The 57,671-nt window shown below is 56.4% G+C and carries 51 protein-coding genes and 2 tRNA genes (1 of these 53 only partly in view); 26 read left to right on the forward strand and 27 right to left on the reverse strand.

The genetic code is table 11. From position 1 onward, the window contains the following. Nucleotides 1-8: 8 nt before the first annotated feature. The 5 genes from TG4357_RS01175 (at nt 9) to TG4357_RS01195 (ending at nt 7,275) form a co-directional block, all read left to right on the forward strand. Nucleotides 9-554, forward strand: a complete 546-nt coding sequence (locus tag TG4357_RS01175; protein ID WP_233487408.1) for a cold-shock protein — start codon at nt 9-11, stop codon at nt 552-554. A 2-nt stretch (nt 555-556) separates the two neighbouring features. Continuing rightward, entirely contained in the window at nt 557-1,039 is a 483-nt protein-coding gene (locus TG4357_RS01180) for a DUF192 domain-containing protein (RefSeq protein WP_058261039.1), read from the forward strand. 43 nt (nt 1,040-1,082) lie between these two features. Next, a tRNA-Pro gene (locus tag TG4357_RS01185) sits at nt 1,083-1,159 on the forward strand. 755 nt (nt 1,160-1,914) lie between these two features. After that, on the forward strand, nt 1,915-5,589 hold the full coding sequence (locus TG4357_RS01190) for a vitamin B12-dependent ribonucleotide reductase (protein WP_058261040.1): 3,675 nt from the start codon (nt 1,915-1,917) through the stop codon (nt 5,587-5,589). A gap of 243 nt (nt 5,590-5,832) precedes the next feature. Continuing rightward, nucleotides 5,833-7,275, forward strand: a complete 1,443-nt coding sequence (locus TG4357_RS01195) for a methyl-accepting chemotaxis protein (RefSeq protein ID WP_058261041.1) — start codon at nt 5,833-5,835, stop codon at nt 7,273-7,275. Between the two features lie 39 nt (nt 7,276-7,314). On the opposite strand, the gene TG4357_RS01200 is transcribed toward TG4357_RS01195, so the two are convergent. Next, nucleotides 7,315-7,776, reverse strand: coding sequence for a disulfide bond formation protein B (locus tag TG4357_RS01200; protein ID WP_058261042.1), 462 nt, complete (start codon nt 7,774-7,776; stop codon nt 7,315-7,317). Next, nucleotides 7,773-8,351 carry a YqaA family protein gene (locus TG4357_RS01205; RefSeq protein WP_058261043.1) on the reverse strand — a complete coding sequence of 193 codons (579 nt, stop codon included), beginning with the start codon at nt 8,349-8,351 and terminating at the stop codon, nt 7,773-7,775. Before TG4357_RS01205 ends, TG4357_RS01200 begins: the two co-directional genes overlap by 4 nt. Before the next feature lie 181 nt (nt 8,352-8,532). Here TG4357_RS01205 and TG4357_RS01210 point away from each other — a divergent pair. From TG4357_RS01210 to TG4357_RS01225, 4 genes are all read left to right on the forward strand, one after another. Then, nucleotides 8,533-8,618 (forward strand) — tRNA-Leu (locus TG4357_RS01210). A gap of 820 nt (nt 8,619-9,438) precedes the next feature. Then, nucleotides 9,439-11,706, forward strand: coding sequence for a Hint domain-containing protein (locus TG4357_RS01215; protein WP_139193585.1), 2,268 nt, complete (start codon nt 9,439-9,441; stop codon nt 11,704-11,706). Nucleotides 11,707-11,892: 186 nt separating this feature from the next. Further along, on the forward strand, nt 11,893-12,177 hold the full coding sequence (locus TG4357_RS01220; RefSeq protein ID WP_058261044.1) for a hypothetical protein: 285 nt from the start codon (nt 11,893-11,895) through the stop codon (nt 12,175-12,177). After that, nucleotides 12,174-14,858 carry a Hint domain-containing protein gene (locus tag TG4357_RS01225; RefSeq protein ID WP_058261045.1) on the forward strand — a complete coding sequence of 895 codons (2,685 nt, stop codon included), beginning with the start codon at nt 12,174-12,176 and terminating at the stop codon, nt 14,856-14,858. The genes TG4357_RS01220 and TG4357_RS01225 overlap by 4 nt, the downstream gene beginning before the upstream one ends. On the opposite strand, the gene TG4357_RS01230 is transcribed toward TG4357_RS01225, so the two are convergent. The 5 genes from TG4357_RS01230 to TG4357_RS19625 form a co-directional block, all read right to left on the reverse strand. Then, a complete protein-coding gene (locus TG4357_RS01230) occupies nt 14,847-15,440 on the reverse strand; it encodes a nucleotidyltransferase family protein (RefSeq protein ID WP_058261046.1) in 594 nt (197 codons plus the stop codon). The genes TG4357_RS01225 and TG4357_RS01230 overlap by 12 nt on opposite strands. A 417-nt stretch (nt 15,441-15,857) precedes the next feature. Next, on the reverse strand, nt 15,858-17,165 hold the full coding sequence (locus TG4357_RS01240) for an HlyC/CorC family transporter (RefSeq protein ID WP_058261048.1): 1,308 nt from the start codon (nt 17,163-17,165) through the stop codon (nt 15,858-15,860). A 93-nt stretch (nt 17,166-17,258) separates the two neighbouring features. Then, complete coding sequence (locus tag TG4357_RS01245; protein WP_058261049.1) at nt 17,259-18,185, reverse strand: site-specific tyrosine recombinase XerD; 927 nt, start codon at nt 18,183-18,185, stop codon at nt 17,259-17,261. Between the two features lie 3 nt (nt 18,186-18,188). Beyond that, a complete protein-coding gene (locus tag TG4357_RS01250) occupies nt 18,189-19,700 on the reverse strand; it encodes a hypothetical protein (RefSeq protein WP_058261050.1) in 1,512 nt (503 codons plus the stop codon). Next, nucleotides 19,690-19,839: a hypothetical protein gene (locus TG4357_RS19625; protein WP_168370960.1), complete on the reverse strand. Its 150-nt coding sequence runs from the start codon at nt 19,837-19,839 to the stop codon at nt 19,690-19,692. The genes TG4357_RS01250 and TG4357_RS19625 overlap by 11 nt, the downstream gene beginning before the upstream one ends. A 119-nt stretch (nt 19,840-19,958) precedes the next feature. Here TG4357_RS19625 and TG4357_RS01255 point away from each other — a divergent pair, with 119 nt between their 5' ends. The 3 genes from TG4357_RS01255 (at nt 19,959) to TG4357_RS01265 (ending at nt 23,324) form a co-directional block, all read left to right on the forward strand. Beyond that, nucleotides 19,959-20,504 carry a shikimate kinase gene (locus TG4357_RS01255; RefSeq protein ID WP_058261051.1) on the forward strand — a complete coding sequence of 182 codons (546 nt, stop codon included), beginning with the start codon at nt 19,959-19,961 and terminating at the stop codon, nt 20,502-20,504. Continuing rightward, nucleotides 20,504-21,616, forward strand: a complete 1,113-nt coding sequence (aroB, locus tag TG4357_RS01260; protein ID WP_058261052.1) for a 3-dehydroquinate synthase — start codon at nt 20,504-20,506, stop codon at nt 21,614-21,616. Before TG4357_RS01255 ends, aroB begins: the two co-directional genes overlap by 1 nt. Before the next feature lie 61 nt (nt 21,617-21,677). Next, a complete protein-coding gene (locus TG4357_RS01265) occupies nt 21,678-23,324 on the forward strand; it encodes a U32 family peptidase (RefSeq protein ID WP_058261154.1) in 1,647 nt (548 codons plus the stop codon). A 104-nt stretch (nt 23,325-23,428) separates the two neighbouring features. Here the strand turns inward: TG4357_RS01265 and tyrS are convergent, their stop codons facing one another. Continuing rightward, a complete protein-coding gene (tyrS, locus tag TG4357_RS01270; RefSeq protein ID WP_058261053.1) occupies nt 23,429-24,682 on the reverse strand; it encodes a tyrosine--tRNA ligase in 1,254 nt (417 codons plus the stop codon). 95 nt (nt 24,683-24,777) lie between these two features. On the opposite strand from tyrS, the gene TG4357_RS01275 reads away from it, so the two are divergent. After that, nucleotides 24,778-25,878: an anhydro-N-acetylmuramic acid kinase gene (locus tag TG4357_RS01275; RefSeq protein ID WP_058261054.1), complete on the forward strand. Its 1,101-nt coding sequence runs from the start codon at nt 24,778-24,780 to the stop codon at nt 25,876-25,878. Nucleotides 25,879-25,982: 104 nt separating this feature from the next. Here TG4357_RS01275 and TG4357_RS01280 read toward each other — a convergent pair whose 3' ends face one another. Beyond that, nucleotides 25,983-26,936 carry a radical SAM protein gene (locus TG4357_RS01280; RefSeq protein ID WP_058261055.1) on the reverse strand — a complete coding sequence of 318 codons (954 nt, stop codon included), beginning with the start codon at nt 26,934-26,936 and terminating at the stop codon, nt 25,983-25,985. 197 nt (nt 26,937-27,133) lie between these two features. Here TG4357_RS01280 and zwf point away from each other — a divergent pair, with 197 nt between their 5' ends. Genes zwf through pgi form a run of 3 tightly spaced genes read left to right on the forward strand, consistent with a single transcriptional unit; the run spans nt 27,134 to nt 30,857 of the window. Then, complete coding sequence (zwf, locus tag TG4357_RS01285) at nt 27,134-28,588, forward strand: glucose-6-phosphate dehydrogenase (RefSeq protein ID WP_058261056.1); 1,455 nt, start codon at nt 27,134-27,136, stop codon at nt 28,586-28,588. Further along, nucleotides 28,585-29,256: a 6-phosphogluconolactonase gene (pgl, locus tag TG4357_RS01290; protein ID WP_058261057.1), complete on the forward strand. Its 672-nt coding sequence runs from the start codon at nt 28,585-28,587 to the stop codon at nt 29,254-29,256. The genes zwf and pgl overlap by 4 nt, the downstream gene beginning before the upstream one ends. Continuing rightward, nucleotides 29,256-30,857 (forward strand): glucose-6-phosphate isomerase, encoded by a 1,602-nt coding sequence (pgi, locus tag TG4357_RS01295; RefSeq protein ID WP_058261058.1) that lies wholly within the window; start codon nt 29,256-29,258, stop codon nt 30,855-30,857. The genes pgl and pgi overlap by 1 nt, the downstream gene beginning before the upstream one ends. Before the next feature lie 22 nt (nt 30,858-30,879). On the opposite strand, the gene TG4357_RS01300 is transcribed toward pgi, so the two are convergent. Next, complete coding sequence (locus tag TG4357_RS01300; RefSeq protein ID WP_058261059.1) at nt 30,880-31,320, reverse strand: cupin domain-containing protein; 441 nt, start codon at nt 31,318-31,320, stop codon at nt 30,880-30,882. A gap of 202 nt (nt 31,321-31,522) precedes the next feature. On the opposite strand from TG4357_RS01300, the gene TG4357_RS01305 reads away from it, so the two are divergent. After that, nucleotides 31,523-33,091, forward strand: a complete 1,569-nt coding sequence (locus TG4357_RS01305) for a calcium-binding protein (protein WP_058261060.1) — start codon at nt 31,523-31,525, stop codon at nt 33,089-33,091. A gap of 249 nt (nt 33,092-33,340) precedes the next feature. Here the strand turns inward: TG4357_RS01305 and eno are convergent, their stop codons facing one another. The 6 genes from eno to TG4357_RS01335 all read right to left on the reverse strand — a co-directional run bounded on the left by eno (nt 33,341) and on the right by TG4357_RS01335 (nt 39,279). Beyond that, nucleotides 33,341-34,615, reverse strand: a complete 1,275-nt coding sequence (eno, locus tag TG4357_RS01310) for a phosphopyruvate hydratase (RefSeq protein ID WP_058261061.1) — start codon at nt 34,613-34,615, stop codon at nt 33,341-33,343. Between the two features lie 110 nt (nt 34,616-34,725). Next, complete coding sequence (locus TG4357_RS01315) at nt 34,726-35,622, reverse strand: DMT family transporter (protein WP_058261062.1); 897 nt, start codon at nt 35,620-35,622, stop codon at nt 34,726-34,728. A 132-nt stretch (nt 35,623-35,754) separates the two neighbouring features. Then, nucleotides 35,755-36,168 carry a Fur family transcriptional regulator gene (locus TG4357_RS01320; protein WP_058261063.1) on the reverse strand — a complete coding sequence of 138 codons (414 nt, stop codon included), beginning with the start codon at nt 36,166-36,168 and terminating at the stop codon, nt 35,755-35,757. Nucleotides 36,169-36,286: 118 nt separating this feature from the next. Beyond that, nucleotides 36,287-37,135, reverse strand: coding sequence for a PhzF family phenazine biosynthesis protein (locus TG4357_RS01325; RefSeq protein ID WP_058261064.1), 849 nt, complete (start codon nt 37,133-37,135; stop codon nt 36,287-36,289). 108 nt (nt 37,136-37,243) lie between these two features. Then, nucleotides 37,244-38,503, reverse strand: a complete 1,260-nt coding sequence (locus TG4357_RS01330) for a cation:proton antiporter (RefSeq protein ID WP_058261065.1) — start codon at nt 38,501-38,503, stop codon at nt 37,244-37,246. 77 nt (nt 38,504-38,580) lie between these two features. Next, a complete protein-coding gene (locus TG4357_RS01335; protein ID WP_058261066.1) occupies nt 38,581-39,279 on the reverse strand; it encodes an endonuclease/exonuclease/phosphatase family protein in 699 nt (232 codons plus the stop codon). A gap of 37 nt (nt 39,280-39,316) precedes the next feature. Between TG4357_RS01335 and TG4357_RS01340 the strand changes: the two genes are divergently transcribed. Both TG4357_RS01340 and TG4357_RS01345 read left to right on the forward strand, forming a co-directional pair. Next, entirely contained in the window at nt 39,317-39,952 is a 636-nt protein-coding gene (locus TG4357_RS01340) for a DUF2238 domain-containing protein (protein WP_058261067.1), read from the forward strand. Between the two features lie 84 nt (nt 39,953-40,036). Further along, nucleotides 40,037-40,879, forward strand: coding sequence for a DMT family transporter (locus TG4357_RS01345; protein WP_306345471.1), 843 nt, complete (start codon nt 40,037-40,039; stop codon nt 40,877-40,879). A gap of 2 nt (nt 40,880-40,881) precedes the next feature. Here the strand turns inward: TG4357_RS01345 and TG4357_RS01350 are convergent, their stop codons facing one another. The 4 genes from TG4357_RS01350 to TG4357_RS01365 all read right to left on the reverse strand — a co-directional run bounded on the left by TG4357_RS01350 (nt 40,882) and on the right by TG4357_RS01365 (nt 44,914). Continuing rightward, nucleotides 40,882-42,300, reverse strand: a complete 1,419-nt coding sequence (locus TG4357_RS01350) for a protein adenylyltransferase SelO (RefSeq protein WP_058261069.1) — start codon at nt 42,298-42,300, stop codon at nt 40,882-40,884. A gap of 37 nt (nt 42,301-42,337) precedes the next feature. Next, nucleotides 42,338-42,784, reverse strand: a complete 447-nt coding sequence (locus tag TG4357_RS01355) for a GNAT family N-acetyltransferase (protein ID WP_058261070.1) — start codon at nt 42,782-42,784, stop codon at nt 42,338-42,340. Beyond that, entirely contained in the window at nt 42,781-43,722 is a 942-nt protein-coding gene (locus TG4357_RS01360; RefSeq protein WP_058261071.1) for a nucleoside hydrolase, read from the reverse strand. Before TG4357_RS01360 ends, TG4357_RS01355 begins: the two co-directional genes overlap by 4 nt. Nucleotides 43,723-44,020: 298 nt before the next feature. Continuing rightward, a complete protein-coding gene (locus TG4357_RS01365) occupies nt 44,021-44,914 on the reverse strand; it encodes an AraC family transcriptional regulator (protein WP_058261072.1) in 894 nt (297 codons plus the stop codon). A 169-nt stretch (nt 44,915-45,083) separates the two neighbouring features. Here TG4357_RS01365 and TG4357_RS01370 point away from each other — a divergent pair, with 169 nt between their 5' ends. Then, entirely contained in the window at nt 45,084-46,031 is a 948-nt protein-coding gene (locus TG4357_RS01370; RefSeq protein WP_058261155.1) for an SDR family oxidoreductase, read from the forward strand. Nucleotides 46,032-46,227: 196 nt separating this feature from the next. On the opposite strand, the gene TG4357_RS01375 is transcribed toward TG4357_RS01370, so the two are convergent. Continuing rightward, on the reverse strand, nt 46,228-47,241 hold the full coding sequence (locus tag TG4357_RS01375; protein WP_139193586.1) for a Fe(3+) ABC transporter substrate-binding protein: 1,014 nt from the start codon (nt 47,239-47,241) through the stop codon (nt 46,228-46,230). A gap of 81 nt (nt 47,242-47,322) precedes the next feature. Continuing rightward, nucleotides 47,323-48,153, reverse strand: a complete 831-nt coding sequence (gene mazG / locus TG4357_RS01380; protein WP_058261073.1) for a nucleoside triphosphate pyrophosphohydrolase — start codon at nt 48,151-48,153, stop codon at nt 47,323-47,325. A 64-nt stretch (nt 48,154-48,217) separates the two neighbouring features. Between mazG and TG4357_RS01385 the strand changes: the two genes are divergently transcribed. From TG4357_RS01385 to TG4357_RS01395, 3 genes are all read left to right on the forward strand, one after another. Continuing rightward, nucleotides 48,218-49,387, forward strand: a complete 1,170-nt coding sequence (locus TG4357_RS01385) for a M20 aminoacylase family protein (protein ID WP_058261074.1) — start codon at nt 48,218-48,220, stop codon at nt 49,385-49,387. A 62-nt stretch (nt 49,388-49,449) separates the two neighbouring features. After that, nucleotides 49,450-50,409 carry an agmatinase gene (speB, locus tag TG4357_RS01390; RefSeq protein WP_058261075.1) on the forward strand — a complete coding sequence of 320 codons (960 nt, stop codon included), beginning with the start codon at nt 49,450-49,452 and terminating at the stop codon, nt 50,407-50,409. An 87-nt stretch (nt 50,410-50,496) separates the two neighbouring features. Then, the gene (locus TG4357_RS01395; protein ID WP_058261076.1) at nt 50,497-50,901 is read left to right on the forward strand and encodes a DUF1499 domain-containing protein; all 405 of its coding nucleotides are present in this window, start codon (nt 50,497-50,499) and stop codon (nt 50,899-50,901) included. Here TG4357_RS01395 and TG4357_RS18965 read toward each other — a convergent pair. Then, nucleotides 50,824-51,123 (reverse strand): hypothetical protein, encoded by a 300-nt coding sequence (locus tag TG4357_RS18965; protein WP_074646789.1) that lies wholly within the window; start codon nt 51,121-51,123, stop codon nt 50,824-50,826. The genes TG4357_RS01395 and TG4357_RS18965 overlap by 78 nt on opposite strands. 63 nt (nt 51,124-51,186) lie before the next feature. Between TG4357_RS18965 and prfA the strand changes: the two genes are divergently transcribed. The 3 genes from prfA to TG4357_RS01415 all read left to right on the forward strand — a co-directional run bounded on the left by prfA (nt 51,187) and on the right by TG4357_RS01415 (nt 53,921). Continuing rightward, entirely contained in the window at nt 51,187-52,236 is a 1,050-nt protein-coding gene (gene prfA / locus TG4357_RS01405) for a peptide chain release factor 1 (protein WP_058261078.1), read from the forward strand. Further along, nucleotides 52,233-53,090 (forward strand): peptide chain release factor N(5)-glutamine methyltransferase, encoded by an 858-nt coding sequence (prmC, locus tag TG4357_RS01410; protein WP_267886186.1) that lies wholly within the window; start codon nt 52,233-52,235, stop codon nt 53,088-53,090. Before prfA ends, prmC begins: the two co-directional genes overlap by 4 nt. Before the next feature lie 231 nt (nt 53,091-53,321). Continuing rightward, nucleotides 53,322-53,921, forward strand: coding sequence for a DUF4167 domain-containing protein (locus TG4357_RS01415; protein ID WP_058261079.1), 600 nt, complete (start codon nt 53,322-53,324; stop codon nt 53,919-53,921). 79 nt (nt 53,922-54,000) lie between these two features. On the opposite strand, the gene rsmA is transcribed toward TG4357_RS01415, so the two are convergent. The 4 genes in view from rsmA to TG4357_RS01435 are tightly spaced (at most 8 nt apart) and all read right to left on the reverse strand, a layout consistent with a single transcriptional unit that may run on beyond the window. After that, a complete protein-coding gene (gene rsmA / locus TG4357_RS01420; protein ID WP_058261080.1) occupies nt 54,001-54,843 on the reverse strand; it encodes a 16S rRNA (adenine(1518)-N(6)/adenine(1519)-N(6))-dimethyltransferase RsmA in 843 nt (280 codons plus the stop codon). After that, nucleotides 54,840-55,814, reverse strand: a complete 975-nt coding sequence (pdxA, locus tag TG4357_RS01425; RefSeq protein WP_058261081.1) for a 4-hydroxythreonine-4-phosphate dehydrogenase PdxA — start codon at nt 55,812-55,814, stop codon at nt 54,840-54,842. Before pdxA ends, rsmA begins: the two co-directional genes overlap by 4 nt. Next, nucleotides 55,811-57,025, reverse strand: a complete 1,215-nt coding sequence (locus TG4357_RS01430) for a peptidylprolyl isomerase (protein WP_233487407.1) — start codon at nt 57,023-57,025, stop codon at nt 55,811-55,813. The genes pdxA and TG4357_RS01430 overlap by 4 nt, the downstream gene beginning before the upstream one ends. Before the next feature lie 8 nt (nt 57,026-57,033). Continuing rightward, nucleotides 57,034-57,671: the end of an LPS-assembly protein LptD gene (locus tag TG4357_RS01435; protein WP_058261083.1), read on the reverse strand. Its footprint extends 1,528 nt past the window's final position; the window shows 638 of its 2,166 coding nt (coding positions 1,529-2,166); its start codon lies beyond the right edge, outside the window; it ends in the stop codon at nt 57,034-57,036.

Raw genomic sequence — 57,671 nt, forward strand, 5'->3', positions numbered from 1 at the left:
ATGTGGGTATCAAAGTTGTGAATACTGATGTTAACGGCAACCGCAGAATATGTGGTCAGGTTAAGTGGTTCGATCCGGTAAAAGGATTCGGATTTGTCGTGGCGGATGAAGGTGGGCCAGATATCTTGCTGCACGCCAATGTTTTGCGTAATTTCGGTCAAAGTTCGGTGGCAGATGGTGCGATAATTGAAATCGTGGTTCAGGAAACGGACCGCGGAATACAAGCGACCGAAGTCTTCAATATCGAACCGCCTTCGGGATCCAGTGCGGCTGCGCTGGCTGATTTCGAGGATATAGATCCCGAACTCATCCGCACGGCACCATTGGAACCAGCCCGGGTGAAATGGTTCGACAAGGGCAAGGGCTTTGGCTTTGCCAATATTTTCGGGCGCAGTGAAGACGTGTTCGTTCATGTCGAGGTACTGCGCCGCTCCGGCTTGGCCGACCTGCAACCCGGCGAAGCTGTCGGGCTACGGGTGATCGATGGCAAACGCGGCCGTATGGCGACCGAAGTGTCGGCATGGGAAGCCGCGCTGAAGCTGGAACAATCATAAACATGAAGCAGTTGGTGCTTATTGCGCTGGCGTTGTTTTGGCCAATGACCGCTGCGGCACAAAGCTGTCGCGCGGATTCGGTGTATCTCAAAGGTGGCTGGGGTCAGGCCCGGTTTTCCGTCGAATTGGCCGATAACGGCGACGAACGGGCGCGCGGATTGATGTTTCGCGAATCCCTACCGCAGTCAGGTGGGATGCTGTTTGTCTATCCCAGTCCGAGGATCGTATCGTTCTGGATGCAAAATACGCTGATCCCGCTCGATATGATATTCATCGACGACACTGGCATGGTACGCAAGGTGCATCACAGCGCGGTTCCCGGAGATATCACCGGAATCAGCAGCGACAGTCAGGTTCTGGCGGTGTTGGAAATCAATGGCGGCTTGTCCCAAGCAATGGGCATTTCGCCTGGGACAGTACTGCACCATCCTGCCTTTGATCCGAAACAGGCCGTTTGGCCCTGCGAAGACAAATTTTCCGATTAGGACTTTTCAATCCCGTCGGGCCGGGTTAGAGACAGCCTCGGTTCGGGGCGTGGCGCAGTCTGGTAGCGCACCTGTTTTGGGTACAGGGGGTCGGAAGTTCGAATCTTCTCGCCCCGACCAATTTCATACTCATTTCTGCTCTACGGGTGATTGTCATCCGCAATTCAGCTTGCCCGCTACTATATATAGTGGGCATGTGGATAGTCTGGCCGGTCAGGATCAACGGAGTAAACCCGATCCCTGTTGGTATGATCGAGCCTGAATCAGCGACGGGCGGAATAACTGAACTGACCTGTTCCATGACGTGCTGAAAAATACATCACATCGCTGATCGTTGCACGTCGGTGTACAAAGTTATCCCCAGAATCATCGGTCATCAAAAAATGATCGAAGTAACAGTCCGATGAAGTTTGGATATATGTTGTGCAAAAAATTTGATCGGCACCAGATTTGGTGATCTCTCACAATCTCAGCGGTTACTGTCGAAATTCTTATTATATCATAAGTGGTTCGAGAGCGCCCTTTGCGCAGCGGCTGAGTAATGCCGCATTGCAGAACCGTTCGGGGAATCGGAATCGTCTGAAATCGACGGTTTGACCTGCACTCCGGTCAACCGGCAAAATTTGAAAAATAGGAAAATAAAGCCGTTGACCTGACGGGGCATGATACGCCAGATTGTGGGAGCCTAACAACGCTCCACAACATATAGTGGGGTCGGGCAGTGGGGACAGTATCTAATCATTGAGCTATCGCTCTGGATTCAGCGTGGAACATCGTGTTTTCGCGGCTGGAGAAGATGTGTCTTGCTGCCCCAATACAGGCAACGAAGGGTGCAATGACATCCCAATGCGGGAAGCTGAATACGGGGCAGCGACATGAAAATCGAAAGAAAATTCACCAAGGCCGGGCAGGATGCCTATGACGATCTCGACTTCATCACGACGTCATCAGAGATTCGCAATCCCAACGGGACGATCGTGTTCAAGTTGGATAATGTCGAAATTCCGTCGAGCTGGAGTCAAGTGGCGTCCGACGTCATTGCGCAGAAATATTTCCGCAAGGCCGGCGTTCCATCGCAATTGAAAAAGGTCAAGGAAGCAGGCGTTCCGAAATTTCTCTGGCGGTCCGTACCGGCTTCCAAGGATGTCGACTTTGACGGTGAAACCAGTTCCAAGCAGGTCTTTGACCGTCTCGCCGGGGCGTGGGCCTATTGGGGTTGGAAAGGTGGCTATTTTTCCTCCGAAGAAGATGCGCGCGCCTATTACGATGAAATGCGCTTCATGCTGGCGACCCAACGGGCAGCCCCGAACAGCCCGCAATGGTTCAACACCGGTCTGCATTGGGCCTATGGCATCGATGGACCGGGGCAGGGGCACCACTATGTCGATTACAAGTCTGGCAAGCTGGTAAAATCGAAATCCGCCTATGAACATCCGCAACCGCATGCCTGTTTCATCCAGTCGGTGTCGGACGATCTGGTGAAAGAAGGCGGCATCATGGACCTGTGGGTCCGCGAAGCGCGCCTGTTCAAATACGGATCGGGCACCGGGACCAATTTTTCGTCACTGCGCGCGGCCAATGAACCGCTTTCGGGGGGCGGCAAATCGTCGGGCCTGATGGGGTTCCTTAAAATCGGCGACCGCGCCGCCGGCGCGATCAAATCAGGCGGGACAACCCGTCGAGCAGCGAAAATGGTGATTTGCGATGTCGACCACCCCGATATCGAGGAATTCATCAACTGGAAGGTAAAAGAAGAACAAAAAGTCGCCAGCATCGTCGCCGGGTCGAAGATGCACGAAGAAAAGCTGAACGCGATCTTCGGCGCAATCCGCGCATGGGATGGGAGCAGCGAAGATGCTGTTGATCCGAAAAAAAATCCCGCACTGAAAGACGCTATTCGCGGTGCGAAGAAAGTGTCGATCCCGGAAACTTATGTCAAACGGGTGTTGGATTATGCGCGTCAAGGCTATGACAGCATCGAATTCCCGACCTATGACACCGATTGGGACAGCGAAGCCTATGCCAGCGTGTCAGGGCAGAATTCGAACAATTCGGTCCGCGTTACCGACGCGTTCCTGAAGGCGGTCGAAAATGACGCCGATTGGGAATTGCTGCGCCGGACCGATGGCGAAGTCGCCAAGACCATCAAAGCGCGCGATCTGTGGGAAGATATCGGTCATGCGGCCTGGGCCTGTGCCGATCCGGGGATTCAGTTCCACGACACGGTGAACGCTTGGCATACTTGCCCCGAAGACGGGGCCATTCGCGGATCGAACCCGTGTTCGGAATATATGTTCCTCGACGATACTGCCTGCAATCTGGCCTCGATGAACCTGCTGACTTTCTTCAAGGATGGCGAATTTCAGGCCGAGGATTACGTTCACGCCACCCGGTTGTGGACCATCACTTTGGAAATCAGCGTGATGATGGCGCAGTTCCCATCCAAGGAAATCGCGCAGCGGTCTTATGACTTCCGCACCTTGGGTTTGGGCTATGCCAATATCGGCGGTCTGCTGATGAATATGGGGCTGGGATATGATAGCGATGAAGGCCGCGCTATGGGGGCCGCGCTGACAGCGATCTTGACCGGCGTCGCCTATGCCACCAGTGCCGAAATGGCATCTGAACTGGGCACTTTCGCGGGCTACAAGCGCAATAAGAAACATATGCTGCGTGTGATCCGCAACCACCGTACGGCGGCCTATGGTGCATCGGAAGGCTATGACGCACTGGACGTAAAACCAGTGCCTCTGGATCTGTCGAACGTACCCGATCAGCGCCTGACGCAACTGGCGATGCGGGCATGGGACGAAGCGCTGGAACTGGGTGAAAAGCATGGCTACCGAAACGCGCAGGTTTCGGTGATCGCGCCAACCGGCACGATCGGTCTGGTGATGGATTGTGACACAACCGGGATCGAGCCGGATTTCGCATTGGTCAAATTCAAGAAACTGGCCGGCGGCGGTTATTTCAAGATCATCAACCGTTCGGTTCCCGCTGCATTGGAAAAGCTGGGCTATTCCAGCGCCAATATCGAAGAAATCATCGGCTATGCGGTCGGTCATGGAACCATGGGCAACGCCCCGGGGATCAACCATACGTCGTTGATCGGTCACGGTTTCACCAGCAACGAGATCGAAAAGATCGAGGCCGCGCTGGCCACGGCCTTTGATATCCGCTTTGTCTTTAACCAGTGGACCTTGGGTGAAGAATTCTGCCGCAATGCCTTGGGCATCCCAGCGGAAAAACTGAACGATCCCAGCTTTGACATTCTGACCCATCTTGGGTTCAGCAAGAAAGATATCGAACTGGCCAATGATCATGTTTGCGGCACAATGACCCTGGAAGGGGCGCCGCATCTGAAAGAAGAACACTATCACATCTTCGATTGCGCCAATGCCTGCGGCAAGAAAGGCAAGCGCTACCTGTCGGTCAACAGCCACATCACCATGATGGCTGCGGCGCAAAGCTTCATTTCGGGTGCGATTTCCAAGACGATCAACATGCCAAATGATGCCGCCATCGAAGACTGCAAGGCGGCTTACGAACTAAGCTGGTCGCTGGGGATCAAGGCCAACGCGCTTTATCGTGACGGATCGAAGTTGAGCCAGCCTTTGGCCGCAGCCCTGATCGAAGACGATGAAGATGCCGCCGAAGTGTTGGAAACCGGCACACCGCAACAAAAGGCGCAGGTTCTGGCCGAGAAGATCGTCGAAAAAGTGATGGTCAAGGAAATCGTGCGCAGCCACCGCGAAAAGATGCCGGAACGGCGCAAGGGCTATACCCAAAAAGCGGTTGTCGGTGGCCACAAGGTGTATCTGCGGACCGGCGAATATGAAGATGGCCAGCTTGGTGAAATTTTCATCGACATGCATAAGGAAGGGGCCGGTTTCCGCGCGATGATGAACAATTTCGCCATCGCCGTGTCGGTTGGTCTGCAATACGGCGTGCCGCTGGAAGAATTCGTCGATGCCTTCACCTTCACCAAATTCGAACCGGCAGGCATGGTTCAGGGCAACGATTCAATCAAGAATGCAACGTCGATCCTTGATTATATCTTCCGCGAACTGGCGGTCAGCTATCTTGACCGGACTGATTTGGCCCATGTCAAACCGCAAGGCGCCAGCTTCGACGATGTCGGCCGCGGCGTTGAAGAGGGCGTGTCGAATGTCGAGGAGCTGTCAGAATCCGCCGCATCGCGCAGCCTGGAAGTCCTCAAACAAATCAGTTCGACCGGTTATCTGCGCAAGCGTCTGCCGCGGGAATTGATTGTGCTGCAGGGCGGACAGACCGCAGGCGCGACCGCACTCAGAGGTGCAGACCCGGAATTGACATTGCAAACGCTGGTGCCGGAAACCATCGGCAGTGGCGAGACCTTGGCCACGACCACCGCCATGGCGTCAGGGTCGGTCAGCATGACCGCACGCACCAAGGCCAAGATGCAAGGTTATGAAGGTGACCCCTGCGGCGATTGTGGCAATTACACATTGGTCCGCAACGGCACCTGCATGAAGTGTAACACCTGCGGCGCGACGTCTGGATGTAGTTAAGCAAGTTTCGGGGCGGGTGCGCTCGCCCCTGAACATGGATTGGGACACAGGCAAAAAAACCGGGCAGTACTCAATTCAACCTGATCCATGAAACTGGGCCCCCGCATGGGGGCCTTTTCTTGTCAAACCATGTCTGTTTGATCCCTTAGAATTTAGCGCATCAACGCAAATTTTCTAAACAGTGGGCCCTTGGAACCGTTCCTGTTCTTAGAAGACAGTTTCGTGACGCAGGGAGGCGCCTCAATGGATGCGAGCCAGATCAACGCACAAGGTGCAACTGCGGTTGCGAACGACGCGAATGAAAACGATGATCGGTTGCAGGCCATCACCGAAATCGCCACGCGGATCGGCAACCTCAGCATTTCGATTGCCGAAGTGTCGGGCGAAGTCACCGACACTTCGACCCGTGTCGACAGACAGGCCGAGGTGTTTCAGGAAATCGCGGCACAAACCGAACAGATGTCATCACAAAGCCGATCCGTTCTGGCTTCGGCCAACACGGCGGTGGAAATTTCCGGCAATGCCGAAGACCGCGTCATCGCCACCAGCGACAAGCTGAGCGCGATGGTAAGCGAAGTCACCGGGCTGATCGACAATGTGTCGCGCATCTTCGGTCAGCTCTCTTCGCTGGAAACTGCGTTGCAACGAGTCGCGCAGGTTTCCGGAGAGGTCGACAATATTTCGCGCAAAACAAACCTTTTGTCGCTCAACGCATCGATTGAAGCGGCCCGTGCCGGTCGGCATGGTCGTGGTTTCATGGTGGTAGCGCAAGAGGTCAAGGACCTCTCGACCCTGACCGGCGAAGCCACCGGTGAAATTCAGGAAACGATTGCCACCTTGTCGAGCGAATTGCGCGAGGTGATGAAGATCGCCGATCAAGCGGTCAAATCGGCCGGAGATATCCGCCAGCAAACCGATGGCATCGGTGACGAAATCGACGCTCTGCCGGCGACGTTGGGCGAAGTCAGCAGCGCTCAGCGGGACATTCTGGCCGCGACCGGCGACATCAGTCAAGCGGTGGGCGATGTCCGAAACGCCATAACGGAATTGTCGGGTGAGGTGACGGAATCTTCGGAAAGCTTGAAAAACGCCATCACCACGATGTCCGATATCACCGAAAATTCCGAAGCCTTGACCGGTATGGCGTCGCGCTTGGGCGTCGATACGATCGATACGCCCTATATTGTTGCGGTGAAGGAGGTGGCGAAAAAGATATCCGACAGTTTCGAACAAGCGGTGAAATCGGGCCGTATCCAGATGTCGGATCTGATGGATCGGAATTACTCGGCGATTCCGGGCAGTAACCCGGAACAGGTCATGGCACGGTTCACCAATTTCACCGACAAGGTTCTGCCAGAATTTCAGGAACCTATGTTGGAATTTTCTGAAAATGTCGTTTTCTGTGCCGCTGTGAACAAGGACGGCTATCTACCGACCCATAACAAGAAATTCTCGATGCCTCAGATGAAGGATCAACTGGATTGGAACAGCGCCTATTGCCGAAACCGCCGGATCTTTAATGACCGGGTCGGTCTGGCTGCCGGTCAAAGCACCCGTCCGTTCCTGCTACAGGCCTACCGCCGCGACATGGGCAATGGGCAGTTCGCGATGATGAAAGACCTTTCGGCACCGATCTTTGTGAACGGGGTCCATTGGGGTGGAGTGCGCCTCGCTTATAAGGTCTGAACGACATCGGCACCGGGTTACGGATTACCCGGTCGTGTTTCAATCGCGCCGACGCGCTGCCATCAGCCACAAAATGACCAGTCCAAAAGAGGCCAGCGCGTTCCAGCTGGCCATCGACAGGCCCAGCATTTGCCAACTGACCTGATCGCATAGCACGACATTTGAACCATCTGTGGAGAGCAGGCTGGTCATATCTAGGCCTCCCGATCCCGTACAGCTGTCCGGTCCCTGCCACCAATGGCGTTCGACCCCGGTGTGATAAACCCCAAGACCGCCCGCGATCACCGCCGCCAACGCGCCGAGCCAAGCCAGACCGGCATACCCCAATGACAGTGCCACCGCCCCGACGAGAATGGCCGCGCCGTGCGGCCATCTTTGCCATAGACACAATTCGCATGGCGCATATCCAAAAAACTGAAACAGGAACGCCCCGCCCAACAGGGCGCAAGATCCGGTTGTGGCCAGAGAAATCAGAGATTTCCGGTCAAGTTGGGTAATCATAGGTATTTCACCAAATAGAAGCCGCCCAGAAGCAAGAGAACGAAAAGGATCGACATCAAACCCAAGCGACGTTCGATGAAATCCCGAATGGGTTCACCATATTTCCACAGCAACAGGGCGACCGCGAAAAAACGGATCCCACGGGCAACAATTGCAGTGACGACAAAAGTTCCCAAGGGCAGGCCGGTCCAGCCGGACATGATGGTGATGACCTTGAACGGGAAGGGGGTCAGCCCGGCAATCAGAACCGACCAGAACCCAAACGAATTGAATTTGACATTGAAGGCCGCCATTTCATCGGCTTTTCCCATTGTTTCCAGAATGGGCTGGCCAATTTCTTCGTAAAACAACGCGCCAATCATATAGCCCAGCAAACCGCCCGCAACCGAGGCGATCAAGGCCACACTCGCGATGATCCAGGCGCGTGATGGTCTGGCCAGAATCATCGGGATCATCAAGACATCCGGCGGAATCGGAAAGATCGACGATTCGACAAAGGAGATCAGTGCAAGAACCCAAAGCGCCCTTGGATGATCGGCCATTCCCATGGTCCATCGGTAAAGTCTGCTGATCATGCCCGTGAATGCCCTTTTGAGCCTGTTACGCCATGTTGCAGCCAATGCGTCAACAGCAATCGCGGTTATGTGATGGAACAACGCAAATCCAGCAAATACAGAAAGTTGTGAAATTTGTCGAATATCCGGGCACTTTGCCTCTGGACGGCGCGAAAAGAGAAGGGTAATCGTATCGCCGCGTGCCCAAGTGGCGGAATGGTAGACGCAGCGGATTCAAAATCCGCCGGCTTAACGGCCGTGCCGGTTCGAATCCGGCCTTGGGTACCAATTTCCATTCCAGATCGTCCCGTTAGGCAGTTTTCTGTCCTCGGTCGGGCGACGACAGGAAATGTGACCCCTATTTGTTCGATATATTAAAATAAGAGCGGCAGAGTGTATTCGCTGCCCCAATTTGGCTCGATTGATTCTTCGAAAAATTACAATTGATTCGCCCTAAACTCGCCATGCTCGGGAAAATGCACGCGATTTGGGGGGTATTGTCGCTAAATCGATAACATTTGAAGCCGTATTGGCCCGGTTTCGCGGCAGAAATTTGACGGAACCAAAGTCCTGTACGCTGTCTTGGCTTTGGAAACAGTAATTCCCCATAAAGTTGAAATACCGTGATTTACTCGCCCATATTCCATATGGCGGAATATTATTCTGCAAATATTCGTGGATATTTTAGTTAATAGACGCCGTTTTGGAACCAATCAAATTCCAATCTGTATGATTTTTTGACGAAGTTAGACGGAATACCGGCAATTCGATGAAAATCATCCCTTTGTCTGAAGGGGACTCTTAAGTATGTATTAGGTGTAGCCCTACTGGGGGGGCAACGTCTGCTGGCTGCGGGGGCGGCCAACTAAGTATAGGTCAAGCATTCGGATGGATGCGAGGTGCCGCAACATAAGAGGGATTTGCTGCCTTCTGATTTGCGGACTGACCGGCGCGCCCTTTTGGCGGCCGGGCAGGAAAGTTATGCCTCCTTCATTCCAACCTTTGTGCGACCTGTTTGATTTGGCTTCGGGCCGGACCGAAACGGTTCTGCCACTGCGACTCGCAGTATGGGGAAGGCCCCATCGCAAAAAGGTGAAAGAGGGTTCAAATGGCTGATTTGGTTCTGGACTGGTCTCTGTTCGGCACATACGGCACCAACTTGGGTGCCTCGACCACCGTGGATACTGGCGGTGTTGCTGTTAATGTAGACTTCAACGCGGAAGACGCAGGCGCCGAAGCGCTGACCGTCAACACGGAAAATTTCGTTGCATCGGGCGAAGACTTCGATCCCTACTCGGCATTGAAACTGCTGGGTCTGGGTGGCGAAGGCGGCACCGACGCGACGTCAAGCGTGACGCTGTCGTTTACTTCCACTGACAATGCTTTTGACAGCAACGTTCAGAATGTCAGCTTTCGGCTGAACGATGTCGATTTCGGCACCGACCCGGATAACGGCGGTAGCACGCATCTGGATGGGGTAACAATCAACGGCTATGACGCCGAAGGCAATCTCGTTCCGGTGACGATCACGCCCGGTTCGGATGTCGGTCTGAGCGGCAACACCGTTAACGGCATGGCATCCACCTATGAAGCCACCGATGAAGAATCCAGCGCTCTGGTGGAAATCGAAGGTCCGGTGATCCGGATCGAAATTTCCTATACCAACGGCGGTGACGATGCGCAGCGCGTCTATGTCAGTGACGTGCATTTTTCGACCCTCGAAGGCTGTGAAGAACATACCGAAGACGGGCTGGACGGCATTGTCGAAGGCACCGCTGGTGACGATCTGATCGACATTGATTACACTGGCGACCCCGAAGGCGACATGGTCGACAACGAAGACAATATCTGGCCCGATCAGTCGGAAAACGACGATATCATCGAATCTTATGACGGTGATGATACCGTTCTGGGCGGCGCCAGCGACGACACCATTGATGGCGGCGACGGCAGCGATTCGATCGAAGGCGGCGATGGGTCTGACGTGATCACCTCGGGTCCTGGCGCTTTGGACGGCGCATTGCCCGATATGGGGTATCCGGGTCTCTATGCTGCGGATGAAGATCCCGACAATGATCGCGATTTTGTCGATGGCGGCGATGGTGCGGATACCATTTCAACCGGTGATGACGCCGATACGATCTTGAGTGGTCGCGGTTCTGACAGCATCGATGGCGGACTTGACGCTGATGAAATCGACGGTGGCAGCGGCAACGATACCATCATCGGTGGCGAAGGGTCCGACACCATCATGGCCAGCTCGGGCGATGACTTGGTCTATGGTGGGCTTGATCCGGTCTATCCTGATGCGGTCAATATCCCCGACGATACCGACCTGCGTCCCGACAATGGTCAGGATTATCTCCATGGCGGCGCCGGTGACGACACTATTTACGGTGCCGACGACGACGATACCCTGTATGGCAGCGCCGGTGACGATTACCTCGACGGTCAGATCGACGACGACGAAATCTATGGCGGTTCGGGCGATGACACTCTGATCGGTGGCGCAGGAGATGACCTGCTGCAAGGTGGTGGCGGCGTTGATGATATCGACGGTGGCGACGGTGCCGACACGATCATGGGTATCACCATGGGTGAAACGGTCCATGGCGGTTCGGGGGGGGACGACGACGACACCCTGATGATCTATGGTATCGGCGATTATAACCTCACTGATGTGGTTACCGACAGCGATGGCAATGGCTTTGACGGCACGATCGAATTCCTTGATGGCACTGGTGCCGTCACCGGGACCGCGGCCTTCACCAATATCGAAAACATCGTTCCCTGTTTCACGCCGGGCACTCTGATCGCGACCCCTCAGGGCGCACGGATGGTCGAAACGCTGAAGGAAGGCGACAAGGTTATCACCCGTGACAACGGCATTCAGGAAATCCGTTGGGTCGGTGCCCGCCGGATGAACGGGATCGAATTGGCCCGTGAACCGAAACTGCAACCGATCCTGGTGCGCAAAGGCGCTTTGGGCAACGGATTGCCGGAACGTGACATGATGGTCAGCCCGAACCACCGGATGCTGGTGACCAACGAAAAGGTCAACCTGTACTTCAACGAAACCGAAGTTCTGGCCTCTGCCAAGCACTTGGTCGGTCTGGAAGGCATCCACAAAGTGAACGTGGTGGGCACCACCTATATTCACTTCATGTTCGATCAGCACGAAGTAGTGCTGTCGGATGGGGCATGGACCGAAAGCTTCCAGCCCGGCGACATGTCGCTGAACGGCATCGGCAAAGAGCAGCGCGAAGAAATCTTCTCCTTGTTCCCTGAACTGCGCGAACAAGAAGGTGTTGGCAACTACCACGCCGCACGCCGGTCGCTGAAGAAGCATGAAGCCACGCTTCTAACCCTCAAGTAATCTGCCAGTTGCAGCACTGATCCCCGCGTCGCGGGGATCAGATGGAAAAGGGGCCGGGGGCTGTCCCTTTTCCACCTTTTTTGGTCGACCTGCCGGTTCTGGTCGCCCCGTTTTAGCCTCCTTTGCCAGATCAATAGACCAAAAGCAGGGGCGCACCCTGTTTAGTCCATTGATATAATTGCAAAAATGAACAATTCCTTCGACCGTGAAGCCGATTTTGCCGCGAGACAGAACAACCCAAGTTCAGCCGCAATTTTGACGAAAACTTTCGGTGAATTAGCAATATCGAATTTCCTTACGAACGACGCTTTAACACAGAGAGTTTCGGTCGTTATCGAGTCTGAGGTAAAAATGACCAGCGTAGATCAAGCATTCGTTTCGGCAGGCATGACACCTGTATTGTCCGTGTTGCATTGCGGACTGAAACTCTTGATCCCTCAGACCAACCTCAACCTGGGGGAAAAGAGTTGAACAGCTCATTCATAATTCACGGTATCGACGTTGTTTCTGATCCCATCGTTTCATCGCTAGCCGGCACCGGGCAAGATGGAGCGGGTCAGGTTACGTTGCAAAGTGGCACCCAGATTTTCGGCGACACCCAGATCATCGAGGTCGTCGTCGAACAAATCGAAAGCAACGGCGAACTGACCGGGGATACGCGCATCGTCGGGGTCAACGTCTTTGACACTCAAGCCGATTACGACGCTGGCACAGTTCTTTACACATATGAGCCAGAACATAGCGCGGATTGCGGTCAGATTGCTGATACTCTGAACGGGCAGGGTGACACCTATGTTCAATTCGATGCCAGCATGCTGGTATCAAACGATGCCGGTGCCCCGGCGCTGACGACGCTGTTCCTAGCACCGGGAACGGATGCGAATGACAATTACGGGTCGTTGATCATCGATCACCACGTCGATGTCGATCTGGACGCCGACGGGACGGTCGCTGCGGGGACTCCTGAAACCGGAAATGGCGTGTTCAACATTGCGTCCGCCAGAACCGCTTACACCCCAGATCTCAGCGGTAAATATGTCGTCGAAGGCGACGGCGGCGACAATTATATCGATTCCATGTATCTGGGCGACCCTGAAGGGGATCGCGTCGACAACAGTGATGCGGCTGACGGATCTGACGATGATGTCATTGCCGCCGGGGATGGCAACGATACGGTCCTGGGCGATGCCGGAAACGATTACATCGATGGCGGTGCCGGGCACGATACTCTGGAAGGTGGCGATGGCAACGATACCATTTTGGGCGGTGCTGGCAGCGACCGGATTTATGGCGGTGTCGGCAATGACAGCGCAATAGGTGGCAGCGGCAACGATAGTTTCGAAGCCTATGATGGCGACGACTATTTCGAAGCCGGAGATGGCGACGACTGGATGAACGGCGATAAAGGGAACGACACCCTTATCGGCGGTGCTGGCAATGACTGGATGCGGTCCAGCTTCGGTAACGATTCCCTCGCGGGCGGAACTGGCGACGACTATGTCTGGTCTGGCTATGGTGACGATACCATCACGCTGGAAAACGATTTCGGCAATGACACCATCCTGATGGAAGATCAGGAAGAGGTCTATGGAGACATCCTGGACATGAGCGCCGTTAGCGACGATCTGACCGTCGATCTGCGCGACGTCAATCAAGGTGCAGGAACCGTTTCCGATGGCATATCGACCGCCAGTTTCGAAGGGGTTGAACACCTGATCCTTGGCAGCGGCACCGACACGCTGGTGCTGGCTGATTTTTCCGGGGCCGACGCGGTCGAAGGGTTCGATGCGCCAACGGATAATGGCGATGGCAGCTATACCGGACATGATCAGTTGGATGTTTCTGGTCTGACCAACTTCGATTCCAATCCGGTCACGACCGATGATGTGACAGTGTCGGATGACGGGTCAGGCAATGCGGTGCTGGGGTTCCCCAACGGTGAAGCTCTGACCTTGGTCGGGGTGTCGCCGTCGGATGTTGCGACTACGGCGCAACTGGCAGCTTTGGGCATTCCAACTGCATCTTTGAACGGGATCGTCGAAGGCGATTCCAGCAGTGAATTGATCGACGATTCCTTTACCGGTGATCCCGAAGGTGACCGGGTTGACGGTGACGATGCAATCGATCCGGCGGCGGGATCAAATGATGACATTATCCGCGCCGGATATGGCAACGATACCGTGCGGGCCGGACTTGGCGACGACAGTATCGATGGTGAATTCGGCGATGACAGCCTTGATGGCGGCAGCGGAAATGACACGCTGACCGGCGGGTTGGGGGCCGATACCATGCTGGGCGGCATCGGCAACGATGTGTTCAATATCTCCAGCGGCGATTCCGCGATGGGCGGCAAGGGGGACGATTCCTTTACCGTCGATGATAGCCTGCGCGATGGGGATCATTTCCATATCGATGGCGGGGTCGAGTATGAAACTAATGGCGATACGCTTTATGTGAATGGCCCGGCAACGATCAATTATGATCCCAGCGATCATGAAACCGGGACGGTGGAATGGATGGACGGCAGCGTCCTGCATTTTGCCGAGATCGAAAATGTCATTCATGTACCGTGCTTTACGAAAAATAGTTTAATCAAGACTTTACGGGGTGAAGTCCCCGCCTGCGAAATCCGCGCCGGGGATTTGGTGCTGACCCGCGATGACGGATTCCAACCCGTCAATTGGGCCGGATCGCGTCAACTGGGGCGTACGGAATTGCTTAGCAATCCGACTTTACGCCCGGTGTTGATCCGCAAAGGCGCACTAGGGGATCATATTCCCGATCGTGATCTGATCGTGTCGCCGCAACACCGGATGCTGATTTCGGACGCCAAGACCGAACTCTGGTTTGGAAATGAAGAAGTTTTTGTTCCAGCGATTCACTTGACTTGCCTTGATGGCGTCGAACAGCTTGGCACCGACGCGGTGACTTACGTGCATTTCATGTTCGAACAACATCAGGTGGTACAGGGCGACGGTGCCTGGAGCGAAAGCTTCCAACCCGGGGATCTGAGCCTTTTGAGCATGGATCACGCACAGCGCAATGAAATCGTGGCACTGTTTCCAGCATTGAACGACTTCAGCGCAGACAAGATTTATCCTGCGGCGCGTCCGACCCTGTCGGCAAAGGAAACCACCGTTCTATTCGGCTAAATGGCTGGCGCGCCAACTGTCCCAAGCTTCGGGCGTATCGAGATCGATAAGGGCATGGGCATCGGGAAGCGGAACCAACTTTAGCCGGTCGCCATGCCCCGCCAGCACAGCGCGCGCACCCTGATCGCCGCGCAGGCTTTGCAATTCTTCGAAACAGTCGCGCGGAAAAACGACCGGATGCCCCGGTTTTCCATCGCTTCCACAGCCGCGGGTAATTGCGCCGGGGGCATGGGCATTCAGCACTTTGCGCAAATCCTCTGCCGTCAGTTCTGGCATATCGGCGGGCAGGATCATCGCCGCATTGACTCCATCGGGCAGGGCGCTGATGCCGGTGCGGATCGACGCGCCCATCCCTTCGGCCGCGTCGGGAACCCAGACCGGCTTAGCGATGTGATCCAGCAGCCGGGCCCGTGGATGGTCGCGCGAAGGTAGGCAGACATAGACCGGGCTTTCGGTGGCAAAGGCCCGCTCCAACACCAGCGTCAGCAACGGCATACCGGCGACGGGTTCCAGAAGTTTATCACGTTGCGGCCCCATGCGTGTGGAGCCCCCGGCGGCGAGAACAAGGATTGCGATTGTCATGCGTATTTATGCCCCGCCGCTGGAATATAGCCAAGCTTCGGTATGGTCTTGGCAAATGTGCCTCAGTTCTATCAATCCAGAAATAGTTAACAAAAGGTAAATTTCAGCTTAATGTAGAAAATAGTTCATATAATTCTGCATGGAGTTTCGATGCGACACTTGGCGACCGCCTTTGCGCTGTTCATTTGCACCGCGTTTGCATCTGGAACATGGGCGGACACCGCCGCGCCTGCGGGAGATTTGATCGACAAATTACAGCGCGCCCAAGATCACGCGCCGATCTATAGCGCCAGTTGCTGCAAAACCTGTCGCAAGGGCAAAGCCTGTGGCAATAGCTGCATTTCTAAATCCAAATCCTGCCACAAAGGTGGCGGATGCGCCTGTGATGGATAGATCGGGTCGGGACCAGCCGAAGACTTAAAGCGGCCTGATTTTCAGTTTGGTGATCCGGTTTTCCTTGCGGTTAACCACTTCGAACCGAAACCCGTGGAAGGAAAACACCTGACCAACAGTCGGGATCATTTGCGCTTCGTGGATCACCAATCCGGCAACGGTGTTGGCTTCTTCATCCGGCAGATGCCAATCCTTGGCGCGGTTGATGTCACGAATCGTCATCGCGCCGTCGATCAGGAATTGCCCGTCCTTGGTTTTCTGGATCAAAAGCTCGGCTTCAGGATCGAATTCATCCGTGATTTCCCCAACGATTTCTTCCAGAATATCTTCGAGCGTGATCAACCCTTCAAGCGAACCATATTCATCCACCACCAGCGCGAAATGAGTTCGTCGACGCAGGAATTGCCGCATCTGGTCGTCCAAGGTTGTGGTGTCAGGGACAAAATAGGGTGGCATGGCAACGTCGAGAATATTGAATTCCCGCAAACCTTTGGGCGATGCATCAGGGCCGAACATCAATTTGTGCATGCCGCGCAGCAAATCCTTGGCATGTACCACGCCGACGATATTGTCCGGGTCGTTGCGATAAACCGGCAGCCGCGTGTGGTTGCTTTCCAGACATTGGGACAAGATCGTTTCGGCGTCGCTATCGGCATTGATCATTTCGATCTGACTACGATGCAACATGATTTCTTCGACTGCGCGGTCGCCCAGATCAAGCGCCCCGAGAATACGATCGCGGTCTTCTTTTTCCACCACGCCTTCGGAATGGCCCAGTTGTAGCGCACCGGCAATTTCTTCCCTCACCGCCAAAATCTGACTGTCGGGATCGGTACGAACCCCAAAAACACGCAAGATGGCCCGGACCAACCAACGCACAGCCGATACCAACGGAGCAAAGACCGTGATCACCACCTGAATCGTCGAAGCCACTCTTGCAGCTGCGGTTTCAGCATTTGTGATCGCATAAGTCTTGGGCAGGACTTCGGCAAAGATCAGCACCAGAAGCGTCATCACCAGCGTAGCCAGCGCGACACCGCCATCGCCAAAGACCCGGGTGAACAGTGCCGTCGCAAGCGATGTTGCCAAAATATTGACCAAGTTATTGCCCAGCAAAACCGACCCGATCAGCCGCTCGTTGTCTTCGGTGATCTTCAACGCCTGCGCCGCACCGCGCGATCCCTTGTCGGCATTGTTGCGCAATTTCCCGCGCGACGCAGCGGTCAGCGCGGTTTCAGAGCCAGAAAAAAAGCCCGACAAGACAAGCAGAAACAGGATCGCCAAAGCGGTAATCCAAAAGGCACTGTCCAAAGTGATGGCGGTGGTTTCCATATTGAGCGTATTCCCTTGTATGAAAAGGGTTATGGGCATCAAATCGGTTCGATTCAAGATGGTTGTGGTTCACACCTGCCCAAAGAGCAGGGCTTATTCCTTGCGTGCCAAAGGATGATGGTCCAGCACCAGCTCTCTGAGCCGTTCATCCAGCACATGGGTGTAGATTTCGGTCGTGGCCACGTCCGAATGCCCCAGCAGCGTCTGGATCGCGCGCAGATCGGCGCCATTGGCCAAAAGATGGGTGGCAAAAGCATGACGTAGCGTGTGTGGCGTCACCGTCGCCGGGGAAACCCCCGCCGCAACCGCCAGATCCTTGATGATCTGGAAAAACCGGTGTCGGGTCAGATGCCCCGATTTCCCCCGGCCGGGAAACAGAAACCGCGACGCTGGCGATCCCTCTTCACGTGCGCACTCTTCCGTTTTGTCGCGCGATATCAACCATTCTGAAAGCGCAGTGCGGGCCGGGGGCGACAGCGGCACCATACGTTCCTTGCCGCCTTTGCCCAAAATCAAAAGCAGTCTTGGATCGCCCCGTGCCGCGGCCACCGGAAGCGACACCAGTTCGCTGACCCGCATGCCGGTCGCATAGAGAATCTCCATTAGGCAGGTGTTGCGCAGTTGCTCCGTTTCACGCCCGGTCGAACGGGCAGCGGCAAGAAGTCGGTCAACTTCGGTTTCGCTCAATGTCTTGGGCAATGTCTTTGCCCGTCCGGGTCCGCGGATCTGTATCGCCGGATTGTCCGACCGCAGCCCTTCTTCGAAGGCAAAGCGGAATAGCTGTTTTATGGTCGATAATCGCCGGGCGCGAGTCGACCGTGCCAACCCTTGTGCTTCGCAATCGATCAGATAGGTTTCGATCTGATCCCGGCTGACCTGATTGAAATCCGATTGCTGCGCAGTCAACCAGTCAGTGAAATCCTTCAGGTCACGGCCATAAGCCAATCGGGTATTCTCAGCCGCACCCAATTCGGCAGCCTGTGCATCGAGAAACGCGGATATCCAATGCAAATCCGACATCGCCTATAACCTTCGTTCCAACAGCAATATCTGCAACGCCGCCTGTCGCGCGGCGTCTTCCAGTCCCACGGCACGGAACGTCGCCAAGGCAGTTGCCAATTCATTCACTTCGCCACGTGTGGCACGTTCATAAAGCAGCATGGCGCGCAGGATCACTTCGCCCAACCGCCCCGCTTCCATATCGGCGCGGAAAAGATCAGGCATGGCGGTGGTTTCAAAGCCTCGCAGAACGGCGTGTTCAAGTTCGGTTTTGGCGCCCGCCTGTTGCGGGTACCCTTGGGCCAGGGCGGAGAGAAACGCCATCGATTTGAAGTCGGCACCAAATTTCTGTGCTGCGGTTTCATATTGCGGTGACAACAGCGCCACCCGATAGGCCGCTTCGGCCGTTTCACCGCGCAAAGGCAGTTCAAGCAGTTTGGCCGCAAACAGTTTTGCGAACGGCACTTCCAGCCGCGCCACTTTCATCGCGGTGAAGGCCTTGGGCAGGGTTACGGCCACCGCTTGCGCATCGCGGGCCCGCAGCGCGATGTCGAAACGCTGAACCGCATCGACCCGGTCCCAGATACCACCCGATGCCGCAGGCAACCGTTCGGTATAGATCCCCAAAAGCCGGTTTTCCGCCAAGGCCCCGGTCTGAGCTAAGCGCTCGGCAGCGGCGATCTGGGCCTTCCAGCCCATCGTGCCGCGCAGGTCGGAAACAGAAAAAGCGCGCGGCAACGGCGTGGTTGGCATTGGCTCGCCAATCGCTTCGCGCAGTCGGAACACCAACGGCGACGGCCGGACCGGCGGATGCGGTAAGGGCTCACCTTCGAACAATTCCGGATCAAGGAAGCGATGCAGTAGCACTTCTTCCTGACTGCTTAGGAAACCAAGCACCCGGGCGGTGTCCATCGTCAGCGCCGCCGTCGACCAATCCCCGCTGCGGGCGGTACAGAACACCTGCGCAGCATAGGACGGTGCCAGATGCGGTTGAGCCACCAGCTTGGCACAGGCCAGATCTTCGTCTCCGGTTAGAAGCGTGGCATCGAACCAACGCGCAAACAGCGCGGCATTGCCGGTGCCGGTCCGGTCCAGCAGCGCTTGCACCGGTTCCACCGCGCCCAGTTGCATCAGGCCATCCAGTCGGGCCTGAAGAAAAAGGTTTTCGCGCCCTGAACCTTCAGGCGCTTCGGCCTCAGCCAGAAGTAGGGTATAGAACAATGCCTGCATCGCCGGCAGCGAAGACAGGTTTTGTGCCGAAATCAAATCGGCGAGGTCCGCAGACTGGCTATAGCGCCAGAGATCAGGCGGCAACCCGGTCATCTGCGGTGGCAATAGACCGACCGCGTCAGCCTGCACTTCGCCCAAAAGAGACGTGTCGATCATCGGCGTCGAAGCCGTATCGGTGACAGGGGGTTCGTCAGGTCGAATCAACGGTTCACGGGCCGGATCATTCAGCCAGTCAATCGCAGAAAGCGGCGCCTGAGCTAGCGCCATAGATGGGCAAAGCAGAAAAACCGCCAGCCTAGCCCGCATCCAGCACCACCTTCAGATGAATTTCCTGCTGCGGGGCGGAAAAATCAACACCAAGCCAAGGACCGATATAGGCGTAGGCTACGAGTGCGATAAATCCAAGAACTGTCAAAGTAAAAAGCCATTTTAAGATGCGCCCCATTGTCCTGCTGCCCGTTCGTTAGTGATTTTCCCTAACTTATAACTGGCCTTTTCAACAAGATCACGTCATTCAGTCGTGAAATTGAAAAATTGGCAATCTATGGCCGAGATCGAAGAAACATGGGCTGGGACCTAAAAAAAACCGTTGTGCTGGTGGGCATGATGGGAGCCGGAAAAACAGCTGTCGGCAAAGCTTTGGCGGCCAAGATTGGCGTGCCGTTTATTGATTCGGATGCTGAAATCGAAACGGCTGCCAATATGACCATTGCTGAAATCTTTGCGCGCGACGGCGAAGCCTTTTTTCGGGCAAAGGAAAGTCAGGTCATCGAAAGGTTGCTGACAAATGAACGCTGCATCCTTTCGACCGGCGGCGGTGCCTTTCTGGCTTCCAATAACCGCGACCTGATTTCCCAAAGGGGGGTGTCGGTTTGGCTTGATGCCGGTTTGAACCTGCTATGGCAGCGGGTCAGGCACAAAAACACGCGTCCCTTACTGCGAACCCCCGATCCCTTTGCGACTCTGTCGGAGCTTTATGAAAAGCGCACCCCGATTTATGCGCAGGCCGACTTGAGGATCGAAGTTAATCCCGAATATTCCATAGATGAAACGTGCGACCGCGTGATTGCCGCGCTCGAAACACGTCCCGATGTAGTGGAGAAACACTGATGCAGGAAACTGTCCATGTCGGTTTGGGCGAACGCGCCTATGACATCCATATCGGTCCGGGGCTGTTGGCCCGATCCGGGGACTTGATTGCGCCGCTGCTGAAACGCAAAAGGGTGGCGGTTGTCAGCGATGAAAATGTCGCGGCTTTGCATCTTGAAAGCCTGACAAGTGGATTGCAAGCTGCTGGAATTGAGGTGGTTTCAATGGCGCTTCCTGCCGGGGAAGCGACCAAAAGTTGGCCACATTTCACAAACACCGTCGAATGGCTTCTGGATCAGAAGGTTGAACGCAACGATGTGGTTGTGGCCTTCGGTGGCGGCGTGATTGGCGATCTGGTCGGATTTGCTGCGGCTGTCCTGCGCCGAGGCGTGCGATTCATACAGATCCCAACCAGCCTGTTGGCGCAGGTGGACAGTTCTGTTGGCGGCAAGACCGGTATCAACGCACCGCAGGGTAAGAACCTGATCGGGGCGTTTCATCAGCCTTCTCTGGTATTGGCCGATACCGAGGTGCTGGGCACCCTCACAGAACGTGATTTCCTGGCCGGATATGGCGAAGTCGTCAAATACGGATTGCTGGGGGATTTCCAATTTTTTGAATGGCTTGAGGCGAATGCTTCACGCGCAGCTTCGGGTGATATGGACGCGCGGATTTACGCGGTCAAACGTTCGGTTGAAATGAAGGCCGCGATTGTTGTGCGCGACGAAACCGAACAAGGCGACCGCGCGCTTTTGAACCTTGGTCACACTTTCTGCCATGCGCTGGAAGCTGCAACCGGCTTTTCGGATCGGTTGCTGCATGGTGAAGGGGTCGCCATTGGTTGCGCCCTTGCTTTCGAACTCAGCGCCCGTATGGGCTTGTGCAGTCAGGAAGATCCCAGCCGCATCCGCGCCCATCTGCGGCAGATGGGCACCAAGGTTGATTTGGCCGATATTCCAGGTGATTTACCAAACGCCGATGGGTTGCTGGACTTGATGGCACAAGACAAGAAGGTGGTGGATGGCAAACTGCGCTTCATCTTGGCGCGCGGTATCGGGCAATCATTTGTCACTTCGGATGTGGATGGCGAATTGGTGCGCAGGGTGTTGAGCGACGCTCTGGATGCGCGGTAACGTCCTATTTTCCTGAAAGCGGAAAACAGGCAGAAGACCCAATCTGAAAAGGATGGGTGTGATGAAACGTTCCGAATTGCTGATGCCAGCGGGCAATTTGCGCAAGCTCAAGATGGCGGTGCTGTATGGTGCCGATGCAGTTTACCTTGGCACGCCCGATATGAGCCTGCGCACCAAATCGGAATTTTCGCTGGACGAGGTGATCGAAGGGGTTCAATTTTGCCATGCGCAGGGCAAACGTGCCTATCTGACTCTGAACCTGTTTTCGCATAATAAAGACATTCCGAAGCTTGAAGAATACATTGAAACCATTAGGAAAGTTCGCCCCGACGGGTTGATCATCGCCGATCCGGGTGTGTTCCAGTATGTGCGTGAACGAGCGCCTGAAATTCCTCTGCATATTTCGACTCAGGCCAATGTTTGTTCCTGGTTGTCGGTCAAGTTCTGGCAGGATCAGGGCGCGTCTCTGGTGGTGCTGGCGCGCGAAGTATCTTACCCCGAACTGGCCGAAATCCGCGAACAATGCCCCGATGTGAAGCTCGAAGCCTTTATCCATGGTGCCATGTGCATGACCTATTCGGGCCGCTGCCTGCTTTCGAATTTCATGGCGGAAAGGGGAGCGAACCAGGGCAATTGTGCCAATTCCTGCCGGTGGAATTACAATGTGCGAATGCGGCTGAAGGACGGCACGGTCGAGGACCTAAACATCACGCCGGAAAACGCTGATATGTTTGAATTTTTACTGGAAGAGGGATGCCGTCCGGGCGACTTGATGCCGATCGAGGAAGACGGGCGCGGGTCCTATATCATGAATTCGCGCGACCTGTGCCTGCTGCCCAAGCTGGACGATTACCTGAAGATCGGCGTCGACAGTTTGAAGGTCGAAGGGCGCGGCAAGTCGGAATATTACTGCGCCATCGTCGCGCGCGCCTACCGGATGGCGATCGACGCTTGGTACGAGAACCCTGATGACTGGAGCCCGCGCCCCTTTATGGATGAATTAGAAACGGTATCTAATCGTGGATATACATTGGCTTTTCACGAAGGGCGGCTGACCCATCACGCGCATGGCTATGAACACACCGCCTCGATTTCGCAATGGGAATTCGCCGGTGTGGTGGTCGACGTGACCTCGGACGCCTTTCTGGTCGAGGTGAAAAACAAGCTCGAAGCGGGAGAGGTTCTGGATTTCATTTCACCCGTTGCAAAGGAAACGGTGCTGCTGCGGCTGTATGAGTTTGAGGTGGCTGAAACCGGCGCATGTAAAGAGGTTGTTCATGGGTCGACCAAAACGGTGATCCGGGTGCCTTTCGCGCTGTTTGATCATGAAGACCCGGAATGGCTCGGGGCGCATTTCCCCGCCTTCACCGTGCTGCGCAAGGAACGTGCGCTGACGCCGGACCAATGGGCACGGATCAAGCTCGACAAAACGGTGCAGGGAATTGAAGCCAGTGGCAAGGATCGGCCGACGGCCTATGCCCGTCAGCGCGATGCATTGGTCGACGCTATCGGGACCGGCGCTCAGGACCGGCGGCACAAAACCAACCGCGTCGGCAGCGAAGGCTGCTGCGGCCGGGGCTGCAATGGCTGCATGATGTTCTGGCAAGATCCGATCTATGACAAAGCCCGCGAAGAATTGCTCAAACGCAAACAGGGTGAACAGTTGAGCCGGGAAGAAGCGAAGGCGCTGAAATTGCCCGCGGAGTAGGGCGCGGCAGGGAGTAACCTCAGCCTAAATCTATATAAAAGAAAAACGCCCGGCCAGATGACCGGACGATTCCTACTTTCGTAGAGTAGGTTTCAGCCCGCCATTCACTCTGCCAACTTGATCAGCGCGTGGCGCTTCTTGCCCGCGCTCAACTTGATCGGCGCGGTTAGCGCCGCCGCATCGATCATCAGCCCCGCATCGGTCAGCGCTTCATCATTGATCCGCGCACCGTTTTCAGAGATCAGCCGCTTGGCATCTTTGCCCGATTTCGCCAGCCCTGATTTCACGATCAATTGCACAATGGAAACCCCATCACCCAAATCGGCAACGCTGATTTCAAGCGTCGGCAAATCGTCCCCGACACCGCCCTTTTCAAATACTTCGCGCGCAGTGGCCTCGGCCGCTTTCGCAGCCTCAGCGCCGTGGCAAAGCGTGGTGACCTCGTTGGCCAGAACGATCTTGGCGTCGTTGATGTCGGAGCCTTGCAGTGCCCCCAGACGGTCGCATTCCTCGACTGGCAATTCGGTGTAAAGTTTAAGGAATCGGCCGACATCTGCGTCGGTGGTATTGCGCCAGAACTGCCAGAATTCATAGGGCGACCGCATGTCGGCATTTAGCCACACCGCGCCATCGGCCGATTTGCCCATCTTCTTGCCGTCCGAGGTGGTCAACAACGGCGACGTCAGACCATAGATTTCGTGATCCAGCACCCGGCGGGTCAGGTCGATGCCGTTGACGATATTGCCCCACTGGTCCGATCCCCCCATCTGCAGCAAACAACCATAGCGGCGGTTCAGTTCCAGGAAATCATAGGCCTGCAGGATCATGTAGTTGAATTCTAAGAAGCTCAGCGACTGTTCCCGGTCCAGACGCGATTTGACGCTTTCGAAGGCCAGCATCCGGTTGACGCTGAAATGCCGCCCGATATCACGCAGGAAATCGAGGTAATTCAATTCGTCCAGCCATTCGGCATTGTTGATCATCATCGCACCGGTCGGCACGTCCGAGTAATCGAGGTACTTGGCAAAGACCTGCTTGATCCCGGCGATATTGTCGTCGATCTGATCAGGGGTCAGCAAGGGGCGCTCATCGGCACGAAAAGACGGATCGCCCACTTTGGTGGTGCCGCCGCCCATCAGGGTGATCGGTTTGTGCCCGGTTTTCTGCAACCAGCGCAGCATCATGATCTGGATCAACGATCCGACATGCAGCGATTTGGCCGTGGCATCAAAACCGATATAGGCCGGGACCACCCCGTTGCTCAACGCCTCGTCAAGGCCTTGATAATCGGTGCAATCGGCGACAAAGCCGCGCTCCATCATGACATGCATGAAGTCCGATTTTGGGTGGTAGGTCATCTCTTTTGTCCCTTACAGCGTTGCGCGGCACTGTATAGAGTGCATTGCAAAAAGGGGAAACCGCTTTTCGCGGTGGAAATCGCCAAGTGATGAGGATGATGGGTATCAAAGACGATCAACCGCTATGGGCCTTGGGCACGATGTCTGGCACGTCGCTGGATGGTGTCGATGCGGCGATGGTGCTGACCGATGGGCACCAGATCGTGGAATTCGGCCAAACCGCCTATCGCGCATATTCCAACGCCGAACAGGCATTACTGCGGACAGGCTTGGGGAAATGGCCAGAAGATGACGTTGCGGCGGTCGCCTGTCTGGTCGAAGACGCCCATATTGATCTGCTGCGACCTTTCACCGGGGCACAGATCATCGGCTTTCACGGTCAGACCCTGGCGCATGACCCGAAGGGCAGGGGCACCCATCAGGCCGGAGACGGTGCACGACTGGCCGAGGCACTCAACCTGCCGGTGGCCTGGGATTTCCGCAGCGCAGATGTGCGGCTGGGTGGAGAAGGGGCGCCCTTGGCACCGTTCTTCCATTTCGCCTGTGCAAAATGGATCGGGGCGACAGAACCGCTTTGTTTTCTCAATCTGGGCGGAGTCGGCAATCTGACCTGGGTGGATCCGCGCAAGGCAAAGGCAGAGGACGAAGGTGCCTTGTTGGCCTTCGACACCGGTCCGGCTAATGCGCCGCTGAACGATCTGATGATGGCGCGCCGCGCGCTGGCCTATGATCAAGACGGTGCACTGGCAGCAAAAGGCGAAGTGGTCGCAGGCGCATTAGAACTGTTCCTGGACGATGCCTATTTCCTGAAAATCCCACCCAAATCACTGGATCGCGATGCGTTTTCCGACATGCTTGATCTGGTGCGGGAACTGGACGATGCCGATGCAGCCGCCACGATGACCGGCATGGCTGCGGCAGCGGTGATGCAGGCCATGGTACATTGTCCCGCCCCCCCTGCCAAAATCCTGGTCACCGGCGGTGGCCGCCACAATCCTGTGATGATGGGCATGCTGCGCGCCGGGCTCGATTGCGTTGTGGAACCGGTCGAATCCGTCGGTCTTGATGGTGACATGCTGGAAGCGCAAGCCTTTGCCTATCTCGCCGTACGGGTGGCCCGTGGTCTGCCCACCTCCGGTCCCGGCACTACCGGGGTGCGTGCGCTTGTCGGCGGTGGTACGCTCAGCGGTCCCTGATCTTCTTCTGTTTAAAAAAATCCCGGGGGTGAATTCGGTAAAATCCGCAGGATTTTTATCGAAGAGGGGGCAGCGCCCCCTTCACCCGCTCCCCGCAGGGGAAATCAGGCCGAACAGCTCGCCCCGCCCAACACGCAGAATTTGGCGCAATGCGGATGGTTCAGCGCGACGTCGCGCTCGGCTTCGGCTAATGTTGTCCCCAGTTCGAACTGAGGATCATACGCCAGCAAGGTACAGGCCAGAACCGCGGGCTTTTCGGCGCCTTTGCGCTTCACCACCATGCGCGAAGACGAACACATCACCGCCTCTGGTGATGTATCCAAAATACCCCAGCATGCGGTTGTGATTTCGGGAACCTCGGCGCTCGCATCCATTTCCGGAAATAAGACACATTGCCCGGGATGCGTGGCATCAATCGGATAGGACCGTTCGGCAAACAGCCGCCGGTAGCCGTCCCGTGCGGCTGCATCGCTTTCATGCCATAAGGCCCGACCGGCCACCGCCATCGGAATGCCTGCATCGCGCAAGAAATCCATCCCTTTCAGAGACTTGTCGAAACTTCCTGCACCACGTTCTTGGTCGTGGCGATCTCGATCCCAATGATCCAGAGACACCCGCAAAGTCATCCGACCAGGAAAGGCTACATTCAATTCCTGTAATCCACGCCGCATGGCTGGTCGCATCATCGGCAACATCGCATTGGTCAGAACCAAAACGTCATAGCCGCGTTGCAATGCCGCGCGCAGCATCTCGATCATATCAGGGTTCAGAAACGGTTCCCCGCCAGTAAAACCGATTTCCCGCACATTCCAACCGCGATCTTCCAACTGATCAAGGTAATCTTCCACCTCAGCCGTGCTGATATAGACAAGCGAATCATTGCTGGGAGAACTTTCAATATAGCAATTCACGCAGGCGATGTTGCACAGCGTTCCGGTATTGAACCAAAGGGTTTCCGGCCGGCTGAGCGCGACAGTCGCGCGCACCTGTCCATCTGCTGTCACGGCGGGGTCGGAGAATTTACCGATATTGGCGGTGATCTTGCTGGAATCTTTCATTTGAACCTTACGTCTTGTACCTAGCCGGTAAACTAACGCCACCGGTCAGCCGTTGATACCTCGAGTTTTGCAGCTGACACCATTGTGAATGACATATTGGATGCTAGACTGCGGTGGAACATTCGGTTAGTACGGGCATGATAGCGCTAACAGCAGCCTGAATATCCCAGCTTTCGGGCAAAATTGAGGTTGAACCTATGGCATCGCGAGTCATTCCTGTAGACCCTTTCGATCTGGTTGTCTTTGGCGGCACCGGCGATCTGGCGCGGCGGAAAATATTGCCGGCCCTGTTCCGTCGTTTTTGCGCAGGTCAAACCCCCCAAGAGGCAAGGGTGATCGGGGCTGCACGATCTGATATGGATGATGATCAGTATCGCCACTTCGTGGCCGAAGCGATCGCCGAATTCAACGACCATTTTCACCATGAAGAAGACGATTTGCAGGACTTTCTATCGTCACTGTCCTACGTCAAGATCGATGCGCTTGGTGACGAAGGTTGGTCAGAACTGGCCACCAAAATGCATCCCGGACGGGTGCGCGCGTTCTATTTTTCGGTCGGCCCCAGCCTGTTCGGTCCTTTGGCCGAACGGTTGCACAGTCACGGCATGGCCGATCAGGACACCCGGATCGTGGTTGAAAAACCCTTTGGCCGCGATCTGGAAACCGCTCGGGCGCTGAACCGGTCGCTGGCGGATCATTTCAGCGAAGATCAGATTTACCGGATCGATCACTATCTGGGTAAGGAAACGGTACAAAACCTGATGGCGATCCGGTTCGGCAACATGCTGTTTGAACCCTTGTGGAACAGCCAATATGTCGATCACATCCAGATCACCGTTGCCGAAACCGTAGGCGTTCAGGGACGGGGTGAATATTACGACAGATCGGGCGCGATGCGCGATATGGTGCAGAACCACCTGATGCAATTGCTGTGCCTGATCGCGATGGAGCCTCCGTCGAAATTCGAACCCGATTCGGTGCGGGATGAAAAGCTCAAGGTGATCCGTGCGCTGGATCCGGTCGAACCGGAAGATATCGTGCGTGGTCAATATCTGGCCAAGGATGACCGTGCCGGATATCTGGAAGATGTCGGTGATCCGCATTCCACCACCGAAAGCTTCATTGCGATGAAACTCCATCTTAGCAATTGGCGTTGGGCCGCCACACCTTTCTATCTGCGCACGGGCAAACGGATGCGGGCGCGGTCCAGCGAAATCGCGGTGGTTTTCAAGGAAACGCCGCATTCGATCTTTGATGACGAAGCCGGGCGCCATCGCAATATCCTTAACATCCGGCTTCAGCCAAACGAAGGTATCGATCTGGATGTGACCATCAAGGAACCGGGGCCGGGTGGTATGCGGTTGGTCGATGTGCCACTGGACATGACCTTTACCGAAGCGCTTGGGCCGGAAGCCGAAAATGTATCGGATGCCTATGAACGACTGATCATGGACGTGATCCGCGGCAACCAGACCTTGTTCATGCGCGGCGACGAAGTCGAAGCTGCCTGGGCTTGGACCGATCCGATCATTGCGGATTGGGAAACGCGTGGTTCCAAGCCCGTCCCCTATGAATCAGGCAGTTCCGGCCCGGAAGAATCCTTGATGCTGATGCATCATGATGGCCGCCGCTGGCGCGAGGTCAGGTCATGAATCTGATCGAATATGCCGACCGCGATATGATGGCGATCGATCTGGCCAACCGGTTGGCAGGTGAATTGACTGCGGTGTTGCAGCATCAGGACCGGGCCACACTGGTGGTGCCCGGCGGCACCACACCGGGAGCCATTTTCGACAATTTATGTGATGTGGACCTCGACTGGGACAGAATCGATGTGGTCCTCAGCGACGAACGTTGGCTGCCGCAGAACCATCCGCGATCAAATACCAGACTGATCAAAAAGCGACTGCTGACCGGGCAGGCCGCAGCGGCGCGGTTGATCCCGCTATATGCGCCCATGCAGCATCCCGAAGACGCGATCCCTGTCCTAGAGGCCGAACTCAGTTCCTGTTTGCCCATTTCGGTTGCTTTGCTGGGTATGGGGGGGGACATGCACACCGCGTCGCTGTTTCCGCGTGGCGACAATCTGCGTCTGGCGCTGGATCCGCACGCGCCGTTGCTGGTCCCGATGCGGGCAGAAGGATTGGACGAACAGCGCATTACACTCAGTGCGCGGGTGTTGAGAAACGCGCTCAACCTGCATATTGTCATCACTGGCGAAGACAAGAAAGAAGCAGTGATGCGGGCCGAACATCTTTCCCCGGAAGAAGCCCCGGTGAAAGCGGTTCTGGATACCGCCACCATTCATTGGGCAAAATAATGAATTTCAAAGATTTGGCGGAATTGGCCGCTGATGCGAAGGACAGACCGATACTGTCCCTGTTCGAAACACCTGGCAGGGCGACGCAATTTTCGCGCCGCTTTGACGGGCTGTATTTTGATTTTTCCAAGACCAATATCGATGACAAGACAATGTCCGCGCTGCTAAGCTTAGCCCAAAACACCGATGTGGCGGCCAAGCGCGACGCGATGTTTTCCGGCGCACTGATCAACGAAACCGAAGGGCGCGCCGTGTTGCATTCCGCGCTACGCGCGCCCGACAGCGTCGAAATCAGGGTGGATGGTGAAGATGTCATGCCCGGTGTCGTGGCCACCCGTAACCGCATGGCGGATTTTACCAAAGATGTCCGTTCGGGTACATTTACCGGGCAGGGTGGTCGCATCACTGATGTGGTCAATATCGGTATCGGGGGGTCTGATCTGGGCCCGGTCATGGGCGTCAAGGCGCTGTCGTCATATCATGACGGGCCAAAAATCCATTTCGTATCAAATGTCGATGGCGCGCATATTGCTGATACTTTGGCCGATCTGAACCCGGAAACAACTCTGGTGATCGTGGCTTCGAAGACCTTTAACACCATCGAAACAATGACCAATGCGACGACGGCGCGGGATTGGATGGCCAAGGCCGTGTCCACCCCGGGAGACCAATTCGCGGCCCTGTCGACAGCAGACGACAAGACCGCAGAATTCGGCATTGCCCCCGAACGTGTCTTTGGATTCGAAGACTGGGTCGGGGGACGCTATTCGATGTGGGGCCCGATCGGGCTAAGCCTGATGATCGCCATCGGACCGGACCGTTTCATGGAATTTCTGCACGGCGGCGCAGCGATGGATGCGCATTTCCGGCAGGCACCTTTGGCGGATAATCTGCCGGTGCTATTGGCACTGGTCGGTATCTGGCACCATCAGGGCATGGGCTATGCGACCCGCGCGGTACTGCCCTATGAACAACGGCTGGAACGGCTGCCTGCCTATCTTCAGCAGCTTGAAATGGAAAGCAACGGCAAGCGCGTGGCGATGGATGGCAGCGATTTGCAGACCGCTTCGGGACCGGTCGTCTGGGGTGAACCGGGCACCAATGGGCAGCATGCGTTTTATCAGCTGATTCATCAGGGTACGGCAATCGTGCCGTGTGAATTCATGATCGGAGCCAAGGGGCATGAACCCGAACTGGACCATCACCACCGATTGCTGGTCGCCAATTGCCTAGCCCAATCTGAAGCGTTGTTGAAAGGTCGGTCGCTCGAGAAGGCGCGCGAACTGATGGCAGCCAAGGGGTTTAAGGACGGTGAACTGGAACGGCAGGCCCGGCATAGGGTATTCCCCGGGAATAGGCCGTCGACCACGCTGGTCTATGATCTTTTGACACCTTACCGGCTGGGCCAGATCATCGCGCTTTACGAACACCGGGTGTTTGTCGAGGGTGTCATTCTGGGCCTTAATTCATTCGACCAGTGGGGGGTAGAATTGGGCAAGGAATTGGCGATTGCGCTGCAACCCGTTCTGGACGGGAAAGCCTCTGCCGAGGGCAAGGATGGCTCGACCCGGGCATTGATCGATGTGATTCAATCCGCCTGACCGTTGAACAGTGCGGGCGCATTCAGCCTTCGGGATTGGCGGTCGCTATGTCGAAGCTTTCTTCGGCCAATTCGAAACCGTCGAACCGAAATCCCGGTGAAACGGTGCATCCGACCAAAGTGTATTCGCCAGTCGTTTCGGCGGCCTGCCAATGGTGTTCGGGAACGATTAGCTGTGGCGATTGGCCCGCTCTCAAATCAGGTCCCAGAACATGATCACGGGCCGGACCGATCTCGGTTTCCGCCACCGACAGGATCAGCGGCGCACCTGTATAGTAGTGCCAAATCTCGACGGCATCGACCCGGTGCCAATGGCTGCGCTCTCCAGCTTGCAGTAGGAAATAGATGCAAGTGCCTGCAGGGCGTTCGCCGTCGTCGCGCGCTTCGATCCAAGTCTGGCAGTAATGCCCGCCTTCGGGATGGGGCTGCAATTGCAACTGCTCGATGATGTCTTGCGCGTTCATGACCGGCTTTTACCTGAGACCAAGGGGTAAGACAGCAGTAGAACAAGGTGGCACAGCGCGCAATCATTGCGGCCGGGATGAGTCAAGATCGGTGTGATCGTTGAGTGACCGTTAACAATCGGTATTGCTGTTTCCACCTTAAGGCTTGCCCTGCTACTTTAGGGGGCGGTACTACTTCATTAAATCACTTTGAGGTTGGCCTATGGAATTGTTGTTTTTTCTTTTGAGCCTGGGTGGTATTGCGGCTTTGTCGGGTATCTTGGAGGATGAAGGTTCAGCGCAGGATACGGGTGGGGACGATGAAAGAGATATCGACGTCACGGCCATAGAATATGCCCCAGGAGAGTCTCTTCATCCAATATTGCTGCTGAATGACGCTGCTGTGCAAGCGCAGGAGAGCGATTTGCACCTGTCCACCTATGATCTGAGCGAGGTGGAGACCGACGCAGATCGTATTGCGATTCTGTTTGACGAAGATTTCACAATTGAAGAACAATCAAACCTTCACATCGAGCGGAACGATGCAGGGGACATTCTGGTTCAAAGCGGCTCTGACACGGTGGCGCTGCAAGGCATGACGGACTTGCCAGACGGGTTGCTGGAAATCCATATTGTACGATCTGGCTTCGACGATGATGGGGTTTTGCAGCCGGATGAAATTCAGCAAAGCTTTGAAAGCGTTTCGGTCGATTTTGGTGCTGAAAGCGCAGAAGTATTTACCGTGGAAGATCCGACACTTGATCTGGCAGTGGTGAATGGCGGCGGTGGGGACGACGTTCTTAGTGTGACGGGTACGACCACCCTGCGTGCCGAGCTGGGCACCGGGAATGATCTGGTGGATCTAAGTGCTGACGCAGCACCACTGGATGCTGAAAATAATGAGATTCGTGAATATACTGACAATGAATACGGATTCTGGGACCCCGATGGCGAAAGCGGGGGGCAATATATCTATGACTATACTCAGATCGGCACTGGGGAAGGCAACGACAGTGTCTTGCTGGGAAATCATACTGCGGTCGTATTTACCGGTGAGGGCGACGACAGCATTTCTGCAACCGGAGACGCCGTGGCCTATATCGATGCCGGAACCGGAGATGATCTAGTCGATCTGAGAGCGGACACTGTTGGCGGCAATGATCATTTTGCCATTGGTGGTGCAGGCAATGACCAATTTGAGGGCAGCGCCGGGGAGGATACTTATTTTGGCGCAGACAACTCAATTGGCGATGGCAGCAGTGACAGCGTTTCTGGTCATGGTGGCGATGATGTTCTTTATGGCAGCGCCGGCGCGGACGTGATTGAGGGTGGCGCTGGTGATGACCTAATTGGCGGCGTCCGAGACCTCCATGAATATTCCATAGATGTCACCGACTACGCCGATGGTGCGGCCGATACGATGGCTGGCGGCGCCGGGGACGACACGATCATCGGCGATGCTTATGATGTCATGAGCGGCAGCGAGGGCGCGGATCAGTTCTCGACTTATTGGCGCCCCAATGACAGCGATAGCGCAACAATTGTGACCGACTTCGACCCGGCCGAAGATCAGTTGGAAATCACCATCCATTTTGACGACATCCAAACCACGCCCAGCCATTGGGAAGATGATGAGGACTGGGAGGCGGGTATCCATCCTGATCTGGTTGATGTCGGCAGCGACACGCATGTGGTGTTTGAAGGTCAGACCTTGGCCGTGTTGCAAGGGGTCAATGGGGTTCCTGCCAGTGCGATTTCAGGTCAGGTATTCCTGCCCTATAATCGCTGGTGATCATAGCCCGCCCTCTTGGGGGGCGGGGTGGCAATAGATGCCGCGATGCTGCGCCCCTATCGGTCGGGGCGGTTTACGATAGCAAAACGCTTGTTCATTCCACGGCCTGAAAAAGCGGTGGTGCAGATCCGCGCATTGACGGCGCGCGGGAAAGGTCCTCGACGGTTTCAAAACGATCAACACGATTTTCCGACACAAGAAAAAGGCGGCCCCAAGGGCCGCCCTTCTTATTCATGCAAACAGATCCGTTTATTTCAGGATCGACCGACCGGCATATTCAGCGGTTTCGCCCAGCAGCTCCTCGATCCGGATCAGCTGATTGTATTTGGCCAGACGGTCCGAGCGCGACAACGACCCGGTCTTGATCTGACCGCAATTGGTTGCCACGGCCAGATCGGCGATGGTGGCGTCTTCGGTTTCGCCCGAACGGTGGCTCATCACGTTGGTGTATCCCGCGCGGTGGGCCATATCGACCGCTTGCAGGGTTTCCGTCAGAGACCCGATCTGATTCACCTTGACCAGCATGGAATTGGCCACGCCCTGTTTGATGCCGTCAGCCAACCGCGTCGGGTTGGTCACGAACAGATCATCACCGACCAACTGCACCTTATTGCCCAATTTCTCGGTCAGCAGCTTCCAGCCTTCCCAGTCGTCTTCGGCCATGCCGTCTTCGATCGAAATGATCGGGTAATCGTTGCAAAGCTCTGCCAGGTATTCGGCGTTTTCGGCAGATGTCAGCGATTTGCCTTCACCCTTCATTTCGTATTTGCCGCCCTCGTAATATTCGGTCGAGGCACAATCGAGTGCAAGATAGATGTCTTCGCCCGCCTTATATCCGGCCTTTTCAATGGCTTTGAGGACAAAGTCCAAAGCCACCCGGGTCGATTCCAAAGCAGGGGCAAAACCGCCCTCATCACCGATACCGGTATTGTACCCGGCCGCCGACAGTTCCTTTTTCAGCGTGTGGAACACTTCTGCGCCCATGCGGATCGCTTCTTTCACGTTCGCCGCCGATACCGGCATGATCATGAATTCCTGAATGTCGATCGGGTTGTCGGCGTGTTCACCGCCATTGATGATGTTCATCATCGGCACCGGCAGAACCCGCGCCGAGGTGCCACCGACATAGCGGTACAAAGGCTGTGCGGTGAAATCGGCAGCCGCTTTGGCGCAGGCTAGCGATACGCCCAGAATGGCGTTGGCGCCCAACCGGCCCTTGTTGGGGGTGCCGTCCAGTTCGATCATCGCTTGGTCGATGGCCACCTGTTCGGTCACGTCCATGCCGACCAGTTCTTCGGCAATTTCACCATTCACGGCGGCGACAGCTTCCAGCACGCCCTTGCCCAAATAGCGCGCGTTGTCACCGTCGCGTTTCTCAACAGCTTCATGCGCACCGGTCGATGCGCCCGAAGGAACTGCGGCGCGGCCCATGGTGCCGTCTTCCAAGATCACGTCGACCTCAACCGTTGGATTGCCGCGGCTATCGAGGATTTCGCGGGCGTGAATGTCGATAATGGTGCTCATTGGGTTGTTTCCCTTGTGAAAAGACCGTTTGAACGCGCTTTTAGAACCCCTTGGGCAGGGTTAAAAGGGGCAGGGAGCACGTTTGCGATAACGGGGACAGAAATAACGCCTTATGCGATGCCCGACATTTGCGACTGCGTGGTTTTGCGGGCCAACCGGCGTTCGCGCAAAAAGGTATAAAGCCCGGTCGCGATGATCAGAGCCGCCCCGGCATAGGTCAGAAGATCGGGACGTTCGTGCAGGAAAACAATTCCAAGCGCCATGGAAAAGACCATCCGGGAATAGCGGAATGGAGCCAGCGAAGATACTTCGCCGATCCGCATCGCCACCACCATCGCGGCATAGCCCGCAATGCCCAACCCGATGGCCGCGCCAATGCCGATGCCGCCATAGACCGATGGCAGGACCGGCTGATGCTGCTGCAGCAGCCCCAGGATTGGCCCGGCCAGAAGCAATGCCGAGAAACCTTGAAACGACACCACGCTGGTCGATACGGTTGCGGGCAACCGGCGTGAAATGACATCGCGCAGCGAAATCGACACCACGGCCCCCACGACCAGCAAAGTGGCGACCTCGAATTCGGCCGATCCGGGGCGGATGATCAACAACACACCGCCAAACCCGATCAAGATCGCCAACCAACGCCGCCACCCGACCTGTTCGCGCAGGAACAGCGCAGCCCCCATGGTCACGACCAGCGGCACCGCCTGGAACATGGTTGCAAAGGTCGCCAGCGGCACTGCAGACAGTGATACGATCACGAAAACCGCGCAGAACCCTTCGCTGACCGACCGCAGATAAAGAATACCGTGCCCGCGCAGTGGCGGAAACAAGGTTTCGCCCGATCTGATCGCGACCAGACCGAACATCGTCGTGCCACCGATGCCAAGGAAGAAGATCAATTCACTGGTCGGAATCGTTGCTGTCACCTGTTTGACAAACAGATCCTGCACCGCGAACAGCGCCATTGAGAGGGTGAAAAGCAGGTTGGCTTTGACATTGAGCATGCAGCGCGGTCCAGAATGAATGAGGCCGCACAGCAGAATCCCAAATCGCCACCGGATGCAAGAGTGACGTGCCGACCGTGGAATCAAAACCCAATGGCGCAAGGATCACCAATGGTGATATAGGGACAGGCATCAGTCTTTCTTGATCGGTACGCCATAGAGTTCAAGCCGATGCCCCTTCAAACGATAGCCCAGCTTCTGGGCTATCTTTTCCTGAAGCTGTTCAATCTCGGGATCGACGAATTCGATCACTTCGCCAGAATGCATATCAATCAGGTGATCGTGATGTTCGCGTTCAGCATCTTCATAGCGGGCGCGGCCATCGCCGAATTCCAGCTTGTCGAGTATCCCGGCTTCTTCGAACAGTTTCACCGTGCGATAAACAGTAGCGATGGAAATGCGCGGATCGCGGGCGCTGGCGCGGCCATAAAGTTCGTCTACATCAGGGTGATCATGTGAGTCCTGCAAAACAGCGGCGATGGTCCGGCGCTGACCGGTCATCCGCAGTCCCATCGCTTCACAGCGCGAAATGATCGTGTCTTTCATGGCCTTCCCCGATGTTCCGCAACTTGTTTAACGCTAGAACCATTATTGATCCACCCGCTTTGGGGTGGGCCGGTCAGGTATCAGCCTTTTCGCCCCGCGGCAATCGGCCCGTTCGGGGTCAGGGTTCCGCATTAAGCCGACCTTCCATCACCTTGACCGCATATCCCGACACCGTAACCGTACCGTTTTGGGTCTGAATGCTGATCACGCTGGGCCGCCCCATATCGTCGCCTTGATTCAGGTGCAGGGTCAGATCGCGCCCTTCCAGTTGTGCCAGATAGGCCCCAAGGGCGGCTGCGGCACTGCCGGTGGCGGGATCTTCGGGGATGTTATCGAGGGGCGCGAACATGCGGGCATGGATGGTGTTTTTATCGCGGACATAAGCGAATTGCGCGAAATCAAGCGTTGCAGGATACCGTTCCGCCCCGTCGCGAATGGCAGTTAGGTCGGTGACAATGGCAGCCAGTGCCGCACGGTCGGTCAGTTCCGTCAGGGTAAAGGGCAGGCCAAGGCTTACCATCACCGGGGCATGGGTGGTGGTGTCAATCCGGTCCTCATCCAATCCAAGCGCCCGCGCGATCAAAGCAGGGGCGGGGTATCCCAACAAGTCCAGATCTACCGGTGTCGTGAAACGCGCCGCACCGTTTTCGGCGTGGCAACTCAGCGGCCCCACACCCAGTTCCAACACCATCTCGGGACCGTGGCCCAAACTGGCCAAAGCGATGGCTGTGCCGATGGTGGGATGGCCGGCAAAGGGCACCTCCATCGTCGGGGTGAAGATGCGAAGCTTGGCGGTATGAGACGGATCTTGGGGTGGAAAAACAAAGGTGGTTTCAGAGTAATTGAATTCCCGCGCGATTTTCTGAAACTGCGCTTCGGCCAGCTTGGAGGCATCCGGAATTACCGCCAATTGATTGCCGCCATAGGGTGTTTGGGAAAAGACATCCAGAACTAGAAATTTGGTCATTCGGCGTCCCTCCCTCGTATTGCCTTTACCCTGCGCAGATCGGCCATCGGCAGCATGCCACTACCCCAGATTTGCCCTGTGCAGGAAAATCGCTCAGCGTGTTATCGATTACATCAGATCAGGTTCACGGCCAAACCTGTTGGCGACCTGTGCCACGCTCAACCCCTGAACGATGATCGAAAAGATCACCACCATATAAGTCGCGGTCAAGATCATGGTTTTCCATTCGCCATCGGGGATCGACAGCGCCAGCGCAACCGAAATACCCCCCTTCAACCCGCCCCATGTCATGATCGGGATCACCCCGCGGCCAAAATCGCGGAACGGGCGCAACACAAAAATCGGTATCGCAACCGCCATAAGCCGCGCAAACAGCGCCAGAACAATGGCCGCAGCCCCGGCAGTCAGGTATTGCATATCCAGCGTGACGGCGAAAACTTCGAATCCGATAAGCAGAAACAAGACCGCGTTCAAAATTTCGTCGATCAGTTTCCAGAATGCTTCGACATAGCGTCGGGTTTCTTCGGACATCCCGTGCTTGGCGCCGATATCGCCAATCAGAAGCCCGGCACAGACTGCCATGATCGGGGCGGACACGTGCATCCACACGGCCAGTTCGTAGCCCCCGAAAGCCAAACCAAGCGTAATCAGCACCTCAAGCGAATAATCGTCGATCAGCCGCATCACCCGAAAGGTCAGCCAGCCCAGAACGATACCAAGGATGGCACCGCCAAAAGCTTCTTGCACGAAAAGCGTGATCGCGGACATCGCGGTGGTTTCGTGATCGTCGCCATGTCCGCTGATCGCGGGAAAGGCCAGCGCGACCAGTACCAGAAACACTACATAGCCAACTCCGTCATTGAACAGAGATTCCCCCGCGATCTTGGTTTCCAGCGATTTGCGCAGGCTGGCTTCGCGCAGAACGCCCATCACCGCGACCGGATCGGTTGGCGATATCAACGCACCGAACACCAGCGCCACCATCAGCGGCATCCCGGTGATCCAGCTGAACCCGAACCCGACGACAACGGTGGACAGCCCCACACCAAGCGTCGCCATCAACACAACAACGGACCATTGTTTGCGCAGATCGGCAAGCTTCACATGCAGCGCCCCGGCAAACAGTAAAAGGCCCAACATCCCTTCCAGCAACGCATCGGAAAAATCGATACCCAGAATAACTTTTCGGGCCGTGGATGCCATATTCAAACCAGGCAGGACCTGATCGATCAACAGCACCGACATCGAAGCCAGAAGCGACACGATCAATATCCCGATGGCGGCGGGCAGCCGCAGGAACAGGTAATTGATCGCGCCGAACATCCCGGCCAAAACGATCAGGGTCGAAGTGATCTGAAGAAACGTCATGGGAAACTCATTTGATGCAAACCGTGATTTCCGGCTAGCACACTCGCCGAGATTACAAAAGTGTTTCGCGCCGAGCCTCAAGCCATGGCGATATCGGCCCAGATTGGCAAATGATCCGACGCGATCCGCGCCGGTTGTCCCCGATGCGCCTTGGTTCGAACGGCTTGCAGGTGATCGGACAACGCGAAACGGTCTAATGCCGCGACCGGACGCGGCGCGGGAAAGCTGGGGGCGGTCGGGATGAACCGCAAACCATGCGCGACCGTATCGAGAGGCCGCACCGACCCCCATTCATTGAAATCCCCGGCCAACACTGTCGGCATGTCGGGCAGGTCGCGCAAATGCCGGATGATCGCGCTGATCTGCATCAGTCGATAGCGGCGGATCAGTCCCAGATGCGCGCCGACCACCCGCAATGGGCCGATGGATGTGTCCAGTTCGGCCCGGATCGCACCGCGTGGTTCCAAACCCGGCAATTCTATATGCGCGGTTTTTCTCAATTTCACCCCGGGGCGAACCAGCATCGCATTGCCGTGCCAACCGATAGAGCCGCCAGGCTGACCGAATGGCAGAATCGTCCAGCCATCGTCTTCGATCATCTCATGGGGCAGGGCGGCCGGACGCGGTGGTAACCGCTTGTCTGCTTCCTGCAGCACCACCACCTGAGCGTCCAATCCCGCGATCACGCTAAGCGATCGGTCGGGTCGGCGCCGCAGATCCAAACCGACGCATTTTTGAAGATTGTAGCTTGCAATGCGACAGGTGGGTAAGGTCATAAAGACTGGATACAGGTTTAAGACAGGAAGTCACGGAATGTTTGCCCGACAAACATGGGTTGCCCGCACTCTCTGGGCGCTGCTGTTCATATTTTCAGCGGTCTCACTGATCGTCGGCCAGTGGTATCCGGCTTTTGTGGCGCTGGCGACATTGGCGCTTTCGCTGGCACCGCTGTTTCTGTCCCGTTGGGCCAAAGTGGTGATCCCGCCCAGTTTCATCGCCGCTGCGACGGTTTTCGCCGGCGCGACACTGTTGCTGGGTGAAGCCTTTGACTTCTACGATCGGGTTTGGTGGTGGGATATTGCCATGCACGGAACCGGTGCGGTGGGGGTGGGCCTGATCGGGTTCGTTCTTATTTTCATGATGTTTCAGGGCGACAAATACGCGGCCCCTCCGTATGCCGTCGCGTTGTTTGCCTTTTGCTTCGCGATGGCGGTGGGGACGATGTGGGAAATTTTCGAATTCACGATGGATTCCCTTTTCGGCTTCAATACGCAGAAATCGGGGCTGCCAGACACGATGGGCGACCTGATCGTCGATGGCGCAGGGGCCATCGTCGGGGCCTGGGCGGGATGGTTCTACCTTAAATCCCAGGAACAGGGCGGGCTGACTGGCGTCATCGACGAATTCGTGCGGCACAATCCCAGACTATTTCAGCGGCGGCGAAAATAAATTCCGCATCTTGACGCCGTCGGTGGTTCGGCTTCATTTGGCCCAATGGAAAGAAAAAACAGCATAGACGGGCTTGGCGCGATAATGTTGACAGGCTTTGCCGTTGTGCTTGCCTTCAACCAAGTCGTCGTAAAATTGGGGAATACCGGATTTCAACCGGTCTTCATGGCTGGCATTCGATCGGTCGGGGCATTGATCGTTCTGACCCTCTGGATGGTTGCGCGCGGTATCCCGATCCGGTTGTCACGGGAATTCTGGGCCTCGGGTTTTCTGTTAGGCGCGTTGTTCGCTGCGGAATTCATCTGCCTGTTCTGGGCGCTTGATCATACCACAGTAGGACGCGCGTCAATCCTGTTCTATACGATGCCTATGATCCTGTCGCTGTCAGCGCATTTCCTGCTGCCCGGTGAACGATTGACTCCCATCAGGGTGCTTGGCCTCGCGCTTGCCTTGGGCGGGATTGCCCTGGTCCTTTCGGTGCGCGATGGTGGCGAAGCCAGCCTGCTGGGCGATCTGGCTGCACTGGCAGCGGCCTGCGGCTGGGCCGGGATCGCATTGACTGCACGGCTGACCCGGATTTCGGAACAAGTGCCGGAATTGCAACTGTGGTGGCAATTGGCGGTTTCGGCGGTGATCCTGATGCTGGTCGCACCGTTCTTCGGCCCTTTGCTGCGGGACCCCTCGATCTGGCATATGGCGGGGCTTGCCTTTCAGATCGTCGTGGTGGCCAGTTTCGGATTTCTGTTCTGGTTTTTACTGCTCAAAATATACCCGGCCTCCGGTGTAGCCAGTTTCAGTTTCCTGTCACCGGTGATCAGCGTCGTTCTGGGCTGGCTGCTGCTGGATGAACAGATCGGGGTTCGGGTCATCTTGGCGCTGGTTCTTGTCGCCGCGGGGATCGTTCTTATCAACCGGCGCAGCGCCTGACATTAAGTCCCGCAAAACGTCTGCTGCACCACTTCTGTGGCCAGCGGCGGGCGGGTCAAGTCTTCGGCTTCCGGCTGATCTTCATAAGGGCGCGACAACACTTTCATCAGCCTTTCGAACGGTACGTAATCGCCTGCCCGTGCCGATTGAATCATCTGTTCCACCCGATGGTTGCGCGGGATGAAGGCGGGATTCACGCGGCGCATCAACGCCTCGGGTTCGGGCTCCACCTGCAAACGCTGCCGCCATTGCGTCGCCCAAGCATCGAATGCCGTCGGATCGGTGAATTGATCGCGCGCATCACCAGTGATCAGCGCCCGGAACGTATTGGTGAAATCGGCCTGATTGTCGGCCATCACTGTCAGCAAATCGCCGATCAGCGCCTCATCCTCCTCCGTCGCCGCAGCCAATCCGATCTTTCGCCCGAAGACCAAAATCCATTCGGTCCGGATCATGCCGGACATTGCATGAACCGCTTCGGTAAACGCCTTGATCGCAACATCGCTATCGGGCATCAGAGGCACAAGGCTGGTGGCAAGCTGCGCCATGTTCCAGGCGATCACATTGGCCTGATTGTCATAGGCATAGCGCCCACCATGATCGATCGAAGAATAAACCGTCACCGGATGATAGACATCCATGAAGGCCGCAGGCCCGTAATCGATGGTTTCACCCGAAATCGAGGTATTATCGGTATTCATCACCCCGTGAATGAAACCGATCGACAACCATTGCACCACCAGTTTCACCTGTCGTTCGATCACCGCCCGAAGGAAATCCAATGGCGTTTCGGCCTGCGGATAATGCCGATCGCGAGCATAAATGAAAAGCGCCTGCAGCGCCTCGATATCCTGCCGGGCGGCGAAATATTGAAACGTGCCCACCCGGATATGGCTGCCTGCCACCCGGGTCAGAACCGCGCCCGGCAATGGCTCTTCTCGATGAACGGTTTCGCCGGTGACAACTGCGGCCAATGCCCGCGTGGTTGGAATGCCAAGGCACTGCATTGCCTCGCTCAGCACATATTCCCGCAGTACCGGCCCCAACCAAGCGCGGCCATCGCCACGGCGGGAATAGGGCGTGCGGCCAGATCCCTTCAGTTGAATATCGCGGCGCATACCGCCCCGATCCACCACTTCGCCCAACAGAACCGCGCGGCCATCGCCCAACTGTGGTGAAAATCCGCCAAACTGATGCCCGGCATAGACCTGCGCCAGCGGTGCCGCGCCCTCCGGCACCGCATTGCCAGCAAAGACTTCGGCCATCTCGGACTTGCCTGCGGGGGCTATCCCCAATTCGGCAGCCAAATCCGCGTTGAACGCCACCAATTCCGGCGCCGTGACCGGATCGGGCATCACTTGGGTAAAAAAACGCGCCGGCAGCGCGGCATAGCTGTTATCGAAGGGGATTTTCATGCTCATGACCGTCACCTAAGCCGTTGGTACGAAATGACAAGGTTCAACACTCCAACGTCATCAGCATATGGTCCGAATGTTCCCCAAAGCGCAACTTTGCAAAGAAACGGCGGGTTTTCTCATCGTCCCGGTGCAATTCCAGATGCAGCGCCTTCAACCCGGCACCGGCCAGCGCCTTTGGCAGCGCGGTCAGAACTTCGGACCCTATGCCACGCCCGCGCACGCTGGGGCGGACAAAGATTTCATCAATGATCCCGGTCAGACCACCATATTCCAACGACCATCCGAAGCTGATCACCACATGACCGATCGGGGCTCGTTGCGGACCGAACAGATAAACGACCCCATGTGGCGATCCTTGCAACAAAGGCATCAGCGCCGCGATGCGATCCTCGTCGCGACGCGCAATCCCTTGGTCTTCTTGAAACGCCTGCACCTGCGGCAACAACCGTTCCAGATCGTCGGGTCCGGCCAGATGCAGCGCGGTCATAACCGTGCCAATCGTTCGGTAAGCAGGGTAAAAAATCCATCCGCATCGATCTCCCCCATGAACATCACATTCGGCGCCCGCCCCGATACCCGCCACCAATCCGCCACGGTCATTCCCATTGTCAGCTCCGAACTGGTTTCGATCTCTACATTGATATGGCGCCCGGTAAACAGCTCTGGCCGGATCAGATAGGCCGTGACGCAAGGGTCATGCAAAGGCGCCCCCAGCGAGCCATATTTTTCTTTGTCATAGCGTTCAAAGAAATCGGTCATTTCGGCCACCGCCACCCCGACCCGGGTGCCAATGGCGCGCAAGGCGTCATTACGGGCCGGCGTCACCAACGCCTTATGTGTCACATCCAGCGGCATCATGGTGATCTGCACACCCGACCCGAAAACAATCCTTGCCGCCTGCGGATCGACATAGATATTGAACTCGGCGGCGGGGGTGATGTTGCCCACCTCGAAATAAGCCCCGCCCATCAGCACGATTTCACGGACCCGCTGCATGATGTCGGGGGCTTTTTCAAACGCCATCGCGATATTGGTCAGCGGCCCCAATAGGCACAACGTCACCGATCCCGCAGGTTCCGCGCGCAGCATGTCGATGATGAAATCGACTGCATGACCGTCCTGAACCTGCATTTTCGGATCGGGCAGGACCGGCCCGTCCAGCCCGGTCTTGCCATGCACATGTTCGGCCGTCACCAATTTGCGCCCCAGCGGACGGTCGCAACCGGCAAACACCTTTATATCCGGCCGTCCGGCCAATTCACAGATCTTGCGCGCGTTCAGTTCGGTCAGCGACAAAGGCACATTGCCCGCCACAGCCGTGATCCCCAGGACCTCGATCTCTTCGGGGCTGGACAGCGCCAGCAATATGGCAACCGCATCGTCCTGACCGGGATCGGTATCGATGATGATCCTGTGTCTATCCATGCGCGTCTCCTTAGATAACGAAACCCTTTCAGGTTCAATCGACGAAGTCCAGCGACCTCCCGCACATGTCGGCCATTGGCACAGACTTGCCAGTTTCTTCTTGGTCAAATACGCACCGTCGCAACCACCATGTCCGCGTACCGCAACAGAAAAAGGCGGCCCCTTCCCGCAAGCCAATGACCGGATGTGTTGCACGGCCCCTCGGGCGGTGTTGTGTTTCGAATGCCCGGTCTCGGTACGGTGAACCCATTTGGTCTAAGGTGAAATTGGTCTCAGCGTCATTCAGTTGCGCCGTCCGTCATACCATTTCCATAGGGAGTTGTTGGGCGTCGCTCCATTGTCTTGGTGACTGCCCGTACATGCGTTTGAACTCTCGGCTGAACTGTGACGGGCTCACGTAACCCACATCCATGGCCGCTTCATTCACGGTTATACCCCCGGCAATCTTCATCGCAGCGGTGTTGAGGCGCATCGATTTCACAAACTGAATGGGCGACATTGTTGTTGCCTGCTTGAACTTGCGATGAAATACAGCGCGGCTCATTCCCGCGCGGGTGGCCATATCGTCTATCGAGATCGGCTCGTTCAAGTTGGACGATACATGCGCGATGGACCGCGCAATGGCATTGCCTGTGCCGAAGGTCTGTCTCGCGAAAAAGCCTGCTTCACCTTTCAGGATCGCGTAATACAGTTCGCGCAACCGCGCGTCCCCAAGGACGGCCATATCCGTTTCGTTGTCGCCCAATTGCAGCAGCCGCAACAGCGCATCCGTGAACGCCAGATCCCATTGCGCGAGTCTAATCCCTTGCGCACGCGGACCACCTTTGCCTGATCGGCGGGCACCCCCGGCAGTATCCATCTCCATGACCAGTTCGGTCATCACGCGCGGGTCCAATGAAATATAGACACCAAAGAGAGGGCTTTGCGGCGACGCAGCAGGTGTCCCCGCCGTCACCGGCATCGACATGGGGCAACACATATACCGGCTGTCGTCATAGACATATCGCTCGCCGTCCAGCACGGCTTCCTTGGCCCCGCTCACGATGGCAATCACACTGGGTTCGTAGACCGCTGGGACACAGGGAATCGACGTGGTTGCTCGGTAAAGCTTGACGCCCTTCACACCTGTTTCCATCAGCCCGTCCTCGCGGACCCTGCACTCTATGAGGTGCTTGATCTGTTGTTTGCTCATACGGCCAATCTATGTTCACCCCAACAGCCACGGCAACCACCCTGATACAATCAGGCAAGTATTCGCGATTATCTCGCCTATTTGGTGGCGTAAGCGAGAGTTATTTATCAGATCAAGATCGGAACCCCATACCGCACGGTCTGTGGCCGTCGCTGAACGGAGCATGAAAATGAAAGACACCCAATTCGGACCCAAGGGCTGGACACCAGAACGGATCGGCTCACTCGCTGGTAAAACCTACGTTATCACCGGAGCCAATGCCGGTGCGGGTTTTCAGGCGGCGCGCATTCTTCTGTCCAAGGGCGCGAAGGTGGTGATGCTGAACCGCAGTGCCGAGAAATCGACCGCCGCTATCGAGACTCTGAAACAGGAATTCGGCGCGGGTGCCGACGTAAGCTTTGTCCGCATGGATCTCGCTGAACTTGCCACCGTGCGCGCGGCGGCGACAGAGGTATTGAAAACCGTTGCCCAGATCGACGCGCTGATCTGCAACGCCGCCATTGCGCAGGTGCCAACGCAGACGTTCACCAAGGACGGGTTTGAAAGCCAGCTTGGCACCAACCATTACGGCCATTTCGTGCTGTGCGGGATTCTTTTCGACAAGATCGAACGGTCGAAAGGGCGTATCGTTGTCGTCGCAAGCCTTGGCTACAAGATGGGGCTGCGGACGATCCAGTTCGACGACATGAACTGGGACAAGAATTACAGCGCCAATCCCGCCTACAGCCAAAGTAAACTGGCGCAGATGATGTTTGCCTATGAATTGCAAGACAAGGTTAAAACCGCAAGCAAGACCGTCGAGGTCTATGTCTGCCATCCCGGGTCATCCGCTACCTCGTTGATCAGCACCAGCGGCAGCCTTACCTCAAGGATCGTGTTCGGGCTCATGTCGCTGTCGCCAATGGTCCAATCGGCCAAAAAAGGGGCCTATCCAGAAGTCATGTGCGTCACCGAAGATGGATTGGAGCAACGGGCGCTCTACGGTCCCACAGGTCGAATGGAGTGGGTCGGTCCAGTCGGCAAGGGCACGCTGGAACCTTACGCCTATGACAAACCTGTCATGGAAAAGCTGTGGGATAGGTCCGAGACGGAAACGGGTTTTCGTTGGAGCTGGTGAGTGAAAAGCGCGCGGCGTCGTTTCGCGCCTCACGCGCTTTTTCGGAGATTGGGGGACTGTGCAGCATTTGTTGACGTGGGTTCAGGGCGGATAATGCCGAGGGATTGATCATGCATGCGGTGCCGTACCACCCGCACCCCTTTGGCAAGGGGGGCGGCCCTCTTCGGAACCGCCCCAACCGTGTGATTTTGTCTTTTCAGCCGTCGAAATCGACTTCTTCGGTGATCCGTACCGCAGCGGGGCGCAGCTTTGCCACATCCATCAGATTGACATTATCAGCGGTGAAATCGCCCCAGCTTTTAACCAGATCACCCGGCTCGACCCCCGGTGCGATCGGATATTCGTGATTGGCCTCGGCATAAATCTTCTGCGCTTCGGGCGTGGTTAGAAATTCCATCAGCTTCAGCGCGTTTTCCTTGTTCGGTGCAGATTTGGTCATCGCAACGCCGGATATGTTCACATGCGCTCCACTGCCTTCGAACACCGGAAAAACGATATTGACGCTTTCGGCCCATTCCTTCTGTTCCGGATCTTCCAGCATCTCACCCATATAATAGGTGTTGCCGATGGCGATATCGCATTCACCGGCCCAGATCGCCTTGACCTGCGCCCGGTCGTTGCCTTGCGGTTTGCGGGCCAAATTGGCCTTGAGACCTTCCAACCATGCCTTGGCACCGTCTTCGCCCAGATGATGGATCACCGCCGCAGTCAGCGCGACATTATAAGCGTGGGTGCCCGAACGGGTGCAGATGCGACCTTTCCATTTTGGATTGGCCAGATCCTCATAGGTGGTGACTTCACCCGGTTTAACGCGGTCCTTGCTGGTATAAACCACACGGGCACGGGTCGTCAGACCCCACCATTGTCCCTCCGGATCGTGATAGGCGGCAGGGACGTTGGCAACCAGAATATCGCTGTGAACCGGCTGGGTCAGCCCGGCGTCGACCACTGCAGCGAGACGCGAGATATCGACCGTCAGCACCAGATCAGCAGGCGAACGCTTGCCCTCGGCGGTCAGTCGTTCAACCATGCCTTTGCTCAGATAGGCGACATTGACCTCGATCCCGGTTTCCGCCTCAAACGCGTCCGTCAGCGGCTTCAGCAGGTCAGGCTGACGGTAAGAATAAAGATTGACCTCTTCGGCCATCGCCGGGGCTGCCAGTGCAAAGCTCAGCACTGCCAACGCAATGGGTTTGAATTTTGTGAGCATACAACACCTCCGATACTCAACCGTCATTTGCGCGAACATAAACCCGACTCTTTCAGTCAGGTCAATACCCAATCAAAACAATCAACTTTCCGAATATTGTCCGCGTTCTTCCAGTTTGACCCGGTTCCACATCGCATCCATTTCATCCAAATCCGATTCAGATGGCGTTTTACCGATCTCGGCCAGCTTGGCTTCAACCCCTTCAAACCGGCGAATGAATTTGGCATTGGCGGCGCGCAAGGCGGCTTCGGGTTCGATTTTCAAATGCCGGGCCAGATTCGCCATGACAAATAAAAGATCGCCGAATTCTTCCTCGACTTCCTTTTGAGTCAGATCGTTACGGGCCTCGGTCAATTCCTCGGCCTCTTCCTTGATCTTGTCGAGAACGTGATCGACATGCGGCCAGTCGAACCCGACCCGGGCGGCGCGCTTTTGCAGTTTCACCGCCCGGAGCAGGGCCGGAAGCCCGACCGCGACACCGTCAAGCGTGCCTTTTTGAGCCTTCTGCGCCCGTTCCGCGGCCTTGATCTGTTCCCAGTCGACGGTCTGTTGAGCGGCGGATTTATCACGGCTTTCATCACCGAACACATGCGGATGCCGGGCCACCATCTTGTCCGACATGGTGTCGGCCACGTCATCGAAGCTGAACATTCCGGCTTCTTCCGCCATCTGGGCATGGAATACCGATTGGAACAGAAGATCGCCTAATTCGCCTTTCAATTCATCCCATGCCTGCCGTTCGATCGCGTCGGCGACTTCATAGGCTTCTTCGATCGTATAGGGCGCGATGGTGCTGAAATCCTGTTCGATATCCCACGGGCAGCCGGTTTTCGGATCCCGTAATCGGCGCATGATTTCCAACAATCGTGGCATACCCCCGTTGGGATCGTTTATCAGCTTCTCATCGGGCATTGCGGCGGCTCCCATATTACGATTGAGTGTGACCCTGACCGTTACACCTGCCGGAGTCCAGTACATGGCCGTGATCAATCGCATCGCCGGGTTCGCCGACGAAATGACCGCTTGGCGGCGGCATCTGCATCAGCATCCCGAGCTTAAGTTCGACTGTTATGAAACAGCTGCTTTCGTCGAATCCAAACTAAAGGAATTTGGCGTTGACGAAATCCATTCCGGCATCGCCAAAACCGGCATCGTAGCGCTGATCAGGGGGCAGGGTGGTGACCGTACAATCGGCCTGCGTGCCGATATGGATGCTTTGCCGATCGAAGAAGAAACCGGGGCCGATTACGCCTCTGTCACGTCGGGCGTCATGCATGCCTGCGGCCATGATGGACATACGACAATGTTGCTGGGCGCGGCAAAATACCTGTCCGAGACTCGCAATTTCGAAGGCACCGTCGCGTTGATTTTCCAACCTGCCGAGGAAGATGGTGGTGGTGGTGGTGTAATGGTGGAAGAAGGTATCATGGACCGTTTCGGTATCGAGGAAGTCTATGCGCTGCACAATGCGCCGGGGTTTGCCGAGGGCGGGTTTTACACCACGCCGGGGCCACTGATGGCGGCGGTAGATACGTTCCATATCAATATCAAAGGCATCGGCGGTCATGGTGCGATGCCGCATGAGGCGCGCGATCCGGTAATCGCTGCCGTGGGGATCGTTCAGGCAATCCAATCGATTTCCAGCCGCAATCACTATGCTCTTGACGATCTGGTGATCTCGGTCACCCAGATCCACACCGGATCGGCGGAAAACATCATTCCAGAAACCGCCTATATCAATGGCACCGTGCGCAGCTTTGACAAGGACGTGCAAGCGATGGTGATGCGACGGATGCAGGAAATCGTCGATGGGATGGGGCCAGCCTATGGGGTTGAAGCGTCGCTGAATTACGAAGTCTGGTATCCGCCCACCATCAACGATCCTGCCAAGACCGCGTTTGCCGCCGATATCGCGCGGCAGATCGCGGGCGACAACAATGTGATCGACGATGCCAGCCGCGAAATGGGGGCCGAGGATTTTTCGTATATGCTGCAAGCGCGACCCGGGGCGTATCTGTTCCTTGGTGGCGGCGACGGGGCAGCACTGCACCAGCCGAAATTCGATTTCAACGATGCGATTGCACCGATTGGTGCGTCCTTTTTCGCCCGCTTGATCGAAACCGCACTACCGACCAACAACGAGTAATGTTGACCGGGGTGCATGGCTCTGCAATATTTTGATCAAATTCTTCAAGCTGGAGACACCGCATGGCCCTGGAAGATGCAAATAAGCAAATCGATCATGCCTTTACCCGCGAAAATATGCGTGGATTGAGCTTTGAAAACGCCTTTGCCGGGGCGACGTCTTTCCTGCGTCGCCGCTATTCCAAGGATCTGACCGGCGTTGATCTGGCGATCACCGGCGTGCCCTTCGATCAAGCTGTGACGCATCGGCCCGGTACCCGGTTCGGGCCGCGTGCGATTCGCGAAGCCAGCAGCTTGCAACCCTATGATCCGCCCTATGGCTGGGGCTATGACCCGCTGACCCGCTTTTCCATCGTCGATTATGGCGACCTAGCCTTTGATTATGCCAAGACGTCTGAATTCCCCGCCACGTTGGAAAACCATTTTCGCACGATTCTGGCCGCCGATGTCGGCACTGTGACATTGGGCGGCGACCATTATATCGCTTTGCCAATCCTGAAAGCCTATGCCGAAAAATTCGGGCCGATGAGCGTGATCCAGTTCGATGCCCATTCCGACCTTTGGGCGGATGACGATTATGACCGGATCGATCACGGCACATTCATGTACAAGGCTGTAAAGCTGGGACTGGTCGATCCCAAACGGTCGGTTCAGATCGGCATTCGCACCGAATGCGACGATTACCTGGGTATGAATGTGATCGATGCGCGCGAAGTGCATGAAAGTGCGCCCGCCGATATCGCGAAGAAGATCAAAGCGATTGTCGGCGATGCGCCGACCTATCTGACCTTTGATATTGATGCACTTGATCCGGCCTATGCGCCGGGCACCGGAACGCCGGTCTGGGGCGGTCTGACCAGCGCCCAAGCGGCAATCATCCTGCGCGAACTTGCTGGGATCGATCTGAAAGGCGGCGATATCGTGGAAGTGTCGCCGCCCTATGATCCGACCGGTGCCACTGCGGTCGCCGGGGCGCATGTGGCGATGGAATTGATCTGCCTTTGGGGCTGGAATCGGCGATAAACAAACGCGGCGTCACCCTTGTCCAATGTGCGGTTCTAGTCCCCTGTGTTTTTCTAAGTATTTGTTGAACAGTGAAAGGGGCAGGCAATGAAATGGGTAGGATTTGCGGTTTTGGCGCTGCTGGGGCTGATGGCCTATGTTCGCCTTTCACCGAACGACCCGACCCGTTGGCACCAACCGATCCAGGGGGATCGGGACAAGCAATTCAATGCTGGTGCCATCCGCGTCGTTGCGGCACGCGCCGAAGATTTCACCCGACTGCATGAGATCGCACTGAGTTGGCCGCGCACCAAAGTTCTGTCCGGATCACAGAGTGAAGGCCGGATCACCTATATCAGCCGGACCGCATTTTGGGGATTTCCGGATTTCACTACGGTGGAACTGCGCGACGGTCAAATCGCGCTCTATGGCAGGTTACGATTTGGCCGCCGTGATTTCGGTGTCAACGCCGTGCGCATCGACCAATGGCTTGACGCTTTGGCGCAGGAATGAGCTAAGGCACCCTTGCGCCACTTCGCGCCACATCGGGACATTCAACGACATCTGACATTGCGCCATGAACATGCGGCCATCGACCTGCAGACAAATGGTCTGTCCCAGTTCGACCCGGGCACCAGACGTGTCGGTGCAATAACAATCCACCACCTTGCCGCCGATGTTCTGATCGGACAGGGCTGGCGTGGCCAGCAGTAGAAAGGGCAGGAATTTCCACATGAAAAGAAGTCTAGCATATCCGACGCTCTTGACCAAATCGCGTGAATGGGAAAAAGCAGGGATATGATATCACTGGACCGACTAGATCAGATCACCAGCCGTTTCGAATTCCTTGAAGCGCAAATGGCCGAAGGCCGCGGCGATATTGCCGTGATCGGCAAGGAATATGCCGATCTGCGCCCGGTAGTCGAACAGATCAGGGCCTATAAGCAACTTCTCGGTGATCTGTACGACGCCGAAGACATGCTGTCCGATCCTGAAATGAAGGCGCTGGCCGAAGAAGAATTGCCAGATTTAAAAGCCCGACTGCCAGTTGCGGAAAAAGCGCTTCAACTGACGCTTCTGCCCAAAGACGCCGCAGATGCACGCCCGGCAATGATCGAAATTCGCCCCGGAACGGGTGGCGACGAGGCGGCGTTGTTCGCTGGCGATCTATTACGGATGTACCAACGCTATGCCGAAGCAAGGGGATGGTCGTTTCAAATCATCGATCTGACCGAAACCGAACTGGGCGGGATCAAAGAGGTTACCGCCCATGTCAAAGGTGACGGCGTCTTTGCCCGGCTGAAATACGAAAGCGGTGTACACCGGGTGCAACGGGTGCCTGAAACGGAATCGGGGGGGCGCATTCATACGTCGGCGGCAACGGTGGCGGTGCTGCCCGAAGCCGAAGATGTCGATATCCAGATTGACCAGAACGATCTGCGCATCGACACCATGCGTAGTTCAGGCGCAGGTGGTCAGCATGTGAACACAACGGATTCTGCGGTGCGCATCACCCATATCCCTACCGGGATCGTGGTAACATCATCGGAAAAGTCACAGCATCAAAACCGCGCCATAGCGATGCAGGTTCTGAAGACCCGGCTGTTCGATCTGGAACGTCAGCGGATCGATACCGAACGCGCCGCAGACCGCAAGGCACAGGTCGGTGGTGGCGATCGGTCAGAACGCATCCGCACCTATAATTTCCCACAAGGCCGGATGACCGACCACCGGATCAACCTGACGCTCTATAAACTTGATCAGATCATGCAGGGCGATCTGGACGACGTGATCGATGCCCTGATCGCCCATCATCAGGCCGAAATGCTGGCGGAGATGAACGAGTGAAAGCGATAGAAGCGCAGTCGGCAGGTCAGGCATTGTCGATTGCGCTCAAACTGGGGCAGGAACAACTGGCCAAGATGGACAATCCCGCTCGTGAGGCCCGGTTACTACTGGCCCATGCAGCGGGCGTGGATCAAGCCGGGCTGATCCAGTTGGATATTGGTGATTACAACGCCGAAGTGATGACGCGGTACGCAGACATTCTGCACCGGCGCAGGGCAGGGGAGCCGGTTTCGAAAATTATTGGCTATCGTGATTTCTGGAACCATCGTTTTGAAATCAGCGCCGATGTGTTGGACCCGCGCCCGGATACCGAAACATTGGTTGCGGCGGCGCTGCAAGGGCCAGCACCGGACCGAATTCTGGATCTGGGCACCGGTAGCGGTTGCATCTTGCTTAGCCTGCTGGACGAATGGCCGCGCGCGACCGGCGTCGGCTGCGATCTGAGCGACAAGGCGTTGGATATCGCGCGGCGCAATGCGCAGGCGCTTGGATTAACCGACCGGGCCGACTTCGTCACGTCGGATTGGTTTACCGCAATCGAGGGCCGGTTCGACCTGATTGTGTCCAATCCCCCCTATATTGCGGCGGCAGAAATGACCGGATTGTCGCGCGAAGTTCTAAACCACGACCCGCATCTGGCGCTGACCCCCGGGGGGGACGGGCTGGCCCCTTATCGGATCATCGCTACCAGGGCCGGGGAATTTTTAACCGAAACTGGTCGGCTGATGGTTGAAATCGGTTGGCAACAGGGGCCGGATGTGTCCGCAATATTCCATCAGGCGGGATTGGTGAACGTGAAAACCCTCCCCGATCTGGAAGGGCGCAACCGCGTTGTGATGGCAACAGTTCGCTGATTTTCGGGGCATAAACCCGGTGCAAAGTCCAGAAATTACTTTTTTTGACTGGTTGCCCCTTGCCACGCTGCACTCAACGGATTAATCAGGGGGTGTCGAGGTGCTGGATGCTCTGATCCGCTCCCGCCCGACGCCAAGCCAAAAAACGATGTGGACCCGGTTGGTAATTGAGCGCAAGAGGCGTGAAACGGGTCTGACAACGCTGAAATGTGAAGGCTGGACAGCAGTAAGATGAGATCTTCCAAATCCCGTTCTCGGTCAAAGTCGAACCGAAACAATAATAACCGCAATGTCGGAAATATCGTAAATCGTGTGTTCGATAGTTCCGGGCCCGAAGGTAAAGTGCGCGGCACGCCGCAGCAGATTATCGAAAAGTACAATCAGTTGGCGCGCGATGCGCAACTGAGCAATGATCGTGTGGCGGCGGAAAATTTCCAGCAGCACGCGGAACATTACCTGCGTATGCTGAGCGCCGCACAACGCGACATGGATGCCCGCCGCGAACAGCAGGAACGCGAAAACCGCGAACGTCAAGCCGAACGCGACCGTGATCGCGCCGTACGACAGGACCGCGATACCGCTGATGCAGCCAACAAACCGGCCGAAGTCGCCAGCGATCCCGGAAGCGCCGATCAACCCGATATCGTCGATCTGGGCAATGAACCGGACAGTGGATTGGTGGAAACGCCCGAGGCTGGTTCGGAAAAACCGGCCAAGCCGAAGCCCGCCCGAAAGCCGCGCAAACCCCGGGTCAAGAAACCCGTAGAAGGCGAAGCGACGGACAAGCCCAAAGATCCACCCGCGCCGGAAGCGCCCGAAGCCGCAGAGTGATTTTTTTCGATCTTGATTTATAAAAAAGGCCCCGAAAGGGGCCTTTTGCTTGAGCAAAGTCGTTGTCTATCTGATCGTCTCAGCCCGCAGACAAGTTTCGCGTCAAGGTACAGAATTGTTCCAAGCTCACCGTTTCGGCCCGGTCGGTCGGTTTGATCCCAGACGCGATCAAACGATCCTCGATGTCCGGCGCAACCCCCTTCAGGGCGGCGCGCAGCATCTTGCGCCGCTGGTTGAACGCTCGAGCCACCAGCTGTTCCAATTTTTTCGCATCTGCAGGAAAGCGCGGTTCGGGCAGGGCTGTCAGATGCACCACCGCCGAATGCACCTTGGGCGGTGGGCTGAAGGCTTCGGGTGGAAGCTGTAAAGCGATCCGCGCATCGCAGCGCCACTGCGCCAGGATTGCCAACCGTCCGTAAGCCTTGGACCCGGGTTGTGCCACGATCCGTTCAGCGACTTCTTTCTGAAACATCAATGTCAACGAAGACCAGAACGGTGGCCATTCCTTTGGCGTCAGCCAACGCACCAACAATTCTGTTCCGACATTATACGGCAAGTTGGCGGCGATCCGGATCGGTGGGGTCAGGTATTGCAGCGGGTTGATTTCCAAGGCATCGCCATTGATCACCTGCAACCGACCCGGGTAAATCTGCGCGATTTCGTCCAGCGCCGCCATGCAGCGGCTGTCTTTTTCAATCGCCAGAACCTTGCGGGCGCCTTCGGCCAGCAATCCGCGAGTCAACCCGCCGGGGCCGGGGCCGATTTCCAGAATGTCACAGGCGCTCAGATCACCTGCAAGCCGGGCGATTTTCGACGTCAGGTTCAGATCAAGCAGGAAATTTTGTCCAAGTGATTTCTTGGCTGCAATACCGTGGCTGTCGATCACATCGCGCAGCGGCGGAAGGGAATCAATCTGGCTCATATCCGGGTCCGGTTTGCGGCCATTTTGGCAGCCAGTTTCAGCGCAGCGATAGTCGATGTCGGATCAGCCAACCCTTTGCCTGCGATATCAAACGCGGTTCCGTGATCGGGCGAGGTGCGGATAAAGGGCAACCCCAGCGTGACGTTGACACCACCGGCAAAATCAATGGTCTTGATCGGAATCAGGGCCTGATCGTGATACATGCAGATTGCAGCGTCGTAATGTGATCGCGCCGCGGAATGGAACATCGTGTCGGCCGATTTGGGTCCGTCTAGATGCAGGCCTTCGGCCCTGAGCCTGTCCAGCACCGGAATGATCAGGTCGATCTCTTCGTGCCCCATCGTACCGCCTTCGCCCGCATGCGGGTTCAAACCGGCCACGGCCAAACGCGGATTGTCCAGCCCGAAATCCCGGCGCAATGCCGCGTGGGTGATCCGGATTGTTTCGGTCAGCAGATCGGCGGTCAGCTGTTTCGGGACCGCGTTAATCGCGATATGGATCGTGGTTGGTACCACCCGCAATTCATCACTGGCCAACATCATCACAACGCGGTCCACATCGGCCAGCGCAGCAAGGTATTCTGTATGACCGGGATAGGCGAAATCCGCCCCGTCTTTCAGCGCTTTTTTGTGAATCGGCAGCGTACACAATGCCGAAGCCGCGCCGCTTTGCGTCAATTCAACACCGCGCGCGATAACATCGATCACGCCTTGCGCATTTGCCGGATCGGGCTGACCGGGCCGGGCCGCTGCGGGAAAATCATGCCGCAGCACGGGAATACCGCGACGGCAGGCTTCATTCGCGTCTTCGGCGGCGTCGATTGACACCACTGGCGCGGTTTGCGGCAAATGTCGTGGATCGCCGATATAGAAGAACGGCAGGCTGTCCCCCAACAGTTCCCAAGCACGAAACGCGATTTCAGGCCCGACGCCGGCCGGTTCGCCACAGCTCAGAGCGATTGGTGACCTCATCGATACGTGATCCGGGCTTCGGACCGCAATTCTTCCAAATAGCCGTTGGCAAAGGATTCAAGTTGCCGGTTGCGCAACTGCGCGGCAATTTCTTCGCGTGATGCATCCTCGGCAATTGCAGGAGTTCGACCGCACATCATCAGGAAAATCAATTGCTGCCCATCTGCCCGGGTCAGATTGGTCGACACTTCGCCCTTGTCGAGCTTGGCCAGCTCGATCGCGATATCTTGCGGCAATTCGGCAGGCGTTGTGATCACTCGGTCCAGCAATTCTTCCGGCTGGTCCTGATTGATCCCGTATAGGTCATCACAAGTATCAACATGTCCGCGCAGCGATTCAGCCTTGGCCAGAGTTTCGGGACTGCGCCCGCCCGGCATATAATAGGCCGCATATTCAATCGCGGAATATTCCGGGGTCTTGTAGTCGGATTCTGCGATCGCGCGCAGCTGGAACACCGCCAGCGCCCCTTGGAACGGCAGTGGCGCGGTGGCTTTACCCGGTGTCAACCCCAATAGAACCGGGCGAAGCGCCGGTGGCAAGTTGGTGATCGGCATCCATCCCAGTCTTCCTCCGACATCCCGACTGCGGGCGGCGGAATATTTCCGCGCCGCTTCAGAAAAGCCGCTGAGGCTTTCGATTTGGCTGATTTCCTCTGCCAGCGCCTGCACTTCTTCTTCGCGCCCCTGCGGGATGGGGATGATGATTTCAGAAACCAGAACCCGCACCGAACTGCCGCCGGTGACAGCGTTCAACGCTTTGTCGATATCCGCCTCGGACACCGAAACCCGACCGTTGTATTTAGCCCGGATCAATTCACGCCAACTCAGCCCCGGCACCATGAAATCCAGAAAGCTTTGTTTGTCGATGCCTTCCTTGGCCAGCAGTTGATAGAGCTGTTCAGGCTTCAGATTGGCACGGCCAGCAAATTCGGCCACGCCCCCATCGATCCCTTCCGGAGAAATCTGTAATCCGACGGCGTCGCTCGCCTCCAGTTTCAGGCGATCTTCGATCAATTGTTCACGGGCCAGTTTGGCCCGGTTGCCAGCCGCGTTCAACACCCCCAGCAACAATTCACGCTGTTCGATTTCGTACTGCGTGACAACCCGATCGTTGACCTTGATCACCGGATCAAAAAGTCCCTGGGCCAGCGCCAGCGCAGGGGTGGTCAGAAAGGTTCCGACGGCTGCGGCGGCAAAAAGAATCTGGCGCATGGTCTGTTTCATAGTCCTTGGTTCCTGCAACTGCGGGTATAACTTTTGTCAACCTTGCCTGCGCTAAACCCGGTCAGTTTGACGGTAAAGCCCAAAGAGGTCGACGGTTCGACGATAGTGGAAGAGGTGAAGCGGCGCGAGAGGGAAAGGTTCACCTGAACGCATTCATTTCGGTAAACCAGCCCCAGGCTGGCTTCGGCGGTCTTGTCGCTGACGATATCATAGCGCCAATCGGCGGTGCCGGACCAATGGTTTGAAATCCGATAGTATCCATCCAGAAGCCATTCCGACACTGTGCTGCTGCGATCTTCCGCGACGTCTACCCCAAGCCAGACATAAGACGCACCAAAGCCACCGCGCGCCAATTGCCAGGCGGCTCGGGCTTCGGCCTTGGACACATCAAACCCCTGATCGCTTAGCAAGGTACGCGCGCTGAGTGACAAGCCATTGGCGGTTTTCAACTGACCGGCCAACAATAAATCCGACGTGGTTCCCGACAACCCCGATGAAATCGTGAAATCGCTTTCTGCGGTTTCGCGATAAACCTGCCCAAGGGTCAGCGTGGAACTGCCGCCATGCGGACCCAGCCGGGTCCAGATCAGCCCTACAGCGGCCTGCGCACCGCGTTCGCGCCGGTCGTAGGACG

The organism is Thalassovita gelatinovora (genome assembly GCF_001458355.1).
GTDB classification, from domain to species: domain Bacteria; phylum Pseudomonadota; class Alphaproteobacteria; order Rhodobacterales; family Rhodobacteraceae; genus Thalassobius; species Thalassobius gelatinovorus.

Excerpts from the sequence above, each read along its gene's own strand:
- mazG (WP_058261073.1), bottom strand. The coding sequence starts at position 48,153 with ATGCCCGATGAGAAGCTGATAAACGATCCCAACGGGGGTATGCCACGA.
- TG4357_RS01370 (WP_058261155.1), top strand. The coding sequence starts at position 45,084 with ATGAAAGACACCCAATTCGGACCCAAGGGCTGGACACCAGAACGGATC.
- TG4357_RS01320 (WP_058261063.1), bottom strand. The coding sequence starts at position 36,168 with ATGAAAGACACGATCATTTCGCGCTGTGAAGCGATGGGACTGCGGATG.
- TG4357_RS01280 (WP_058261055.1), bottom strand. The coding sequence starts at position 26,936 with ATGAAAGATTCCAGCAAGATCACCGCCAATATCGGTAAATTCTCCGAC.
- TG4357_RS01230 (WP_058261046.1), bottom strand. The coding sequence starts at position 15,440 with ATGACAATCGCAATCCTTGTTCTCGCCGCCGGGGGCTCCACACGCATG.
- TG4357_RS01350 (WP_058261069.1), bottom strand. The coding sequence starts at position 42,300 with ATGAGCATGAAAATCCCCTTCGATAACAGCTATGCCGCGCTGCCGGCG.
- speB (WP_058261075.1), top strand. The coding sequence starts at position 49,450 with ATGGCCCTGGAAGATGCAAATAAGCAAATCGATCATGCCTTTACCCGC.
- TG4357_RS01360 (WP_058261071.1), bottom strand. The coding sequence starts at position 43,722 with ATGGATAGACACAGGATCATCATCGATACCGATCCCGGTCAGGACGAT.
- zwf (WP_058261056.1), top strand. The coding sequence starts at position 27,134 with ATGGCATCGCGAGTCATTCCTGTAGACCCTTTCGATCTGGTTGTCTTT.
- TG4357_RS01250 (WP_058261050.1), bottom strand. The coding sequence starts at position 19,700 with ATGCGGGCTAGGCTGGCGGTTTTTCTGCTTTGCCCATCTATGGCGCTA.
- TG4357_RS01330 (WP_058261065.1), bottom strand. The coding sequence starts at position 38,503 with ATGACGTTTCTTCAGATCACTTCGACCCTGATCGTTTTGGCCGGGATG.
- pgl (WP_058261057.1), top strand. The coding sequence starts at position 28,585 with ATGAATCTGATCGAATATGCCGACCGCGATATGATGGCGATCGATCTG.
- TG4357_RS01385 (WP_058261074.1), top strand. The coding sequence starts at position 48,218 with ATGGCCGTGATCAATCGCATCGCCGGGTTCGCCGACGAAATGACCGCT.
- rsmA (WP_058261080.1), bottom strand. The coding sequence starts at position 54,843 with ATGAGCCAGATTGATTCCCTTCCGCCGCTGCGCGATGTGATCGACAGC.
- TG4357_RS18965 (WP_074646789.1), bottom strand. The coding sequence starts at position 51,123 with ATGTGGAAATTCCTGCCCTTTCTACTGCTGGCCACGCCAGCCCTGTCC.
- TG4357_RS01215 (WP_139193585.1), top strand. The coding sequence starts at position 9,439 with ATGGCTGATTTGGTTCTGGACTGGTCTCTGTTCGGCACATACGGCACC.
- eno (WP_058261061.1), bottom strand. The coding sequence starts at position 34,615 with ATGAGCACCATTATCGACATTCACGCCCGCGAAATCCTCGATAGCCGC.
- TG4357_RS01220 (WP_058261044.1), top strand. The coding sequence starts at position 11,893 with ATGAACAATTCCTTCGACCGTGAAGCCGATTTTGCCGCGAGACAGAAC.
- TG4357_RS01200 (WP_058261042.1), bottom strand. The coding sequence starts at position 7,776 with ATGATTACCCAACTTGACCGGAAATCTCTGATTTCTCTGGCCACAACC.
- TG4357_RS01365 (WP_058261072.1), bottom strand. The coding sequence starts at position 44,914 with ATGAGCAAACAACAGATCAAGCACCTCATAGAGTGCAGGGTCCGCGAG.
- TG4357_RS01430 (WP_233487407.1), bottom strand. The coding sequence starts at position 57,025 with ATGCGCCAGATTCTTTTTGCCGCCGCAGCCGTCGGAACCTTTCTGACC.
- aroB (WP_058261052.1), top strand. The coding sequence starts at position 20,504 with ATGCAGGAAACTGTCCATGTCGGTTTGGGCGAACGCGCCTATGACATC.
- TG4357_RS01315 (WP_058261062.1), bottom strand. The coding sequence starts at position 35,622 with ATGCTCAATGTCAAAGCCAACCTGCTTTTCACCCTCTCAATGGCGCTG.
- TG4357_RS01340 (WP_058261067.1), top strand. The coding sequence starts at position 39,317 with ATGTTTGCCCGACAAACATGGGTTGCCCGCACTCTCTGGGCGCTGCTG.
- TG4357_RS01415 (WP_058261079.1), top strand. The coding sequence starts at position 53,322 with ATGAGATCTTCCAAATCCCGTTCTCGGTCAAAGTCGAACCGAAACAAT.
- TG4357_RS19625 (WP_168370960.1), bottom strand. The coding sequence starts at position 19,839 with ATGGGGCGCATCTTAAAATGGCTTTTTACTTTGACAGTTCTTGGATTT.
- TG4357_RS01240 (WP_058261048.1), bottom strand. The coding sequence starts at position 17,165 with ATGGAAACCACCGCCATCACTTTGGACAGTGCCTTTTGGATTACCGCT.
- TG4357_RS01335 (WP_058261066.1), bottom strand. The coding sequence starts at position 39,279 with ATGACCTTACCCACCTGTCGCATTGCAAGCTACAATCTTCAAAAATGC.
- TG4357_RS01265 (WP_058261154.1), top strand. The coding sequence starts at position 21,678 with ATGAAACGTTCCGAATTGCTGATGCCAGCGGGCAATTTGCGCAAGCTC.
- TG4357_RS01180 (WP_058261039.1), top strand. The coding sequence starts at position 557 with ATGAAGCAGTTGGTGCTTATTGCGCTGGCGTTGTTTTGGCCAATGACC.
- TG4357_RS01355 (WP_058261070.1), bottom strand. The coding sequence starts at position 42,784 with ATGACCGCGCTGCATCTGGCCGGACCCGACGATCTGGAACGGTTGTTG.
- pgi (WP_058261058.1), top strand. The coding sequence starts at position 29,256 with ATGAATTTCAAAGATTTGGCGGAATTGGCCGCTGATGCGAAGGACAGA.
- TG4357_RS01205 (WP_058261043.1), bottom strand. The coding sequence starts at position 8,351 with ATGATCAGCAGACTTTACCGATGGACCATGGGAATGGCCGATCATCCA.
- TG4357_RS01255 (WP_058261051.1), top strand. The coding sequence starts at position 19,959 with ATGGGCTGGGACCTAAAAAAAACCGTTGTGCTGGTGGGCATGATGGGA.
- TG4357_RS01325 (WP_058261064.1), bottom strand. The coding sequence starts at position 37,135 with ATGACCAAATTTCTAGTTCTGGATGTCTTTTCCCAAACACCCTATGGC.
- TG4357_RS01300 (WP_058261059.1), bottom strand. The coding sequence starts at position 31,320 with ATGAACGCGCAAGACATCATCGAGCAGTTGCAATTGCAGCCCCATCCC.
- TG4357_RS01395 (WP_058261076.1), top strand. The coding sequence starts at position 50,497 with ATGAAATGGGTAGGATTTGCGGTTTTGGCGCTGCTGGGGCTGATGGCC.
- TG4357_RS01345 (WP_306345471.1), top strand. The coding sequence starts at position 40,037 with ATGTTGACAGGCTTTGCCGTTGTGCTTGCCTTCAACCAAGTCGTCGTA.
- TG4357_RS01305 (WP_058261060.1), top strand. The coding sequence starts at position 31,523 with ATGGAATTGTTGTTTTTTCTTTTGAGCCTGGGTGGTATTGCGGCTTTG.
- TG4357_RS01190 (WP_058261040.1), top strand. The coding sequence starts at position 1,915 with ATGAAAATCGAAAGAAAATTCACCAAGGCCGGGCAGGATGCCTATGAC.
- tyrS (WP_058261053.1), bottom strand. The coding sequence starts at position 24,682 with ATGACCTACCACCCAAAATCGGACTTCATGCATGTCATGATGGAGCGC.
- prfA (WP_058261078.1), top strand. The coding sequence starts at position 51,187 with ATGATATCACTGGACCGACTAGATCAGATCACCAGCCGTTTCGAATTC.
- TG4357_RS01195 (WP_058261041.1), top strand. The coding sequence starts at position 5,833 with ATGGATGCGAGCCAGATCAACGCACAAGGTGCAACTGCGGTTGCGAAC.
- TG4357_RS01275 (WP_058261054.1), top strand. The coding sequence starts at position 24,778 with ATGATGGGTATCAAAGACGATCAACCGCTATGGGCCTTGGGCACGATG.
- pdxA (WP_058261081.1), bottom strand. The coding sequence starts at position 55,814 with ATGAGGTCACCAATCGCTCTGAGCTGTGGCGAACCGGCCGGCGTCGGG.
- TG4357_RS01245 (WP_058261049.1), bottom strand. The coding sequence starts at position 18,185 with ATGTCGGATTTGCATTGGATATCCGCGTTTCTCGATGCACAGGCTGCC.
- TG4357_RS01375 (WP_139193586.1), bottom strand. The coding sequence starts at position 47,241 with ATGCTCACAAAATTCAAACCCATTGCGTTGGCAGTGCTGAGCTTTGCA.